General features: G+C 39.2%; 38 protein-coding genes (1 of these 38 running past the window's edge). 34 read left to right on the top strand and 4 right to left on the bottom strand.

Going from position 1 to position 46,353, the window contains the following annotated elements; translation table 11 throughout:
* Nucleotides 1-248: 248 nt before the first annotated feature.
* Both LQE94_RS09485 and LQE94_RS09480 read right to left on the bottom strand, forming a co-directional pair.
* The gene (locus LQE94_RS09485) at nucleotides 249-428 is read right to left on the bottom strand and encodes a hypothetical protein (protein ID WP_117861818.1); all 180 of its coding nucleotides are present in this window, start codon (nucleotides 426-428) and stop codon (nucleotides 249-251) included.
* Between the two features lie 15 nt (nucleotides 429-443).
* Entirely contained in the window at nucleotides 444-1,079 is a 636-nt protein-coding gene (locus tag LQE94_RS09480) for a hypothetical protein (protein ID WP_117861817.1), read from the bottom strand.
* A gap of 545 nt (nucleotides 1,080-1,624) precedes the next feature.
* Here LQE94_RS09480 and LQE94_RS09475 point away from each other — a divergent pair.
* The 23 genes from LQE94_RS09475 (at nucleotide 1,625) to ppdK (ending at nucleotide 30,109) form a co-directional block, all read left to right on the top strand.
* Nucleotides 1,625-1,927 (top strand): hypothetical protein, encoded by a 303-nt coding sequence (locus LQE94_RS09475; protein WP_240577544.1) that lies wholly within the window; start codon nucleotides 1,625-1,627, stop codon nucleotides 1,925-1,927.
* The gene (locus tag LQE94_RS09470; RefSeq protein ID WP_240577543.1) at nucleotides 1,896-4,250 is read left to right on the top strand and encodes an FtsX-like permease family protein; all 2,355 of its coding nucleotides are present in this window, start codon (nucleotides 1,896-1,898) and stop codon (nucleotides 4,248-4,250) included. Before LQE94_RS09475 ends, LQE94_RS09470 begins: the two co-directional genes overlap by 32 nt.
* 163 nt (nucleotides 4,251-4,413) lie before the next feature.
* A complete protein-coding gene (locus LQE94_RS09465) occupies nucleotides 4,414-5,181 on the top strand; it encodes a zinc ribbon domain-containing protein (RefSeq protein WP_240577542.1) in 768 nt (255 codons plus the stop codon).
* Between the two features lie 31 nt (nucleotides 5,182-5,212).
* Nucleotides 5,213-5,470 carry a TetR/AcrR family transcriptional regulator gene (locus LQE94_RS09460; protein WP_022074409.1) on the top strand — a complete coding sequence of 86 codons (258 nt, stop codon included), beginning with the start codon at nucleotides 5,213-5,215 and terminating at the stop codon, nucleotides 5,468-5,470.
* 145 nt (nucleotides 5,471-5,615) lie between these two features.
* Entirely contained in the window at nucleotides 5,616-5,804 is a 189-nt protein-coding gene (locus tag LQE94_RS09455; RefSeq protein ID WP_121055561.1) for a hypothetical protein, read from the top strand.
* Nucleotides 5,805-5,877: 73 nt separating this feature from the next.
* Nucleotides 5,878-6,333 (top strand): GNAT family N-acetyltransferase, encoded by a 456-nt coding sequence (locus LQE94_RS09450; RefSeq protein WP_121055559.1) that lies wholly within the window; start codon nucleotides 5,878-5,880, stop codon nucleotides 6,331-6,333.
* A gap of 83 nt (nucleotides 6,334-6,416) precedes the next feature.
* Nucleotides 6,417-7,328: an ABC transporter ATP-binding protein gene (locus LQE94_RS09445; RefSeq protein WP_240577541.1), complete on the top strand. Its 912-nt coding sequence runs from the start codon at nucleotides 6,417-6,419 to the stop codon at nucleotides 7,326-7,328.
* Nucleotides 7,328-8,230: an ABC transporter permease gene (locus tag LQE94_RS09440; protein ID WP_240577540.1), complete on the top strand. Its 903-nt coding sequence runs from the start codon at nucleotides 7,328-7,330 to the stop codon at nucleotides 8,228-8,230. The genes LQE94_RS09445 and LQE94_RS09440 overlap by 1 nt, the downstream gene beginning before the upstream one ends.
* Nucleotides 8,231-8,441: 211 nt before the next feature.
* Entirely contained in the window at nucleotides 8,442-8,627 is a 186-nt protein-coding gene (locus LQE94_RS09435; protein ID WP_240577539.1) for a hypothetical protein, read from the top strand.
* Nucleotides 8,628-8,878: 251 nt separating this feature from the next.
* On the top strand, nucleotides 8,879-9,976 hold the full coding sequence (gene ychF / locus LQE94_RS09430; protein WP_022074557.1) for a redox-regulated ATPase YchF: 1,098 nt from the start codon (nucleotides 8,879-8,881) through the stop codon (nucleotides 9,974-9,976).
* Between the two features lie 57 nt (nucleotides 9,977-10,033).
* Nucleotides 10,034-10,894, top strand: a complete 861-nt coding sequence (lgt, locus tag LQE94_RS09425; RefSeq protein ID WP_240577538.1) for a prolipoprotein diacylglyceryl transferase — start codon at nucleotides 10,034-10,036, stop codon at nucleotides 10,892-10,894.
* 274 nt (nucleotides 10,895-11,168) lie between these two features.
* The gene (nifJ, locus tag LQE94_RS09420; protein WP_118723968.1) at nucleotides 11,169-14,717 is read left to right on the top strand and encodes a pyruvate:ferredoxin (flavodoxin) oxidoreductase; all 3,549 of its coding nucleotides are present in this window, start codon (nucleotides 11,169-11,171) and stop codon (nucleotides 14,715-14,717) included.
* A gap of 132 nt (nucleotides 14,718-14,849) precedes the next feature.
* Complete coding sequence (glpK, locus tag LQE94_RS09415; protein WP_022074560.1) at nucleotides 14,850-16,346, top strand: glycerol kinase GlpK; 1,497 nt, start codon at nucleotides 14,850-14,852, stop codon at nucleotides 16,344-16,346.
* Nucleotides 16,347-16,349: 3 nt separating this feature from the next.
* On the top strand, nucleotides 16,350-17,192 hold the full coding sequence (locus LQE94_RS09410; RefSeq protein WP_118723967.1) for a DUF5685 family protein: 843 nt from the start codon (nucleotides 16,350-16,352) through the stop codon (nucleotides 17,190-17,192).
* A 69-nt stretch (nucleotides 17,193-17,261) separates the two neighbouring features.
* Nucleotides 17,262-17,906 carry a DnaJ domain-containing protein gene (locus LQE94_RS09405; RefSeq protein WP_022074562.1) on the top strand — a complete coding sequence of 215 codons (645 nt, stop codon included), beginning with the start codon at nucleotides 17,262-17,264 and terminating at the stop codon, nucleotides 17,904-17,906.
* Complete coding sequence (locus LQE94_RS09400; protein WP_118723966.1) at nucleotides 17,897-18,448, top strand: hypothetical protein; 552 nt, start codon at nucleotides 17,897-17,899, stop codon at nucleotides 18,446-18,448. The genes LQE94_RS09405 and LQE94_RS09400 overlap by 10 nt, the downstream gene beginning before the upstream one ends.
* Before the next feature lie 27 nt (nucleotides 18,449-18,475).
* Nucleotides 18,476-19,414, top strand: coding sequence for a tRNA dihydrouridine synthase (locus tag LQE94_RS09395; RefSeq protein ID WP_240577537.1), 939 nt, complete (start codon nucleotides 18,476-18,478; stop codon nucleotides 19,412-19,414).
* Nucleotides 19,415-19,520: 106 nt separating this feature from the next.
* Nucleotides 19,521-22,457, top strand: a complete 2,937-nt coding sequence (locus LQE94_RS09390; protein WP_240577536.1) for an insulinase family protein — start codon at nucleotides 19,521-19,523, stop codon at nucleotides 22,455-22,457.
* Between the two features lie 24 nt (nucleotides 22,458-22,481).
* Nucleotides 22,482-23,381, top strand: a complete 900-nt coding sequence (era, locus tag LQE94_RS09385) for a GTPase Era (protein ID WP_118723960.1) — start codon at nucleotides 22,482-22,484, stop codon at nucleotides 23,379-23,381.
* A gap of 62 nt (nucleotides 23,382-23,443) precedes the next feature.
* Nucleotides 23,444-24,184, top strand: a complete 741-nt coding sequence (gene recO / locus LQE94_RS09380) for a DNA repair protein RecO (RefSeq protein WP_240577535.1) — start codon at nucleotides 23,444-23,446, stop codon at nucleotides 24,182-24,184.
* A gap of 142 nt (nucleotides 24,185-24,326) precedes the next feature.
* The gene (locus LQE94_RS09375; RefSeq protein WP_022074568.1) at nucleotides 24,327-25,727 is read left to right on the top strand and encodes a glycine--tRNA ligase; all 1,401 of its coding nucleotides are present in this window, start codon (nucleotides 24,327-24,329) and stop codon (nucleotides 25,725-25,727) included.
* Nucleotides 25,728-25,811: 84 nt separating this feature from the next.
* Complete coding sequence (locus tag LQE94_RS09370; protein WP_240577534.1) at nucleotides 25,812-27,212, top strand: aminopeptidase; 1,401 nt, start codon at nucleotides 25,812-25,814, stop codon at nucleotides 27,210-27,212.
* A 263-nt stretch (nucleotides 27,213-27,475) separates the two neighbouring features.
* Nucleotides 27,476-30,109 (top strand): pyruvate, phosphate dikinase, encoded by a 2,634-nt coding sequence (ppdK, locus tag LQE94_RS09365; protein ID WP_240577533.1) that lies wholly within the window; start codon nucleotides 27,476-27,478, stop codon nucleotides 30,107-30,109.
* Nucleotides 30,110-30,421: 312 nt separating this feature from the next.
* On the opposite strand, the gene LQE94_RS09360 is transcribed toward ppdK, so the two are convergent.
* On the bottom strand, nucleotides 30,422-31,591 hold the full coding sequence (locus tag LQE94_RS09360) for an IS110 family transposase (protein ID WP_240577532.1): 1,170 nt from the start codon (nucleotides 31,589-31,591) through the stop codon (nucleotides 30,422-30,424).
* Nucleotides 31,592-31,846: 255 nt separating this feature from the next.
* On the opposite strand from LQE94_RS09360, the gene LQE94_RS09355 reads away from it, so the two are divergent.
* The 7 genes from LQE94_RS09355 to LQE94_RS09325 all read left to right on the top strand — a co-directional run bounded on the left by LQE94_RS09355 (nucleotide 31,847) and on the right by LQE94_RS09325 (nucleotide 39,725).
* Complete coding sequence (locus tag LQE94_RS09355) at nucleotides 31,847-32,686, top strand: CPBP family intramembrane glutamic endopeptidase (RefSeq protein WP_022074571.1); 840 nt, start codon at nucleotides 31,847-31,849, stop codon at nucleotides 32,684-32,686.
* A 252-nt stretch (nucleotides 32,687-32,938) separates the two neighbouring features.
* Nucleotides 32,939-33,190, top strand: a complete 252-nt coding sequence (locus LQE94_RS09350) for a hypothetical protein (RefSeq protein ID WP_022074572.1) — start codon at nucleotides 32,939-32,941, stop codon at nucleotides 33,188-33,190.
* Between the two features lie 304 nt (nucleotides 33,191-33,494).
* Nucleotides 33,495-34,172, top strand: a complete 678-nt coding sequence (locus LQE94_RS09345) for a response regulator transcription factor (protein ID WP_117989698.1) — start codon at nucleotides 33,495-33,497, stop codon at nucleotides 34,170-34,172.
* A complete protein-coding gene (locus LQE94_RS09340) occupies nucleotides 34,165-35,064 on the top strand; it encodes a sensor histidine kinase (protein WP_240577531.1) in 900 nt (299 codons plus the stop codon). Before LQE94_RS09345 ends, LQE94_RS09340 begins: the two co-directional genes overlap by 8 nt.
* 135 nt (nucleotides 35,065-35,199) lie before the next feature.
* Nucleotides 35,200-35,871 carry an ABC transporter ATP-binding protein gene (locus tag LQE94_RS09335; RefSeq protein WP_240577550.1) on the top strand — a complete coding sequence of 224 codons (672 nt, stop codon included), beginning with the start codon at nucleotides 35,200-35,202 and terminating at the stop codon, nucleotides 35,869-35,871.
* A gap of 15 nt (nucleotides 35,872-35,886) precedes the next feature.
* The gene (locus LQE94_RS09330; RefSeq protein WP_240577530.1) at nucleotides 35,887-38,532 is read left to right on the top strand and encodes an ABC transporter permease; all 2,646 of its coding nucleotides are present in this window, start codon (nucleotides 35,887-35,889) and stop codon (nucleotides 38,530-38,532) included.
* 182 nt (nucleotides 38,533-38,714) lie between these two features.
* Nucleotides 38,715-39,725, top strand: a complete 1,011-nt coding sequence (locus LQE94_RS09325) for an AAA family ATPase (protein ID WP_240577529.1) — start codon at nucleotides 38,715-38,717, stop codon at nucleotides 39,723-39,725.
* A gap of 115 nt (nucleotides 39,726-39,840) precedes the next feature.
* On the opposite strand, the gene LQE94_RS09320 is transcribed toward LQE94_RS09325, so the two are convergent.
* The gene (locus LQE94_RS09320; protein ID WP_240577528.1) at nucleotides 39,841-41,721 is read right to left on the bottom strand and encodes a bifunctional metallophosphatase/5'-nucleotidase; all 1,881 of its coding nucleotides are present in this window, start codon (nucleotides 41,719-41,721) and stop codon (nucleotides 39,841-39,843) included.
* Between the two features lie 406 nt (nucleotides 41,722-42,127).
* On the opposite strand from LQE94_RS09320, the gene LQE94_RS09315 reads away from it, so the two are divergent.
* The 4 genes in view from LQE94_RS09315 to srtB are tightly spaced (at most 33 nt apart) and all read left to right on the top strand, a layout consistent with a single transcriptional unit that may run on beyond the window.
* Nucleotides 42,128-44,587, top strand: a complete 2,460-nt coding sequence (locus LQE94_RS09315) for a DUF7604 domain-containing protein (protein ID WP_240577527.1) — start codon at nucleotides 42,128-42,130, stop codon at nucleotides 44,585-44,587.
* Nucleotides 44,588-45,073, top strand: coding sequence for a signal peptidase I (lepB, locus tag LQE94_RS09310; protein WP_240577526.1), 486 nt, complete (start codon nucleotides 44,588-44,590; stop codon nucleotides 45,071-45,073).
* A 33-nt stretch (nucleotides 45,074-45,106) separates the two neighbouring features.
* Nucleotides 45,107-46,237: a DUF7601 domain-containing protein gene (locus tag LQE94_RS09305; protein WP_240577525.1), complete on the top strand. Its 1,131-nt coding sequence runs from the start codon at nucleotides 45,107-45,109 to the stop codon at nucleotides 46,235-46,237.
* Nucleotides 46,238-46,260: 23 nt separating this feature from the next.
* A protein-coding gene (gene srtB / locus LQE94_RS09300) for a class B sortase (RefSeq protein WP_240577524.1) crosses the window boundary here: on the top strand, nucleotides 46,261-46,353 show its start. The gene runs 633 nt beyond the window's last position; only the first 93 of its 726 coding nucleotides appear in the window; its start codon is at nucleotides 46,261-46,263; its stop codon lies off the right edge, out of view.

Here is a 46,353-nt window from a genome sequence, read left to right as displayed (position 1 = left end):
ATATTATACCTCTACAGGCACAAAAAATCAAGAGTTACACATGTTTTGTATAACATGCATAACCCCCGATAAAATCTGATCTTTTTATGTTTTTAAAAATCCTTCATGAAACAACCCTGGTGGCTTTCTCTCCATCCGACCATTTTTCAAAGTAAGTATCTTAGTCGCAAAATAAATTGTAATATAATAGTCTCCTTCCTGCTCTGCAGTCAAGCTGTACTGATGTTGTCTTTTTTGAAATAGCGGTACTACTTTTCTTTTCTTTTTAAGGAAACAATAATAGTAATCCATAATGGGATAGAAAAAGTATAGCACCTTACCAGTATGTCAAGAATATTCGTCTTTCCAATTACCTGAATCAAAATCAGTAAGATAATTCCAATCATGATTCCGATACTTGTTATGATAGCCGATAAATGCTTTTTCATAAATACCTCCTTGAGTTATTGGTTAACTATATTTGTATATGGACCGTACCATACACCTAGCGGATCGCAGAACATCCAAATGACTTTATATTGATTAATAAGAGATGAATTGAATTTATAAATTGTTGCGTTGACACGTCCTCCAGGACTCATACCAGCAATTACAGATAATGCTCCAAAACCAATAGCTCCTATTACTGCCTGTGGACCAATGAATCCGATACCTATTGCTATAGCACCTGCGATTACAGCAACAGCAGCGGCTTCTGGCCATGTAATAGTATGATCTACAGAACTGAAATAAATCCAATTAGCATCAGCTAATACATTTACATTTTTGTCAGGAGTACCAACACTCCAAACATGACCATCCACTAGAGTAGTATAATTATCTTCATCATATTCTAATTGTGCTATAATCTGACCTGATTCATCAAGTATATCCATCCCTCGATTTCCTTCATCCGTCAGATATAAGTTATAGATATAAGTTTTCCCATCAATCAGAATTTCTTCTGAGTGATGATTTTTATATAATAAATTAGCAGAATCATCATTAAGATTAATATTTGAGGCGTTTGCAGATATCCCTTGTATCAGCGTAATTGTAATTACTAATATGAATGCTATCATTTTCTTTGCGTGTTTCATAAATTCTTTCTCCTTCCTTTAATTCTGTTACATTCCACAAGATTTCTGGCAACACATATATCTTTCTTAAAAATAAATATTTTACACTACTTTCTTATTTTTTTTCGATGTGAAATTAATATGCCAATGGATTCTCCTCCTCTCATAACAAAGAATACTCGTTTTTATTGTAATAGTATTATATTATATATTCAGACAACTTTCAATAAACATTCATACTATTCTGACATTTTGGGCAATTCGTTTTTCCATAATATTATCTTTCGCAGCACTGCGGTTCCTGCAGATAAAAATTTATTTGGCTTTCCTTACCGCTTATATAACTAAAATTTTTCTTATGAATAAGTTGTTTTTCTGCCGGTTTATTTTTTATGATGTGGGTGTCAAAAGTCACATTTTCTGTGACTGACAACTGCACATATTTTTTGTCCTTTGCTACGAGTTTTATTTTCGTAGCAAAGCGCACTATGTGATATCAATACTTTTGACACCCACATCATACGATTTTATTTTGCTCGGCAGTAATCGGTATTGTTGCTATTACCATGGTATTTGGAATTTCCTTTGGAAAAATACAGGCAGAAGAAATAAGACTGGTCAGAGAAAATGGAACCGCTTCTTCGGGCAGAATAGAAGATGGAACAGAAGAACAATATGCAAAATTAAAACAACTGGATTATATAAAACAAGTTGGAAAAAGTATTTTTGTAGGTGAAGCTACAGACATTTCAGAGAATAATGCAAAAACGATATGCAACGTAGTATGGGCTGACTCAGAAAGCTGGAACAATTTTTTGGAGACCGGCATATACCAATGTGATTGGAAGCTACCCACAGAAAAAGGATGAAATTCTATTATCTGAGCGGGCATTGAAAAAACTTGGTATCTCTGAACCGGAACAGGGAATGGAAATAAACTTAGATGTATACAAAGGTGTGTTCGAACATTCGAAAGAAAAATTCGAATTGTGTGGCTGGTATACAGACTCTGGAAATGAATTAGTAATCGGATATATTTCACATGACAAAATTAAAGAGTTGAAACTGGAAAAGGGTCCTTATACTTTACTTTTCAGTCAGAGTGATCATTTAAACAGGAGTAAAACAGAGGAAAAATTATATCAGACATTGCCGATGAAGAGTGCAGATCAGAAGATATACGTTTCTGATACAGCACAATATACTGCTGTTTCTAAATTCGCAGGTGGATATGATATGTTGATATTAGGAACAATAGGAATTTTGTGTGGAATATATTTCCTTGTACGCAATGTCCTTTGGATATCCATGAGTGAAGATGTTCAAAATCTCGGACTGCTCCACACGATCGGAGCCACAGAAAGACAGATTACGAAAATTTACCGAAAACAAATGCGGTCACTCATGTTAAAAGGCTCAGTCTTGGGAAGTTTGATCTCTGCACTGATTTTGAGTTTATTGATACCGAAAATATTAGGTTTTTATTTTTATCAGGAAATGGGAGGGAATACAATACTTTCCTTTTTCAGACCGTGGATTCTTTTGCTTTCTGTTGTATTTGTAAATGGAATTTTGTGGATAGCATCGGAAGGCGTTATTAGAAAAATAACGAAGCTGTCTTGTATTGAGAGTGCAACTTATGATGGAAATATGGGTGACAGAAAAATAAAACATCCTGGGAAACTGGTGTTGAAACGCTCTGAAACAGGAGAAATGTTTTATATTGCATTGGGAAATATAACGCGTCATAAAGCACGATTTATCATTACAAGTATTTCCATATTTTTAGGAGTTCTGTCTTTTATTCTAATGAATGTACTTACAAATGGATGCGATTATAAGCATCTTCTTGAGAAACGTCCTGATTTTTTGCTGGCAGGAGAGTTTAGCAAATTCGGGAAAAGCCAGGGATGTGGGGAAGAATATAAAACCAGAGAAATCGATGTTGATCCTTTGCTGACGCAGGGAGATTGTGTGGAACTGCTGTATGATAACGATTATGATGAATTTTCACCAATCTCTCAAGAGTTGGAAAAAAAACTACATAAGATAGAAGGTATTGATTGGGAAAAATCTAATCTGATCGAAGGAGCTTATGTAACTACAGTTATGTCCAGAAAGAGCATCCGCCCTTATGACGAAGGGCTTTCGAATCTTACAAATGACAATATGATGGAAGAATTCAGTTGGAATACTGTGCAGATTTTAAATGACAATCAAATCTTGTCGCTTAAGAAATACGTTCAGGATAATCAACTCAATATTGATTTGAAATCTTTGGAAGAAGGAAATGGCGTGCTGATTATACATGAACATATGCTGACCCCGGAACAGCAAAAACTTGCAGATGAAGCAATTGGCGAACCGGTATACTTTAAAACTTTGCTTTCAAGAGAAGATGCGATTCGTAGAAAAGAACAAATTAATTCTGATAGTAAAGGGGAACAACAGAAAGACGAATTTCCTCAAAAGGAATCCGAAACATTTATCCTATGTGGGTATTTAGATCGGCAAAGTAATAATTTCCCGGAAATAAATCAATCCTGGCATGGAGAAGGCAGCTTATATTATTTTATCAGTGAGAAAGGCTTTCAAAAGATACCAACTGAAAAAAAGATATTAACAATGGAATTAACTGCTGATCCGGAAAAAGAACCTTATGTGAAAACACAGATTAGTGAGCTGATATCCGAGGAAAATAAGAAACGCTCTGAAATGACAGAAGTATCAATGGATGAAGGAACCGGCGAAGCAGGAGTTTTTGTTATCTGTAAATCAGACCTGATGCAACAAAAAGAAACATATATGAGAGGAAATCGAATTCTCCTAGGTGCTATAAGCATCATATTATTCATTGCGGGATTGACCAATTATTGTAACGTCGTATTTACCGGGATGTACGCTCGGAGAAAAGAATTTGATATTATGAAAAGCATCGGGATGACCGATAAGCAAATGAAATTAATGCTCTTTGGAGAAGGCAGTTATTATTTTATGTGTGTGATGGGATTGTTGTTTACTGCGGGAGTGGTAGTCTTGATTGGCGTAAAAATTTATATGGAAAATAAATTGTCATATTTTACATTTCATTGGCCGATTCAGATTACTGTGAGTGTAATGTTATCATTTGCAGTTATTAATATTTTTGTTACATGTCTTGTATGCAAGGAAAAATCTGGAAAAACAAATTGATCAAAAAGGAATGAATTATACGCTTTTTAAGGCTTGTAAGGTGGTGCAAGAAAGTCATGACCAAAGAGTGATAATCAAATCATATAGACAGGCTATGGCAACAGCAGGTTGCTTTTCATCCTGCAGATTTATCGATATGATAAAGATAACGGAGGTGACGACTATGGAAACAAAAAATATTATTTTGAAACTTCGTACTGGAAGAGGAATGTCACAAGACGAGCTGGCAGATAAAATCATGGTTACAAGGCAGGCAGTATCACGTTGGGAAAATGGAGATACCATTCCAAATACGGATACACTTAAGCTCTTATCGAAAGAATTTGATGTCTCAATCAATACGCTTTTAGGAGAACCCAGAAAGTTGATTTGTCAGTGCTGCGGGATGCCAATTGATGATGATTCCATATTGGGACGTGATAAAGATGGCACATTAAATGAGGAGTATTGTAAATGGTGCTATGCAGATGGAACGTACACATATAACGATATGGATGAATTGATTGATGTATGTGTAAAGAATATGGTAAATGAAAACTTTACCGAAGAACAGGCACGCACTTATCTGAAAGAAATGCTTCCAAAGTTAGATTATTGGAAAAGGTATGATGAACTTAGTGACAATGGGCAGTTTGAAGAGTTTAAAATGCAATTGATAAATGAAATAAATGATCTGCATATAGATGGACTTCCAAAGGTAGATAAACTAAATGCACTTGTGGGAAAATATGTGAATCTGGAATATACTCTGCCGAATGGACAAAAAGTGAAATTCCTTGATGATCAGAAAACCTATCTGGGCAATCAACTGGAGTCTGAATTTGGGGGAGAAAGGTGCTTCGGTATTCTGGCAGGTATGGATTTTCTTCTCGTATGTACATATGAGAAGAATGGTGAAAATCCGGAGCTTGTGATTTATAAAAAGAGATAATATAAACAAAAAGAATAGTCTAGACAAATAAATGACCGTTTACTATTATCAAAACGTAAATGGTCGTTTATTTATTTTAGAGAAAATATTAATTGTGGCACTGCATCTGTTTGCCAGAGATGGTTACGAGACTGTCTACGTCAGCCGGATAGCAGGAGAACTTGATATGACAAAAGGGGCATTGTACCGTCATAACAAAAGAAAGAGAGATATTTTTGACTGTATTGTACAGCGTATGGAGCAGCAGATGGAATTATCATGCATCTTGGTAGCGATTTGTGCATGTTAGTTGTCTGTATATAGACAATGAATTCAATTAGCGATAGAATAATTATGGTGGTAAATCCGTGGCACTCGGTGTGATGTTTATTGTGATGTCTCTGGGATGCCGTTATGAAGCAGAATTGCGCGAAGGAATGGAGTAACGGAATGAAATGGAAAAGAATTTGAAGTGTCTCGGTGTTTTTTCACACCTTGTCCTCGTTGCGGCTTTATTATTGCTGACCGCCTGCGGCAACGATTCACCTAAAATGGTGATTACCACGCAGAACGGTATCACAACATATGAAGGCAAATTTGAACCGGAACGATATATCGAAGCTCATATCCGGAGCGATGGGTAATAGAAAAATATAGTTTATGTGCGGCTAAAAAATTTGTGTGAAAGTGAAGAAATATAGGGGTCGAATAGATAACATGGAAAAATATAATATTAGCCTTAGGCAAATTACAGAAGATAATTTTATTGAAGCATTTAATTTGAAACTCGCAAACGGACAGGAACGTTTTGTTTCCCATCCAATTCGAAGCCTTGCACAGGCTTATGTTTACAGGAATCAATGTCAGCCGTTTGGAATTTATAAGGATGATACTATGATTGGTTATGTCATGGTGATTTATGATTATGATATTCCAGAATACGATATATGGCATATGATGATTGATGAATCTAATCAGGGACAGGGGTATGGAAGTATTGCATTGGAACTGACGATTGAGTACATTAAAACGAAACCATTTGGGACATCGGATAAAGTAACACTAACCTGTAATATGGACAATATTCACGCATTAAATTTATATAAGAATAAAGGCTTTAAAGAGACTGGAGCGATGGATGAAGATGAGATAGAGTTATCCTTGATGTTATAGCAAAAGCGCAGGATTTGTTATGGTGATTTGGGAGAAAAGAGCAATTTATTGATTATATGGAGCAGCATGAAAAAGGAGAAGATATGGAAACAGATATAATTAAAATCAGCCATCTGAATAAAAGCTTTGGCGAAGTAAAAGCAGTAAATGATTTGAGTTTTCGTGTGAAAAAAGGAGAATTGTTTGCGTTTCTTGGAGTAAACGGTGCAGGGAAAAGCACAACCATTTCCATTCTCTGTGGACTGCTGAAAAAAGACAGTGGAACTGTTCTGGTAAATGGAATAGAAACTGACAAAGCCAGTGCACAGACAAAGCGGATGCTTGGTGTTGTATTTCAGGATAGTGTGCTTGATAAACCGCTTACAGTGAAAGAAAACCTGATGAGCAGAGCTGCGTTGTACGGCATTACAGGAAATGCTTTTGATAAAAGATTACAGGAACTGGTCGAGATTTTGGATTTTGACGAGTTTTTAAACAGACCTGTAGGTAAGCTGTCGGGAGGTCAGAGAAGAAGGATTGATATTGCCCGTGCATTATTGCACAGACCGGAAATTTTGATTCTTGATGAACCTACTACAGGTCTTGATCCGCAGACAAGGCAGTTAATCTGGAATGTTATCGAGAAGCTTCAGAAAAATGAAAATATGACAGTATTTCTAACTACCCATTATATGGAGGAGGCTGCTAATGCCGGGTATGTTGTGATTCTCGACAAAGGAAGTATTGCAGCGGAAGGTACACCGTTTGAACTTAAAAATGATTATGTACAGGATATAGTGTCTGTTTATGGTGTTTCTGAAGATGAAATAAAGTCATTGAACAGAGAATATAAAAAAATACGTGACGGATATCAGTTAAAAGTAAGAAATACGAAGGAAGCAACGAGACTTATTGTAGAGCATCAGGACTTATTCACGGATTATGAAGTAGTAAAAGGCGGTATGGATGACGTATTTCTTGCAGTCACAGGAAAGAAGCTTGGAGGTGAACGCTGATGAGAACAGTATTTGCACTAATGAACAGGAACAGGAAACTGTTTTTTAAAGATAAAGGGATGTTGTTTACATCAATGATCACACCCGTCATTCTGATTGTTCTGTATGCTACGTTTCTTGCAAAGGTTTTCAGAGATTCTTTTACAGCAGCAATTCCGGATATGATTACGATTTCGGATAAGCTTATTAATGGAACCGTGGCAGCACAACTGACAGCATCACTTATGGCAGTGAGCTGTATCACTGTAACATTTTGTGTGAATCTGACTATGGTGCAGGACAAGGCAAATGGAACAAGGAAGGATTTTAATGTTTCGCCTGTCAGCAAGAGAAAAATATATTTGGGGTATTTTCTGTCAACAGTAGCTAATTCATTGATGGTCAATGCACTTGCGTTTGTATTATGCCTGGGATATTTATTTAAAATGGGATGGTATATGAATGCAGCAGACGTATTATGGGTTTTATTTGATATGATATTGCTCGTCCTGTTTGGAAGTACGCTTTCAAGTATCATTAGCTTTCCATTGACAACACAGGGACAGCTTTCGGCTGTAGGTACCATTGTCAGCGCAGGATATGGTTTTATATGTGGGGCTTATATGCCGATTTCAAATTTTGGTTCAGGTCTTCAGAAAGCAATGTCTTATCTTCCGAGTACATATGCCACTTCATTGATTAAGAATCATATGCTTCACGGAGTTTTCAGGGAGATGGAGAGAAAACATTATCCGGATGAAATGGTTGAAGCGATAAGAGACACGCTTGATTGCAATCCGGTATTTCATGGAAATGTGGTGAGCATAAATCAGATGATTGGCATTATGATGGGAAGCATAGCTGTATTTGGAATTATTTACTATGTGGTTACATTGTTGCCAGAGGGTGAAGGCGGACGATAGGCTGCTCGACTTGAATTTTAAGAATGCTAGGCGATGCAGAAAAATTTATAGTAAAGGAAGCCAGACGCTAAGATGCAGTGCAGATTGTGATATTACAGTTTTGCACTGCGTCATTTATATTATGGGAGGTCAGAAGAATGAAAGCAATCATATATACATCAAATACCGGAAGCACAGGATTCCTTTATTTACGTTACAGGGGAACTTTGATGTGAAGAAGCTTCATGGAGCGTATCGTTTCATGATGAATGTCATGGTTAAAATCGCCGGAAATGGACTGGCAAATAAAACCGACCGTACGCCCGAAGAGGATGATATAAAAATGAATATTCACAAAAATAAGATGCTATGGTATAATACAAAGTGCTGTATTAGAGCTTCTTATGAGAGAAGCTGAAATATGGAAAAGATTTAAAAGGCAAAGAACTTGACAAGGGAATATCCCAGGAAAGTACGAGATTATACTCAGCCAGATTTGTAGATCGGTTTGGAAAGAGAAGTATAGAATACCGTTACAGTGAAAAGGAGTGGCGTAGCGGAGAACCAAAGAGTAAATCAGGTTATCGAACGATACCCTTAACAGGAGAAGAGGTTACTATACTAAAAGAACAAAAAGAATAAGAGAATTTATAGGAGGAATATAGAAAGATGAAACTAGGAATCGTTGGTTTACCAAACGTAGGAAAAAGTACATTATTTAATTCATTAACAAAAGCAGGAGCAGAGTCAGCAAACTATCCATTCTGTACAATCGATCCGAATGTCGGTGTTGTTACTGTTCCGGATGAACGTCTGAATGTATTGGGAGAGATGTATAACACAAAGAAAATCGTTCCGGCGGTAATTGAATTCGTTGATATTGCAGGTCTTGTAAAAGGAGCCTCAAAAGGAGAAGGACTTGGAAACCAGTTCCTTGCTAATATCCGTGAAGTAGATGCTATCGTGCATGTAGTAAGATGTTTTGAGGACAGTAATATTGTGCATGTAGATGGAAGTATCAATCCTCTGCGTGATATTGAGACAATCAATTTAGAGTTGATTTTTTCTGATCTTGAGATTTTGGAGAGAAGAATTGCTAAGACAACAAAGGTTGCAAGAAACGATAAAGAAGCAGCGAAAGAATTAGAGCTGTTAAACAGAATAAAAGCACATCTGGAAGACAATCGTCTGGCTAAGAGCTTTGAGGCAGAGTCTGATGAAGAGCAGGAATTAATCGACAGTTATAATCTTCTGACAGCTAAACCAGTTATTTTTGCGGCAAATGTATGCGAGGATGACCTGGCAGATGATGGTGCTCAGAATGCAGGAGTGCAGGCAGTACGAGAGTATGCAGCACAGGAAGGCTTTGAAGTATTTGTTGTATGTGCTCAGATTGAGCAGGAAATCGCAGAATTGGATGATGAAGAGAAGAAGATGTTCTTAGAGGATCTTGGCTTATCGGAATCCGGACTGGAAAAACTGATCAAAGCAAGTTACAGCCTGCTTGGACTGATCAGCTATTTGACAGCCGGAGAGCCTGAGGTTCGTGCATGGACAATCAAGAAAGGAACAAAAGCTCCACAGGCAGCAGGTAAGATTCATTCTGATTTTGAAAGAGGATTTATTCGTGCAGAAATCGTAAGTTATGATGATCTGATCGCATGTGGAACACATGCTGCAGCAAGAGAAAAAGGTCTTGTACGTCTGGAAGGTAAAGATTATGTCGTACAGGATGGAGATATCATCGTATTCCGTTTTAATGTATAACTTGTAGAAAAATATTCGACTTGAATAATGGAATCAGCTGGATAGAGGAGAAAAAGAATGCATTATGATATCAGTTTCCCAAATTTGGGAATAACATTTGATCATGTTGGAAAAGTGATTTCGCTGCATGGATTTGATATCGCATATTATGGGATTATCATAGGAACAGCAATTATGCTTGGCTTCTGGATTGCGACAAGAGAAGCAAAGCGGACAGGACAGAATCCGGAGGATTATCTCGATATGGGGATTTTTGGCGTGATTGTAGGAATTGTCGGAGCTAGAATTTATTATGTTATATTTTCATGGGATATGTATAAGGACAATATATTAGATGTCTTTAATCTGAGAGAAGGCGGTCTTGCGATTTATGGCGGTGTAATCGGTGCAGTTATTGCAGTCTTAATTTGTGCAAAAGTGAAAAAAATTAGTGCTCCACTGATTTTTGATACGATTGCAATGTCATTGGTAAATGGTCAGATGCTTGGACGATGGGGAAATTTCTTTAATCGTGAAGCGTTTGGTGAATATACCGATTCACTGTTTGCTATGAGACTTCCGGTAGATGCGGTAAGAGACAGTGACATTACAGAGAAAATGTGGGCACATGTACAGACAATTCGTGGTGCTCAGTACATTCAAGTGCATCCGACATTTTTATACGAATCATTCTGGTGTGCTTGTGTATTACTTGTTTTGTTCCTGTATAGAAAGCACAAAAAATACAATGGAGAATTATTCTTGATGTATTTGTTTGGATATGGCCTTGGAAGAGTCTGGATTGAAGGACTTCGTACAGATCAATTGATATTGCACAGAATTGGAGTTCCGGTATCACAGCTTTTGGCGGCGCTTATTGTCGCAACCGCAGGAATAATTTTGATGATTCAGAAAATCAGATATACGAAAAAGAAGTAGAAGAAACATGCAGTGTGCGAAGAGTGTGCTGCGTGTTTTTTCTATTAAAAGGTCATATAAGGAAAAAGAAAGCGACTTTTCACACAAGACTTGTTATTTTATTAACGAATATGTCATAAAGATGTGATAAAATAATACATTTTTTGTTCAATGTATCGGAAAAGAAACAAAAACCAGAAGGGATTCTATAGACTTTTGAAGAATTTAGAGATATAATAAATTTACATGTGAAAGAATAACTTTTTGCAATGTACTATTTAAGGAGGAACAAGAAATGGCAAGAAAAATGAAGACCATGGATGGTAACCAGGCAGCAGCTCACGTTTCATATGCTTATACAGAAGTTGCAGCTATTTACCCTATTACACCATCATCTGTTATGCCAGAGCACGTTGACGAATGGGCTACAGAAGGTAGAGAGAATATTTTCGGACAGACTGTACAGGTAACAGAGATGCAGTCAGAGGCAGGAGCAGCAGGAGCAGTACATGGTTCCTTATCAGCCGGAGCATTGACAACAACATTTACAGCATCACAGGGATTACTTCTTATGATTCCTAACTTATATAAAGTTGCAGGAGAGCAGTTACCAGGTGTATTCAACGTATCTGCTCGTGCGTTGGCAAGCCACGCATTGAACATTTTCGGAGATCATTCAGATGTTTATGCTTGTCGTCAGACAGGTGCTGCTATGCTTTGTGAGTCAAGTGTTCAGGAAGTTATGGATTTAACACCAGTAGCACACTGTGCAGCATTGGAAGGAAAACTTCCATTCATCAACTTCTTTGATGGATTCAGAACATCTCATGAGATTCAGAAAATCGAGACATGGGATTACGAAGATCTGAAAGATATGGTTAACATGGATGCAGTTGACGAATTCCGTGCACATGCACTGAATCCAAATCACCCATGTCAGAGAGGTTCAGCTCAGAACCCAGATATCTTCTTCCAGGCAAGAGAAGCATGTAACCCATATTATGATGCTCTTCCAGGCGTTGTTCAGAAATATATGGACAAAGTTAACGAGAAGATCGGAACAGATTACAAACTGTTCAATTACTATGGAGCAGAAGATGCTGAGCACATTATCGTTGCTATGGGATCTGTTTGTGACACAATCGAAGAGACAATTGATTACTTAACAAAAGCCGGAGAAAAAGTGGGTGTTGTTAAAGTTCGTCTTTACAGACCATTCAGCGCAGAAGCTTTGATCGCAGCTATTCCGGACAGCGTTAAGAAGATTTCTGTTCTTGACAGAACAAAAGAGCCAGGATCACTTGGCGAGCCACTGTATTTAGATGTAGTTGCAGCACTTAAAGGATCTAAATTCGATGCAGTACCTGTATTCTCAGGACGTTATGGATTAGGTTCTAAAGATACAACACCTGCACAGATCGTAGCAGTATATAACAATGATGAAAAACCAAGATTTACACTTGGTATCGTTGATGATGTTACAAATCTGTCATTAGAGACAGGCAAACCACTTGTTACAACACCAGAAGGAACAATCAACTGTAAGTTCTGGGGTCTTGGAGCAGATGGTACTGTAGGTGCTAACAAGAACTCTATCAAGATTATCGGTGACAATACAGACATGTATGCACAGGCTTACTTTGATTATGATTCTAAGAAGTCTGGTGGTGTAACAATGTCTCACCTGCGTTTTGGTAAATCACCAATCAAATCAACTTATTTGATTCACCAGGCAAACTTTGTTGCATGTCATAACCCATCATATGTAAATAAATACAACATGGTTCAGGAATTAGTTGACGGTGGTACATTCCTTTTGAACTGCCCATGGGATATGGAAGGTCTTGAGGAGCATTTACCAGGACAGGTGAAAGCTTTTATTGCTAACCATGACATTAAACTTTACACAATCGATGGTATCAAGATTGGTAAAGAAATCGGACTTGGCGGACGTATCAATACAGTTCTCCAGTCAGCATTCTTCAAACTGGCAGCTATTATTCCAGAGGAAGAAGCAATTGACCTTATGAAGAAAGCAGCAAAAGCTACTTACGGAAGAAAAGGTGACAAGATTGTACAGATGAACTACGATGCTATTGATGCCGGTGCAAAACAGGTAGTAGCCATCGAAGTTCCAGAAAGCTGGAAAGATGCAGCTGATGAAGGTCTTTTCGCTCCACATGTAGATGAAGCAGGAAGAAAAGATGCCGTATCATTTGCTAAGAATATCCAGGCTAAAGTAAATGCTCAGGAAGGTAATACACTTCCAGTATCTGCATTTGCAGATTATGTAGATGGTTCTACACCATCAGGAACATCTGCATATGAGAAACGTGGTATCGCAGTAGATATTCCAGTATGGAATCCAGATACATGTATTCAGTGTAACCGTTGTGCATATGTATGTCCACACGCAGTTATCCGTCCGGTAGCTCTTACAGAAGAAGAAGCTGCAAAAGCTCCAGAAGGAATCAAGACACTGGATATGATCGGTATGCCAGGAATGAAATTCACAATGACTGTTTCAGCTTATGACTGTACAGGATGTGGATCTTGTGCTAACGTTTGTCCAGGTAAGAAGGGTGAAAAAGCTCTTACAATGGCAAACATGGAAGAGAACGCTGGAGAACAGCAGTACTTCGATTTCGGTACAGAGATTCCTGTAAAACCAGAAGTTGTTGCTAAGTTCAAACCAGAAACAGTTAAAGGAAGTCAGTTCAAACAGCCATTGCTTGAGTTCTCAGGAGCTTGTGCTGGATGTGGTGAGACACCTTACGCTAAATTAATTACACAGTTATTCGGAGATAGAATGTACATTGCAAATGCAACAGGATGTTCTTCAATCTGGGGTAACTCTTCACCATCAACACCTTACACAGTAACTCCAGAAGGAAAAGGACCAGCTTGGTCTAACTCACTCTTCGAAGATAATGCTGAGTTTGGTTATGGTATGCTTCTTGCACAGAATACAATCAGAGACAGATTGAAAGGTAAAGTAGAGAAGATTGCTGAAGTTGCTGAAAAAGAAGATGTAAAAGCAGCAGCAAAAGAATATCTTGATACATTTACAAATGGAGCAGCTAATGGTGCAGCAACAGATAAACTTGTAGCAGCATTGGAAGCATGCTCATGTGACCTTGAAGAAAGAGCTGAAGTACTGAAGATGAAAGACTACCTGTCTAAGAAATCTCAGTGGATCTTCGGTGGAGACGGATGGGCTTACGATATCGGATTTGGTGGTGTTGACCATGTTCTTGCAAGCAAGAAAGATATCAATATCATGGTATTCGATACAGAGGTATATTCTAATACAGGTGGACAGTCTTCTAAAGCTACTAAGACTGGTGCTACAGCTCAGTTCGCAGCAGGCGGAAAAGAGACTAAGAAGAAAGACCTTGCAAGCATGGCTATGAGCTATGGTTATGTATATGTTGCACAGATTGCTATGGGTGCTGATTTCAATCAGACTGTAAAAGCAATTGCAGAGGCAGAGGCTTATCCAGGACCATCACTTATCATCGCATACGCTCCATGTATCAACCATGGTATTAAGAAGGGTATGAGCAAAGCTATGACAGAGGAACAGCTTGCAGTAGAATGCGGATACTGGAACAACTTCAGATTCAATCCAGCTGCTGAAGGCAATAAGTTTACCCTTGATAGTAAAGAGCCTAAGATGGAAGGATATCAGGACTTCCTGAACGGAGAAGTTCGTTACAACGCTCTGAAGAGAGCTAATCCAGAAAAAGCTGACAAACTGTTCGCAATCAATGAGCAGGAAGCAGCAGAGAGATATGATTACCTGAAGAAGTTAATCACACTCTATGGAGAAGAAGAGAAATAAGAATAAATTACTCGATGAGAATCGGTGATTAAAGAGAGACCGGCATGGAAACATGCTGGTCTTTTTTTATGCAATACGTTATAATATAAAATAGATTGAAAAGAACGGATTAGATAGAACAGGAGAAAAAATATGGGAAAATATATTATGGCGTTAGATGCCGGAACTACTAGCAACAGATGCATTTTATTTAATGAAAAAGGCGAGATGTGTAGTGTAGCACAAAAAGAATTTACACAGTATTTTCCAAAACCGGGATGGGTTGAACATGATGCAGGAGAAATCTGGTCAACACAGCTGCAGGTGGCACGTGATGCAATGAATAAAATTGGTGTATCGGCAGAAGAAATTGCGGCAATTGGTATTACAAACCAGCGTGAGACAACCATTGTGTGGGATAAAAACACCGGAAAACCAATCTATCATGCAATCGTGTGGCAATGCAGACGTACATCCAGATATTGTGATGAATTGAAAGAAAAAGGACTTACAGAGACATTTCGTAAGAAAACAGGATTGGTCATTGATGCATATTTTTCCGGAACAAAGGTAAAATGGATATTAGATAATGTGGAGGGCGCAAGAGAGCGTGCAGAGCGTGGAGAACTTTTGTTTGGAACAGTAGAAACCTGGCTGATATGGAAGCTGACAAGGGGCGCTGTTCACGTAACAGATTATTCCAATGCATCTCGGACAATGATGTTCAATATTAATACTTTAGAATGGGATGAAGAAATTCTGGCGGAACTTGGGATTCCGAAAAGCATGCTTCCACAGGCAAAACCATCCAGTGAGATTTATGGCGAGACAGACCCATCATTTTTCGGCGGACGTATCCCAATTGCAGGAGCGGCAGGAGATCAGCAGGCGGCATTATTTGGTCAGACTTGTTTTGAAAAAGGAGAAGCAAAAAATACATACGGAACAGGATGTTTTTTGTTGATGAATACAGGGGAGACACCGGTGTTTTCTGAAAATGGCCTGGTTACAACAATTGCCTGGGGAATTGATGGTAAGGTGAATTATGCCCTGGAAGGTTCAATATTTGTAGCAGGAGCAGCGATACAGTGGCTTCGAGATGAGTTGCGATTGATCGATTCGGCATCTGACACAGAGTATATGGCTCAGAAGGTTCCAGATGCAAATGGCTGTTATGTTGTTCCTGCATTTACCGGGTTGGGAGCCCCATATTGGGATCAATATGCAAGGGGCGCGATTGTCGGATTGACTCGTGGAGTAAATAAATACCACATTGTAAGAGCAACTTTGGAATCTTTAGCATATCAAGTAAATGATGTGTTACAGGCGATGAAGTCAGATGCAGATTTACAGCTGGCAACATTAAAGGTAGATGGAGGCGCAAGTGCAAATAATTTCTTGATGCAGACACAGGCAAATGTCAGTGATGCTCCGGTTAACAGACCAAAATGTGTAGAGACAACAGCGATGGGAGCAGCTTATCTGGCGGGACTTGCAGTGGGATATTGGAAAGATAAAGAAGAAGTAGTAAAGAATTGGGCAATTGACCGCACATTTACGCCAAATATCGAAAGTGAAAAACGAGACAAAATGCTCCGTGGATGGAAGCGGGCGGTAGAGCGTTCTTATGGATGGGCAGAAGAGGAATAAAAAATGTTTGGATATGTGACAATTTGTGAACCTGAATTGAAGATGAAGGACTGGAGAAAATATCGTTCATATTATTGTGGGTTGTGTCGGACTTTAAAGGAGAGACATGGGAATGTAGGTCAGCTGACATTGACATATGATATGACATTTGCAGTGATACTTTTGACGTCCTTGTATGAGGTGAAAGGCCTGACTTCTTCACATAGATGTAAGACTCATCCGGTGAAAAAGCAGTGGATGATCCAGAATGAGATTACAGAATATTGTGCAGATATGAATGTGCTGCTTGCATATTATCACATGATAGATAACTGGCAAGATGAAAAGAAAGTAAGTGGATTACTTGCCTCGAAAACGCTTCATGGAAAAGCTAAGAAGATAGAGAAAAAATATAAAAGACAAAGCCAAGTGATTCGCAGAGAACTAAAAAAGTTGGCAGAGTACGAAAAGGAAAATTGTCAGAACATAGATTTACCGGCAGGGTGTTTTGGAAGGTTGATGGAAGAATTACTTGTGTATAAGGAAGATATGTGGGAACCGACGCTTAGAAAGGTTGGGTTCTTCCTTGGAAAATTCATTTATATTATGGATGCATATGATGATTTGCAAAAGGATATGAAAGAGAAATGCTATAATCCGTTGAAGACATTGCGTTTTGAAGAAAATTTTGAAGAAAAATGTTACCAGATGCTTCAAATGATGATTGCGGAATGCAGTACAGCATTTGAGCAGTTACCGTGTCTGGTTGATGTGGAGATATTGCGAAATATTTTATACGCAGGTGTCTGGACGAAATATCGAAAAAAACAGATGGAAAAAGAAGAGAAAAAAGCGGATAGAAAGTAGACTTTTTTTAAAAAGTAGTATATGATTGTAACGTTACATTGATAGAAACATAATAGAATGGAGTATTAAATGACAAGTAAGAATCCATATGAAGTACTTGGGATTTCACCAAATGCTTCAGATGATGAAGTGAAAAGAGCATATCGTGATATGACGAGAAAATATCACCCGGATGCGAATGTGAATAATCCGCTGGCAGATTTGGCAGAAGAAAAATTTAAAGAAGTGCAGGAAGCTTATGATGAGATTATGAGACAGCGTGCACAGGGAGGATATCAGTCTAATGGCGGCTATCAAGGCGGAGGATACAGCTATAATAGTGGATATGGAACAGAACAGAATCCACAGATACAGGCTGTCTATAATTATTTGAATGCAAGACGATATCCGGAAGCGTTGAATGTTTTGAATGGAATGAACAACCGAGATGCCCAGTGGTACTATTTAAGTGCCGTTGCTAATGCAAATATGGGGAATAACCTGATTGCACGTGATCAAGTGAATCAGGCCGTAAATATGGAACCGAACAATCAACAGTATCGTCGATTGTTAAACCAGCTAGAGTGGAGTGGACAGCGTTATCAGAACAATCCATATGGAGCAGGTTATGGAAGAAATACGGATTCTTGTGGAACAGGAAATGCGTGCTGTGATCTTTGGATTGCAGATACGCTTTGTGAATGTATGGGAGGCGATCTTTGTCCATGCATGTAAAAGCTAAGAAAATTGCGATTGGCGGTTTGATGCTGGCATTTTCAATTGTCAGTATGTTACTAGGCAATATATTGGAATCGAATACTGTATTTTTTCTTGCACTGGCGTCATTTTTTGTGGGAATTATAATCCGAGAATTTGGTATGAAGACAGGATGTGCATTTTATTTGGCGGGAGTACTGCTTGGAGTGATTGTTGTGCCAAATAAATTATATGTAGTTACTTATGCCGCTATGGGAATTTATATATTATTGTCAGAAAGTGTCTGGAGACAGATTAGGAAGATGCTTGGAAATAATACAATGTTTAGCATAGAGCAATGCAAAGTAGCATTATGGGTGATTAAATATGCAATATTTAATTTGATGTATATTCCGGCAGTGCTTGGATGCAGCAAATTATTATTTGGAAAACAATTGTCTTTAGGCATGACGATTGGAGTGTTGATTGCCGGTCAGATTGGCTTATTTATCTATGATAAAGCATATGATTATGCAGTAGGAATAATTTGGAATAAGATAAGAGGAAAGCTTTTCAATTAAGGCTTTCCTTTTTTAGAAGAGGAAAAAATGAAAATATATACAGCACCTTTGGAAGGAATTACCGGACATGTGTTTCGAACAGCACTTTATCATCATTTTGGCGGAGCTGATAAATACTTCATCCCATTTATCAGACCAAATCAAAATGGTAATTTTAGCACAAGAGAAAAACAAGATATTATGCCGGAGAATAACTTGAATATGTATCCTGTTCCGCAGATTTTGACAAATAAAGCGGAAGATTTTTTACAGACAGCAGAAAAGCTAGAAGCATATGGGTATAAAGAAATTAATTTGAATTTGGGATGTCCGTCAAAAACAGTGATTTCAAAAATGAGAGGATCCGGATTCTTAGCGTATCCGGATGAATTGGAACAATTTTTAGATGAGATTTTTAGGAAGTGTAAATTAGAAATTTCTATCAAAACCCGAATTGGAAAAGAAAGCCCGGATGAATTTGTTAGATTGTTAGACATTTATAATAAATATCAGATGAAAGAACTGATTATACATCCGCGTGTACAAAAGGATTTTTATAAAAATCATCCGAATAAGGATGTATTTGCAGAAGCATTGAAAAAGAGTAAAAATCCAATTTGTTATAATGGAGATATATTTACAAAAAATGATTACGAAGAATTTAGAAAAGAATTTCCGACTGTAGACTGTATTATGTTGGGAAGAGGTCTGTTGAAAAATCCTGGGCTTATCAGGGAAATTAAAGAAAATAAACCGGTAGACAAAATATCCTTAAGAGCATTTCATGATGAATTGTATGCAGGATACAAGGAAGTACTCTCAGGGGACAAGACAATTTTATTTAAAATGAAAGAATTATGGAGCTTCCTTGGACCTATTTTTACCAATTATGAAAAATATGTCAAAAAGATTAAAAAATGTGAAAAACTATATAAGTATGATGAAGCGGTAGAAAAATTGTTTCAAGAGCAAGAACTGGTAAATTGAATAGTTATTTAAGATGAAAAAAACAAGATGACACTTCCCTAGTAAAACAGATGATAAAATGTTATAATGGGCGTTAGCAAGTGATAATTCGAAAGGAGAAAAGCAGATGAATATCAAAGACTTGAATGCATATGAATTGATTCAAGAAGCAGATTTGTCAGATATTAAATCGAAAGGATATCTGCTAAAACATAAAAAAAGCGGGGCAAGAGTTCTGCTTATGGAAAATGATGATGAAAATAAAGTTTTTACGATTGGATTTCGTACACCACCTTCAGATAGTACAGGTGTGCCGCATATTATGGAACATTCGGTTTTGTGTGGGTCGAAAAACTTCCCAGTCAAAGACCCGTTTGTAGAGTTGGTAAAAGGCTCATTGAACACATTTTTAAATGCGATGACATACCCGGATAAGACAGTATATCCGGTCGCAAGCTGTAATGACAAAGATTTTCAGAATCTGATGCATGTGTATATGGATGCCGTGTTTTATCCAAATATTTATCAGCATGATGAGATTTTCCGTCAGGAAGGTTGGAGTTATAAATTGGAAGATGCTGCTGAAAAACTGGAGTACAATGGCGTTGTATACAATGAGATGAAGGGTGCATTTTCGTCACCGGAAGGAGTGCTGGATCGTGTGATACTAAATTCATTGTTCCCAGACACTTCTTATGCAAATGAGTCCGGAGGAGATCCGGAGGTGATTCCGGAACTTACGTACGAGCAATTTTTAGATTTCCATAGAAAATATTATCATCCTTCAAACAGCTATATTTATCTATATGGCGATATGGATATGACGGAAAAATTGGAATGGTTGGATAAAGAATATCTCTCAACATTTGATAAAGATAAGGTTGATTCGGAAATTCAATATCAGAAGCCATTTGATAAGGTTATCGAAGTAGAACAAGAGTATTCAATTTCCAGCGAAGAGTCGGAAGAAGACAACACATATCTTTCATACAATAAAGTAATTGGAACAAGTCTGGATGAAAAATTGTATCTTGCGTTCCAGATATTGGATTATGCGTTGTTATCCGCTCCGGGAGCTCCACTGAAAAAAGCTCTTATGGATGCAGAGATTGGAAAGGATATCATGGGTTCATATGACAATGGTATTTATCAGCCAATCTTCTCTGTTATTGCAAAGAATGCAAATGTAGAGCAAAAAGAGAAGTTTATACAGGTTATCGAAGATACATTACGTGATATTGTCAACAAGGGTATGGATAAGAAAGCATTGGCAGCGGGAATTAATTATCATGAATTCCGTTTCCGTGAAGCAGATTTTGGTAATTATCCAAAAGGATTGATGTATGGTCTTCAGTTATTTGATAGTTGGTTGTATGACGAGACAAAACCATTTATCCACATGCAGGCGATTCCAACATTTGAATTTTTAAAGAGTCAGCTGGATACGGATTATTTTGAAAATCTCATTCAAAAGTGGTTACTTGACAATACACATGGATCAATTGTGGTAATCAAGCCAGAGCAGGGAAGAACTGCAAGAATGGATAAAGAACTCGACGAGAAACTTCAGGCATATAAAGATTCCTTAAGTGATGAAGACATCCAGAATCTTGTAGAACGTACAAAACAGCTGGTTGAATATCAGGAATCGGAAGATTTAAAAGAAGATATGGAGAAGATACCGGTTCTTGGACGCGATGATATTTCAAAAGAGATTGCACCAATCTATAACGAAGAAATAAAAGTTGGAGATGTACAGATGGTACATCACAATGTTGAGACAAATGGAATCGGATATGTAACTTTGATGTTTGACCTTTCAGAGGTGGAAGAGAAACAACTTCCGTATCTCGGCTTGTTACAGGCAGTACTTGGTATTATTGATACGACACATTATGAGTATGGAGAGTTGTTTAATGAAATCAATGTGCATACTGGTGGAATCGGAACATCATTGGAGCTTTATCCAGATGTAAGACATGTAAAAGAAAAAGCATTCCGTGCAACATTTGAAATAAAAGGTAAAGCACTATATCCAAAGATGGATGTTTTGTTTAAAATGATGAGAGAGATTCTGATGGAATCTAAGCTTGATGATGAAAAGCGTCTGAAAGAAATTCTTTCAATGACAAAATCTCGCTTGCAGATGGGATTTTTATCATCGGGACATACAACAGCTGCATTACGTGCTCTTTCTTACGCATCACCGTTATCGAAGTTCAAAGATGATACGGATGGAATCGGTTATTACGAAGTAGTAAAAGATATTGAAGAACATTTCACAGAGAAGAAAGATGAGCTAATTGCTAATTTGCAAAAGCTGGCAAGACAGATTTTCCGCACAGATAATATGATGGTAAGTTATACTTCTCCTACAGAAGGTCTGGACGTTGTTAAAAAAGAAATTGAAAATCTTGTAAGTGGAGAAGCTGCGCTTAACGCTGGAACAACAAGAGAAGGGGCGAAATGTGTTCTGCATTGTAAGAAACGAAATGAAGGGTTCAAGACATCTTCGAAAGTTCAGTATGTAGCAAGAGTAGGTAACTTTATTGATGGTGGAGCAGAATATGACGGAGCTTTACAGATTTTGAAGGTGATTTTGAGTTATGATTATCTCTGGCAGAATGTGCGTGTAAAAGGTGGTGCATATGGTTGCATGAGCAATTTTAACCGTCTTGGAGAAGGATATTTGATTTCTTATCGAGATCCAAATCTGGAACGTACAATGGAAGTATATGAAGGCGTTGTGGATTACCTGAAGAATTTTACGGTAGATGAACGCGATATGAATAAATATATTATCGGAACAATGAGTAATATTGATCGCCCGATGAATCCGGCAGCGAAGGGTGATCGTTCGATGAATTTATATATGAACCATGTTTCAGCAGAAATGATCCGTAAAGAAAGAGCAGATATTTTAAATGCACAACAGGAGGATATCCGTAAACTTGCAAAAGTGCTGGAGGCAATGCTTGCTGCAAAACAGATTTGTGTTATCGGAAGCGAAGAAAAGATAGAAGCACAAAAAGAAATGTTTGATGAAGTGAGAACATTATTTTAATAATTTTAAAACGGAGGATAATCTATGAAAGAAAACTTTAAGTCTGGGTTTGCAACCTTGATCGGTCGTCCAAATGTTGGTAAATCAACATTGATGAACCAGTTGATCGGACAGAAGATTGCGATTACATCCAATAAACCTCAGACAACGAGAAATCGTATTCAGACAGTTTTAACAACAGAAGAAGGACAGATTGTGTTTGTAGACACGCCGGGAATTCATAAAGCAAAAAATAAGCTTGGTGAATACATGGTCAATATTGCAGAGCGTTCGTTAAATGAAGTGGATGTCGTTCTTTGGCTTGTTGAGCCATCTACATTTATCGGCGCAGGTGAAAAGCATATTATCGAGCAGCTGAAAAAGGTAAAAACTCCAGTTGTATTAGTTATTAATAAAATCGATATGGTAAAAAAAGAAGAAATTCTGACATTTATAGATGCATATAGAACAGAATATGATTTTGCGGCTATCGTTCCGGTTTCGGCGAGAAACGGAGAGAATACAGATGAACTGGTAAAAGTGATTTTACAGTATCTTCCTTATGGACCGCAGTTTTATGATGAAGAGACGGTGACAGATCAGCCAGAGCGTCAGATTGTGGCAGAATTGATCCGTGAAAAAGCGTTACATTGTTTACAGGATGAGATTCCGCACGGAATCGCAGTTGCGATTGATCGCATGAAGATGGAAAAACATGTAATGCATATCGATGCGACAATTATATGCGAAAGAGACTCTCATAAAGGAATTATTATCGGTAAGCAAGGCAGTATGCTGAAGAAAATTGGAAGTACAGCACGTTATGAGATTGAGCGTATGCTGGATTGCAAAGTAAATTTAAAATTATGGGTGAAAGTACAGAAGAACTGGCGCGACAGTGACTTTTTGATGAAAAACTTCGGGTATCGTCAAGACGAGTATTAAATATCAGAGGCGGCGTTTTATCTTTTGTAATTGTACCAGATATAGTTTAGAAGGGATAGAACGTGAATCAGATTACAATGACCGGGATGGTGCTGCAAACGGCACCCGTTGGAGAATATGACAGAAGAGTAGTCATTTTGACAAAGGAACAGGGAAAAATATCTGCATTTGCCAGAGGAGCAAGAAAACCAAATAGTCCACTTGTTGGAGCGGTTAATCCGTTTACATTTGGTCAGTTTACTCTATATGCAGGACGCAGTTCATATACGATTCAGTCTGTACATGTAGAAAACTATTTTTCGGAATTAAGAGATGATATTATTGCAGCCTATTATGGTTTCTATTTTATGGAATACGCAATGTATTTTACAAAAGAAGCAAACGATGAGCGGGAGATGCTAAAGCTGCTTTATCAGACATTGAAGGCTTTGACCAATCCAAACATACCGAATCGACTCATTCGATATGTATTTGAATTGAAAGCATTATGTATTAACGGACAGGCCCCACAGGTATTTCAATGTACTTGTTGTGGAAGTACGGGACGTTCTATGGTGTTTAGTCCAAGAAAAGGTGGATTGGTCTGTACAGAATGTGACGGAGATGTCATTGATGGAATGCGGTTAAATAATTCTACATTGTATACACTTCAATATGTGGAGAATAGTAAGATTGAACATTTATATACATTTATTGTGAAAGAAAATGTTTTAGATGAGCTGGGAAGATTGATGGAAAGATACAATGATCTGTATGTAGATAAGAGGTTTAAATCACTGGAAATTTTGGAAACATTATTGTAATTTGATGAAGCTGTCGGAAATTACATCTGGAATGTTTACAAAAACAAACAGAACAGCTATAATAGGAAACAATTGAGAATTCAATCCGATGGAATTATGATCGGTGAAATCAAAGATTAAAAGAATGTGAGGAACAAATACTATGGCAGAAAAGACAATGGACAAGATTGTAGCTCTTGCAAAATCAAGAGGCTTTGTGTATCCAGGTTCTGAGATTTATGGAGGACTTGCGAATACATGGGATTATGGTAATCTTGGAGTTGAACTGAAGAATAATGTAAAGCGTGCCTGGTGGAAGAAATTCATCCAGGAATCACCATACAACGTAGGGGTAGACTGTGCGATTCTGATGAATCCACAGACATGGATCGCATCTGGACACTTGGGAGGATTCTCTGATCCACTTATGGATTGTAAACAGTGTCATGAGCGTTTCCGTGCAGATAAATTAATTGAAGATTATTGTGCAGAGCATGGAATTGAGATTGAAGGTGCTGTAGATGCATGGTCACAGGAAGAGATGACAGCATTTATTGAAGAACATAATGTTCCATGTCCAACATGTGGAAAACATGATTTTACAGATATCCGTCAGTTCAACCTGATGTTCAAGACATTCCAGGGAGTAACAGAAGATGCGAAGAACACAGTATATCTTCGTCCTGAGACAGCACAGGGTATTTTTGTAAACTTTAAAAATGTACAGCGTACATCAAGAAAGAAAATCCCATTTGGAATCGGACAGATTGGTAAATCATTCAGAAATGAGATCACACCGGGTAACTTTACATTCCGTACAAGAGAATTTGAACAGATGGAGCTGGAGTTCTTCTGTGAACCTGGAACAGACTTGGAATGGTTTGCATATTGGAAAAAATTCTGTCTTGACTGGCTGAGCTCTTTGGGCTTAAAAGAAGACGAAGTAAGATATCGTGATCATGATCAGGAAGAACTGTCATTCTACAGTAAAGCAACAACAGACGTAGAATTTTTATTCCCGTTTGGATGGGGCGAGCTTTGGGGAATCGCAGACAGAACAGATTATGACTTGTCACAGCACATGGAAGTATCGAAACAGGATCTGACATATTTTGATGATGAAAAGAAAGAAAAATATATCCCATATGTTATCGAGCCATCACTTGGAGCAGACCGTATGGTACTTGCATTCCTTTGCAGTGCATATGATGAAGAGGAGATTGGTACAGAAGAGAAACCGGATACACGTACTGTACTTCATTTCCATCCAGCACTGGCACCGGTTAAAATCGGAGTACTTCCACTTTCTAAGAAACTGAATGAAGGTGCAGAAAAAGTATATAATGAATTATGCAAGACATATAACTGCGAATTCGATGATCGTGGAAATATCGGAAAACGCTATCGTCGTCAGGACGAGATCGGAACTCCATTCTGCGTAACATATGATTTCGATTCGGAAGAAGATGGAGCAGTAACAGTTCGTGATCGTGATACGATGGAACAGGAAAGAGTTAAGATCGAAGATCTGAAAGCATATTTTGAGAAAAAATTTGAGTGGTAAAAATAATACATGAATATATCAGCCTGGTAAGATTTTTGAAAGAAAATCTGCTGGGTTGATTTTGGTAATCAGGAGGTAATTTCAATGGAACGTAGAAATGCATGGACAACATATAATGCAGAAGAATTAAAAAAGCTCAATGCGATTAATGAGGATTATAAGAAATGTCTGGACGCAGGAAAAACAGAGCGTGAATGTATTGCACTTACAATTGAAAGAGCAGAGGCAGCAGGCTACAAGAATATCAAAGATGTTATTAAAAGCGGCGAAAAGGTGCAGGCAGGAGATAAGATTTATGCTGTTTGCATGAATAAGATGATCGCTATGTTCAATATGGGAACAAAGCCTTTGGAAGAAGGAATAAATATACTTGGAGCACACATTGACTCACCGCGTATTGATGTAAAACAGAATCCATTATATGAAAATGAAGAATTTGCATATTTAGATACGCACTATTATGGTGGAATTAAAAAATATCAGTGGGTAACTATACCGTTGGCTATTCATGGCGTGATCGTAAAGAAAGATGGTACAGTTGTAAATGTAAACATTGGTGAAAAGGATGAAGATCCGGTATTTGTTATCACAGATTTATTGATCCACCTCGCTTCAAAACAGATGGATAAAAAAGCAGCAGGAGTAGTAGAAGGCGAGAACTTAGATCTGCTTATCGGAAGCCGTCCAATTGAACAGGATGAAAGTCTTGAAAAGAAAGAAAAAGAAGCTGTAAAGGCAAACGTTATGAATCTCTTAAAAGAGTATTATGACGTGGAAGAGGAAGATTTTATTTCAGCAGAATTAGAAATTGTACCGGCAGGAAAAGCACGTGACTGTGGTTTTGACCGCAGTATTGTTCTGGCATATGGTCAGGATGACCGTGTATGTGCATTTACATCTTTATTTGCAATGTTAGATGTAGAGAAAACAGAGCGTACAGCTTGCTGTATTTTAGTAGATAAAGAAGAAATCGGAAGTGTTGGTGCAACAGGTATGCATTCTCGTTTCTTTGAAAATATTGTTGCAGAGCTGGTTGCTCTTACAGAGGGAGAGTCCGATCTGAAAGTAAGAAGAGCTCTTATGAACTCAACAATGCTCTCATCAGACGTAAGTGCAGCTTATGATCCGATGTATGCAGAAGTATTTGAAAAACGTAGCTCAGCATTTTTCGGAAAAGGGCTTGTATTTAATAAATTTACAGGAAGCCGTGGAAAGAGCGGATCAAATGATGCAAATGCAGAATATCTTGCAAAGATTAGACAGGCAATGGATTCACAGGATGTATCATATCAGTTTGCAGAGCTTGGTAAAGTAGACGCAGGCGGTGGCGGAACAATCGCTTATATTATGGCAAATTATGGCATGGAAGTAATCGACAGTGGTGTAGCTGCTCTTAGTATGCATGCTCCATGGGAAGCAACAAGCAAAGCGGATGTGTATGAAGCATATAAAGGATACAAAGCATTTATTGAAGAAATGAAATAAAAATAGACAAGACAAGCATAACGAATCAGAGAAACCGGATTTTCGACAAAACGCCAAAAAAATATTTAGATACACTAAAAAATATTTAGATAAAAACACTGGGATTGTACAAAATAACCAAAAAAGATTGTTAAAGATTGTACAAAAATAAATACAAAAAACTTGACGCTCTCCGTCGAAAAGTTTAAAATAAAGTATGCGACTTAGTTCAATAGTATGAATACATATGATTGAAAAAAACTTTAGTAGGAGGTCTTTTAGACATGGCAAAATGGGTTTATATGTTTACTGAGGGTAACGCAACAATGAGAAACCTGCTTGGAGGAAAAGGTGCAAACCTTGCAGAGATGACAAATCTTGGTCTTCCAGTACCACAGGGATTTACAATTACAACAGAGGCTTGTACTCAGTATTACGAGGACGGAAGAAAGATCAACGACGAAATCATGGCACAGATCATGGAAGCAATCGTAAAGATGGAAGAAGTAACAGGCAAGAAATTTGGAGACAATGAGAATCCACTGCTTGTATCTGTTCGTTCAGGAGCAAGAGCATCTATGCCAGGTATGATGGATACAATCCTTAACCTTGGATTGAATGAAGAAGTAGTAGAAGTAGTTGCTAAGAAAACAGGCAACGAAAGATGGGCTCGTGACTGCTACAGAAGATTTATCCAGATGTACTCTGATGTAGTTATGGAAGTAGGTAAAAAATACTTCGAAGAATTGATCGACAAGATGAAAGCTGAAAGAGGGGTTACACAGGACGTAGACCTTACAGCAGATGACTTAAAAGAGCTTGCTAATCAGTTTAAAGCTGAATATAAAGAAAAAATCGGAGCTGACTTCCCAGATGATCCTAAGGAACAGCTGATGGGAGCTATCAAAGCTGTATTCCGTTCATGGGATAACCCACGTGCAAACGTATATCGTCGTGATAACGATATTCCATATTCTTGGGGAACAGCTGTTAACGTACAGGAGATGGCATTTGGTAACTGGTCAGATGAATCTGGTACAGGTGTTGCATTTACTCGTGACCCTGCAACAGGAGAGAAGAAGCTGATGGGAGAATTCCTGATGAATGCTCAGGGAGAAGACGTTGTTGCCGGTGTTCGTACACCACAGCCAATCGCAGAATTACAGGCAGTTATGCCAGAAGTATACGATCAGTTCGTAGGTGTTTGCAACAAATTGGAAACACACTATAGAGATATGCAGGATATGGAGTTTACTATCCAGGATAGAAAACTGTTCATGTTGCAGACACGTAATGGTAAGAGAACAGCTCAGGCTGCATTAAAGATTGCTTGTGACCTTGTAGATGAAGGCATGAGAACAGAAGAAGAAGCAGTTGCAATGATCGATCCACGTAACCTGGATACATTGCTTCATCCACAGTTTGATACAGCTGCATTAAAAGCTGCTACACCAATCGGTAAAGGTCTTGGAGCTTCTCCAGGAGCTGCTTGTGGTAAAGTTGTATTTACAGCAGATGACGCTGTTGAATGGGCTGCAAAAGGAGAAAAAGTAGTTCTGGTTCGTCTTGAGACATCTCCAGAAGATATTACAGGTATGAAATCTGCTCAGGGTATCCTGACAGTTCGTGGTGGTATGACATCTCACGCTGCTGTAGTTGCACGTGGTATGGGTACATGCTGTGTATCTGGTTGCGGAGACATCGCAATGGATGAAGAAAACAAGAAATTTACATTAGCAGGAAAAGAATTCCACGAAGGAGATGCAATCTCAATCGACGGAACAACAGGTAATATCTACGAGGGAATCATCCCAACAGTAGATGCTACAATCGCTGGTGAATTTGGACGTATCATGGATTGGGCTGACAAGTTCAGAACAATGAAAGTTCGTACTAACGCAGACACACCTGCAGATGCTAAGAAAGCTCGCGAGCTTGGAGCAGAAGGTATCGGACTTTGCCGTACAGAGCATATGTTCTTCGAAGGCAACAGAATTGATGCATTCCGTGAAATGATTTGTTCAGAGACAATTGAAGAAAGAGAAGCTGCACTTGCTAAGATTCTTCCAGAGCAGCAGGGAGACTTCGAGAAACTGTATGAAGCCCTTGAAGGTAACCCGGTTACAATTCGTTTCCTTGATCCACCGCTTCATGAGTTCGTTCCTACAGAGGAAGAGGATATCAAGAAACTTGCAGATGCTCAGGGCAAAACTGTAGAAGAAATCAAAACAATTATCGATAGCTTACATGAATTCAACCCAATGATGGGACATCGTGGATGCCGTCTTGCTGTTACTTATCCAGAAATTGCTAAGATGCAGACAAGCGCTGTTATCCGTGCAGCAATCAATGTACAGAAAGCTCATCCAGACTGGAATGTAAAACCAGAAATCATGATTCCATTGGTTGGAGATATCAAAGAGCTCAAATATGTTAAGAAATTTGTTGTTGAGACAGCAGATGCTGAAATCGCAGCAGCAGGAAGCAACCTTGAATATGAAGTTGGAACAATGATCGAGATTCCAAGAGCTGCTCTTACAGCTGATGATATCGCAAAAGAAGCTGACTTCTTCTGCTTCGGTACAAACGACTTAACACAGATGACATACGGATTCTCACGTGATGATGCTGGTAAGTTCTTAGACGCTTACTATGATGCTAAGATCTTTGAGAACGATCCATTTGCTAAATTGGATCAGACTGGTGTAGGTAAATTAATGGAAACAGCTATCAAATTAGGTAGACCTGTTAATCCAAAACTTCACATCGGTATCTGTGGAGAGCATGGTGGAGATCCATCTTCTGTAGAATTCTGCAACAAGATTGGTCTGGATTATGTATCTTGCTCACCATTCCGTGTACCAATTGCAAGATTAGCTGCTGCACAGGCTGCTATCGCTCAAAAAGCAGACAAATAGGATATATAACACAGAGTGTTAATTAGTCTATATAGAAAACCCCTTACATCAATTATGGTGTGAGGGGTTTTTTAGTGAGAAAATGTACAAAAGTTCGTTGGTGTGGTAGTATGATAAAGGAAAATCACTATTTGTTGATTTGTAATACATAATACAAGACTAACTATTAAAAGAAGTCAAGTATAATGTTGAAATTTTTGAAAAAAGTGGCAATGACTTTTCATTGCAATCAGAACCTTGAAAATTGCATGACAAATAGAGCATCAATAAAGGTGCTCTGAAAAAGAAGATATGAATTAGAAAAAGAAGAGCTTACGATGCGTATAATTGACCCGTCTTTTGTAAATGGAAAATGACACGCACAAGTTTCTTTGCAGCATGAGACATAGCAACATTGTAATGCTTACCTTCTGATATTTTTTTTGAAAGATAAGCATTAAATAAAGGATCCCAGTGACAGACATACTTTGTCGCATTATATAGGGCATATCGCAAATACCTGGAGCCTCTTTTTTCCATTCTAGAATGAGAATTATTAAGTTGTCCGGATTGATATGTTGATGGGGATAATCCAGCATATGCTAAGATTTTATCAGGTGACTCAAATCTATCGAAGTCACCTATTTCAGCAAGAATCATAGCTCCCATACGATAACTAATTCCAGGAATACTTAGGATAGGTGGATTGAGCTTGTCCATTATCGTCTGAATTGCACTCTCGATTTCAGCGATTTCTGAATTAAGTTCCTGAATAAGTCGTATGGTATGCATTAGCTCCAAAGCCTTAGCAGGCATATTTGAGCCGATTGAGCTCCTTGCAGTGTTTCTGAAGAGAATTGCTGTTTCTTTATCATAGCGGCCTTTTGAAGCTGTTTTCAAGAGGTTTGTGAGACGAGTTAAATGAGCCGAAGCAACATGCGTAGCACTAGGAAATTCAGATAATAATGCATATACGGAAGCCATATGTAGTGTTGGAACTAGATTTTCTAATTCCGGGAAAAGAATACAAACGAGTCTAGAAATAGAAACCTTTAGAGCAGATCGTTCCTTAACTTTATCAAAACGGTAACGAGTTAATGACTTTAATTCTTCGTTGTGATAAGATGTGTCTGAGTAGGACTTTAAGTTCACATCAGACATTAGCATGGAAGCAATCGTGCGGGCATCTACTTTATCCGTTTTCGTCTGTCTAAGGCTTTGACTTTTTCTGAATAGATTTGTATGTAGCGGATTGATAACATAGGTGGTCAGACCTTTATCAATGAGATATCCAAGAAGATTGTAATTGTAATGCCCGGTGGCTTCTAGTCCTACTTTTACTTGAGATGTATCGTTAGTAGTTGATTCAATTTTGTGATATAGGTCATCAAAGCCTTCTAAGTTGTTTGGAATGGTGAATGGTTTAAAAAGAATCTCACCATCCGAGTTTGTGATGAAACAATCATGTTTGTTTTTAGCAACATCAATTCCTATGTAAATCATATAGGACCTCCTTAAAATGTTTTGATACTGTTTTAAGATCCACAGGGCTCCTTGTGATTGTAACCTACTTCTTGATAAACCGTCATGCGGTAACTAACTGATTAACAAATGAACAAAGAGACTGTGGTTGGAGCCTCGTATAAACCATCAGGTGGTAGGAGAAATGAACCAATCCACAGTATCTTAAAATAGCATAGTCTAACCTATGGAAAAGGTAAAGAATGACTATGACAATATAATAGTAGGAGAAATAAAATGAGTACAAAAAAAGCAATTGGCATATCATTTGTTGCCATATTCATTTTAGTAATTACACAAGTTATTGCACAAGCAATTGCAAGTATATTTACTATAATACATGTTCCATATGGAATTTGTAATATTATCGCTGGAGTTATATATGCCGGATTGTCATATTTTCTTTTGAAAATATTTATTAGCAAGGTTATTAAGTTACCAGTGTCAGATTTTGGACTACCTAAATTTAAAATTAAAATAAGATGGAGTATAGTAGCTGTATTGTTACCAGTCATTATAAAAGGAAGTTATCTTTTAATATTCAACGGTAAGTATGTTTCTTCAAATATGAATGGAAATCAGATATTTACTACTTTAAGCGCAGGAATTGCATTCACTGGAATAGCGGCTGGATTTGTTGAAGAAATGGTGTTTAGAGGAGTTATACTTAATGCATTAAAGAAAAGATGGAATGTTAAAGTGGCAGTAATCGTTCCATCAATGTTATTTGGTATTGTACATGTTCTGGGACAGGATTTTTCAATAGGCAGTTGTTTATTAGTTATTATCGCTGGAACTATGGTAGGCGTTATGTTTTCAATGATTGCAATAGAGAGTGGTTCAATTTGGAATAGTGGAATAGTGCATGCTATTTGGAACGTTATGATTATTGGTGGTGGATTGTCCATCGGAGAAAAAATGGATAAATATTCTGTAATGACATACGTCCTTAATTCAAAATCTTTTGCAATTACAGGGGGAGAATTTGGGATTGAATCATCTGTTATTTCGTTGATAGGGTATATAGTAGTGATTGGCATAGCATTTATTATGATTAAATCGAGTAAGAAAAATTGATATAAATTTATGGAAAACAATTAAGAAGAAAAATCTGTAAAATCCTTACGCTCTTGGGTGGCGTATGAAAAAAAGATATGTAATAAGCGGAATATTAATTGGTATTGTAGCGTTACTAATTTACTTACAATATGGACATGAAGAAACGATTGTAAATACAAGGGTTAGTAAGTCTGATGATGGTTATGTGCAAGAAATCAGGTAAACGCTCAATAGCGAGTACGGGATATGAACAGTAGGGGGGAGGTAAAGATGATTACTATTTTTAACAGAAAAGAATTATTGATTACTTTAGATATGAAAAAGCAATCGGAGATACGTGAAATTTTATCTGCAAATAACATTGAGTATGTAGTAAAAACAACAAATCTACAGAGTGCAACTGTAGTTGGAAGCCAAAGAGCTTATACAGGTAACTATGGAATCAATCAAGACTATTCCTATGAGTATAAGATTTATGTTCGTAAGAAGGACTTTGATAAAGCAGTATGTTTGATTAATTAACGTTCATCTTGCTTTTAATATGGTTTTATGAATAAAAGATGTTGGAAAAGGATGTAATTATGGATTGAAAACTTCCGCTATTATATCGTTGTGACAACAACTAAATTCTTCAAAAGTTACTGAGGTCAGATCCTTTTAATTGGCATTGAGAGAAGATGCAGATGAACGAAATGAAGAAGCAGTAGAAGAAATGCTGAATGAACTGTGGAGGAAGTATTCGGATAAAAACAGGTACTTTACGGACCTTCCGGAAACTATCATTAATAGCAAAGCTATAAGATTTCAAAAAATGGGAGTGAGATATATGGAGCAATTACTGATTGTTGAAGATGATATTGGTTTGAATCAAGGGTTATGCAAAGCACTGAAAGCAGATGCTCGGCAGATCATTTCCTGCCAAGACCTAAAAACGGCGAAGGAACAGCTGCTTTGCGGCGGTGTGTCCCTGATCCTGTTGGATATCAATCTGCCGGATGGCAGTGGGCTTGAGCTGCTCCGGGAGGTCAAGGAAAACATGCCCGGAGTTCCTGTTATTCTGCTGACTGCCAACGACACCGATCTGGACATCGTAGACGGACTGGAGAGAGGTGCTGATGATTACATTACCAAGCCCTTTTCTCTTTCGGTTTTGCGTGCAAGGGTGAATACCCAACTGCGAAAGCAAGCGTCAAGCCATAAAAATGCGCCGATCCATATTGATCTATTTCACTTTGACTTTGAGGCTATGACCTTTTATGTGGAAGATTCAAAAGTGGAATTGAGTAAAACAGAACAAAAATTACTGCGTCTGCTTGTTGAAAACCGAGGCCGAACCATGACCCGTGGAGACCTTGTAGACCGGATCTGGACAGATGGCGCAGAATATGTGGATGAAAATGCTTTGTCTGTTACGATCAAGCGACTGAGGGATAAGCTTGGCGCACAGAAATATATTAAAACCGTCTATGGAATCGGTTATAGCTGGGTGACAAAAGATGAATAAAACCGGCATTGTGATCATACTGCTGTGTTTTCTGGCGGCGGCAGCTGTTGTGTTATGGGAGCGGAGAAAGGCCAGAAAAACGATGGAAGAAATCGAAAGAATGCTGGACGCTGCCATGACCGGCTCCTTTTCTGAAACCAATTTTGATGAAAGCCGGCAGTCTGCTTTGGAAACAAAGTTTGCACACTATCTTTCTGCCGCAGAAGCATCTTCTCGAAATGTAGCGCAGGAAAAAGACAAAATCAAAACCTTGATTGCGGACATTTCCCACCAGACGAAAACGCCGATTGCAAATCTGCTGTTATACAGCGAGCTTTTGATGGAGGAAACTCTGCCTGCATCGGCGAAGGCAAATGTGGAGGCGCTGTACAAACAATCGGAAAAGCTGCGATTTCTGATCGATTCTCTCGTAAAGCTTTCCAGACTGGAAAACGGGATCATTTCACTCTCCCCTCAGCAATCAGTGCTGCAGTCGCTGCTTGAAAGTGTGGTAGAGCAATATATTGCCAAGGCTTCGGAAAAAGGATTGTCTTTGCAAATGCAGGATACAGATGCTTTTGCTGTATTCGACTTCAAATGGACAGTGGAAGCGCTGGCTAATATCGTAGACAACGCCATCAAATATACAGAGCATGGCACCATTACTATTTCTGCCGTAAGATATGAAATGTTTGCAAGGATCGATATATCGGATACCGGTTCAGGCATCCCGGAAAGTGAGCAAGCGAAGATATTTGCTCGCTTTTACCGTTCAAATAGTGTGCAGAAACAAGAAGGGGTCGGCATCGGCTTATACCTTGCCCGACAGATCATATCCGGCGAGGGCGGTTATATCAAGGTTGCTTCCGTTCCGGGAAAAGGAAGTACGTTTTCCATATTTCTGCCGAAATAACAACAATTCTATCAAAACTGTTAGATTTCATTTTCCGCCGGAAAGAATGTGGAAAGATTCCTATGCGATAATCTGTATGTATCAAAGGATCATTTCCTTTCATACATACAGATTTTTTCATGGAGGTACTCATTTATGGAAGTTTTACAGGCAAAAAAACTGAAAAAGATTTATGGCTCCGGCAATAACGCAGTTCATGCGTTGGATGGAGTTGATTTAAGTGTAAAGAAGGGCGAATTTGTTGCAATTGTCGGCACATCCGGCTCCGGCAAATCCACGCTGTTGCACATGCTGGGCGGACTGGATCGCCCTACAAGCGGTATGGTCATGGTGGATGGACAGGATATTTTCTCCCTGAAGGAGGAAGCACTGACAATCTTTCGCCGCAGGAAAATCGGCTTTGTATTTCAGAGCTATAATCTTGTTCCGGTGCTGAACGTATATGAAAATATCATTCTACCAATTGAACTGGATGGTGGAAAGGTCAATAAGGATTTCGTACAGCAAATTGTACAGACACTTGGGCTGGATGATCGTCTGGATGCGCTGCCCAATCAGCTCTCAGGCGGTCAACAGCAGCGAGTAGCCATTGCCCGTGCGCTGGCTGCAGCACCCGCTATCATTCTGGCAGATGAACCCACCGGCAATCTGGATTCCAAAACCAGCCAGGATGTATTGAGCCTTTTGAAAGTCACCAGTCAAAAGTTCGCCCAGACAATCGTAATGATCACTCACAACGAAGAAATTGCGCAGATGGCAGACCGCATTATCCGTATCGAAGACGGTCGGATCGTCTCCCAGAACTAACAGGAGGTGGCTACGATGAATGTCAAAAATCGAAAATGTATTCGAAAACTCAGCTTAAAATCTCTTTATGCGAACCGTCGTCGCAATCTGATCGCCATTTTTGCCATTGCGCTGACAACGCTGCTATTTACGTCCATGTTCACCATTGTCTTGTCGTTGAACGCCAGTTATGAAACCTACCAGTTTCGGCAGGTAGGCGGCTATGCGCATGGCACCTTTAAGGATGTTTCCCCCGAGCAGGCGGAACGCATCGCTGCCCACCCAAAGGTGAAGGCTACGGGGGCACGGAAGGTAATCGGTATCACTGCTGAGGGGGTCTTTGCCAAAATACCGGCAGAGATCAGCTACATGGATGCCAACTGCACTAAATGGAGCTATGCAACCCCTACTACCGGACGGATGCCCGAAAGCGGCAAAGAGGTAGCTATGGATACGGCAGCGTTGCAGCTGCTTGGCGTAACGCCGGAGCTGGGCGCCGAGGTCACGGTTTCCTATTCCATTACGGACAAGGATCAAACCGCCTTTACTGTAACAGATACCTTTACGCTGGTGGGCTATTGGGACTATGATGAACTAATGCCTGTTCATTACATCAACATCAGCCGTGATTACGCAGATGACATCGAAGCGCAGGCAGTGAAAACAGGTTTACAGCCTTTCCGCACCGATTTGAATGTCATGCTGACCTCCGGCACAAACATTCAAGGGCAGATGGAGCAGGTGGATACCGATCTTGGCTACACATGGGACAGCTATACTGATCCCAACAGCGTCCGGATCGGCGTCAACTGGGGATATACCTCATCCCAGCTGGAGTCACAGCTCGATCCAGAGCTGATGGTCGCCATAGCAGCTTTTTTGCTGCTGGTGATTTTCACGGGGTATCTTATCATCTATAACATTTTTCAGATCTCTGTTGTAGGGGATATCCGGTTTTACGGACTTCTGAAAACCATTGGCACAACGCCCCGGCAGCTCAAACGCATCATTCGCCAGCAGGCACTTCTGCTTTGTCTGATCGGTATTCCGGCGGGGCTGCTGCTGGGCTACGGCATTGGCGCTGTTTTGGTTCCTGTTGTCTTGCACTCCATCCAGTTGAATACAGGCATCACCACCATCAGCACTTCGCCTGTGATCTTCCTTGGTTCTATGCTGTTCGCCTTGTTGACGGTGCTTTTGTCCTGTTCCAAGCCCGGAAAAATGGCAGCCAAGGTCTCTCCGGTGGAGGCTACCAAATATACGGATGTGATACAGACCAAGAAAAAACGGCGCAGCATCCGAGGAGCAAAGCTCCATCAGATGGCCTTTGCCAATCTGGGACGAAACAAGAAAAAGACGGTACTGGTGGTGTTGTCTCTGGCACTGTCGGTGACACTGTTCAATGCGCTGTGTGCCTTTGTGGGCGGCTTCAGCATGGAGAAGTATGTATCCACCATGACCTGCGCCGATTTTATCGTCAGCACTCCCGACTATTTTCGTTATAACCCAGCAGATGAATTCATCACGCCAGAACAGATCGGAGAAATCGCAGCAAACACAAAGGCCAGTCTTTCCGGCACGGGATATGCTGTGCGAAAACCCACATATCTGTGGATGACGGAGGATGCTCTGCGGCAGGACTATGCAAGGTACGAAAGCGCCGAGCAGTTGGACAGCCATATGAGCCGCATGGAGCACCGGGGCAATATGGTGATGGGAGATACCAGAATCGAGGCTCTGGATAACAGTCTGTTTGACAAGCTGCAAGTGCTCGACGGAGATATTTCTCCTATGCTGGAGCCGGACAATAACGCCATTGCCATTGCGGTTTCCTTAGATGACTACGGTAATCTGCTCAATCCTGAATACTACCCCAAGGTGGGAGACACGATCACGGCTACCTATGCGGATGATGTGAAATATATCGACAGCCGCACCGGAGAACTCCGCACCGAAGATACACCGGAGGAGTACCGTCAGAAAAAACTGTATGGAGCCAGAGATGTAGAGTACACGGTCTGCGCCTTGGTAGAACTTCCGAATTCCATGAGTTATCGTTATAGCGGCGTTGGCTATGATGCAGTTTTGTCTGTGGACACCGCACAGAGGGACAGCGGTGGTGCAGCCATTCCGATGCTCTACCTGTTCGACACAGCGAACGAAGCGGACGAGGCCGAAGCAGAGCAATATCTATCGAAGCTCACTGCCGGTGAGTTTTCGCCCTTGATGTATGAAAGCAAGGCCACGGCTCGCTCTGAATTTGCTCAGTTCCGGCAGATGTTCCTTCTGATAGGTGGTATCCTCTGTGCTATCATTGGGCTGGTGGGACTCTTAAATTTCTTCAACGCCATGATGACCGGTATTCTTTCCCGCCGCCGTGAATTTGCTGTGCTTCAGGCTGTAGGAATGACAAACCGGCAGCTCAAAACCATGCTGATCTACGAGGGGTTGTTTTACGCAATGTCCTCCGTAGCGGTGGCTTTTATTCTGTCGCTGGCAGTGGGACCTCTTGCGGGAAAAATGCTGGGCAGTATGTTCTGGTTCTTTGAGTATCGATTCACCATTCTGCCTGTCCTGCTGACAATTCCGGTATTTCTTCTGCTGGGGTGGCTGATTCCTTGCATGATGTATGACAACGCAGCGAAATGCAGTGTTGTAGAGCAATTAAGGGATGCTCAATAACTGTTAAGCAAAAAACTGCCTCTTGGTTATAATGGCCGAGAGGCGGTTCTTTTTTAAAAAAGAAATTTGTTTAAGGGAATTATGAAAAAAGTTAGGTATGGGTTTTTGAGCGTATCTTTGTTATATTATGATTAATAGAGAAGGAGTGTGAATGACATGGTTAAAGAAAAAAACGCCTTCCGGTGGGATTGGAAAATTTTGAGCAGATTATTAACGATAATTATTATTATGTGGATAAAACAGGACTGATTTCAGAGCTGCTCCGAAATGGCGGAATGGTGAATCTTTTTACCAGACCAAGACGTTTTGGAAAAACCTTAAATATGAGTATGATTGAACACTTTTTTTCCATAGAGCGGGATCAGAGTATTTTTGATGGATTGGAAATTTCAAAAGATACAAAACTGTGTGAAGAGTATATGGGGAAATATCCGGTCATTTCAATTTCCCTGAAAGGAATCAATGCAGCCACTTATAAAGATGCATTTGATTTTGCAGTTCAGATTATGAAAGAAGTAGCAGCTACAATGCAGTTTCTTCTAGAAAGCAAACAACTGAGTGAGTATGACAAATCAGAATACCAGAAACTTTTGGATGATAATATGAGTGAAGCTGTATTTTGTAGTAGTCTGAAAAAGTTGTCCATATTATTAGAGAAACATTATGGAACAAAAGTAGTTTTTTTGATTGATGAGTATGATGTTCCATTAGCAAAAGCATTTGAAAACGGGTATCAGTTTGGCAGTGTAGAAGTGTACTGTCCATGGGATGTATTGAATTACTGTGATAAATTAAAAGACCATGCGGATTCGTTTCCAGAAAACTATTGGATTAACACCAGCGGTAATGATGCCGTCAAGAAATTCATTCAAATGTCCGGGAATTTTAAAACTAAGCGTGAGATTGAAACTCTGCTTGCCGGAGAGGAAATCATAAAAGAGATTCATCAGGAGCTTGTCTATCCGGAAATGTATCAGTCGTTAGAGAACGTCTGGAGTTTGTTGTTTATGACGGGATATTTAACGCAACGTGGAAGGGTGGATGCTCAGGCTTGTGAGCGGGCACTACAGCAGATAGAGGAAAAGAAATATGATGAAGAACTCCGGGAGAACGGAGTGAATAAAATTTTAAAATATGGGATTGCATGTTATATGAAACGATGCAAAGTGAAACAGGCAGAGAAATTATCATAAAAGAAGCAACTATGCCTCCCCTCGAATTGAAATCGGATTTATCCAATGCGTAGAAAGAAAACATAGTCGCTTAGAATGAGTTGTGTCGTTATACTTGTGACACCTCTGTTTAACCTTACTTTTTATTTTTCTGAACCAGGCAGATACTTCCTACACTTCCACTGAGTAACAGAAGCAACATCCAGCAGAGCAGAGTATTGTCGTCGCCCGTTTTTGGATTTTTTGCCGAAGCTTTTGTTCCGCCTGCATCATCTTTTTTAACCTCTGTTTTTGGGGATTTCGGCTGTTCTTTTGCCGGTTGCTCCGGGACAGCTGGTGTTACAGGTACAGAAGGTGTTTCCGGTGTAGTTGGCGGTACCGGTTCTGTGGACTCTTTGGTTGTCTGGATCATATTTTGTTTTGATGCACTTGTGGCAATTGCATCGGAACCTTGTTCAAAGAAACGGATCAGTAACTCCTCACAACAAGAATATTCTCCGATTTCCGCTGCCTCGGCAAGTGCCGGATAGCTGTCAGAACCTGCTAGATAATTATTAACTGCTACGATGTATTCTTTTGTATTATCCAGTTCCTGCCCATCTTTTTTTACGGAAAGCACGCGTGAACCCTCCGGCTGTGCCGGATCAAAGCTGACGGTGATTCCGCCAACCTGCAGATAACTTCCACTGTCATTTGGCCAGGCATCCCACTCGCCGCTGTCATTTGCAGCAATACAGTTTTTCTGGATAGTAAGACTGGATTCAAGCATATTTTTAATCTGTGCACCGGTTAGTTTTTTTGTCACCACATAGTTTCCATAAGGGCTGACATTAATGATATCGCCGTATGTAATCGTTCCGGCTGCGACAGAAGCGCGGATGCCACCTGCATTTTCAAATGCTATATCGGCACCTGTAGCAAGCAGATATGCATCTGTTATGACATTTCCAAGGTTTGTCTGCCCAATACGGATATGTTCCCAGACACCATCTAATTCCACCGGAGAAGTACCGATGACACGATTTAGTGCTGTCTCGTTTTCTGCTTTAATCGCATCAAGTATGGCTGTTACAGAAGCGTCCTTCGGATAGTTCTGTGCTGCTTCATAATCAACAGATGTCTTATTATAATCTACATGTACGCTGCCTTCAGCATCCATTGTACAGTTCAAATCAATTAGCCCCACGGTATTCAGATAATATCCGCTTTCCGATACATAAGCCTTTGATCCATTTGGTGTCGTCACGGTGTCGCTAAGTTCAATATGTTCATGTTCGCACAGCCACAAATCTACACCATCCACCTGTGCAGCCATATTTTTCGGATTAAGCGTGTGTGACAGTGCAATCACCACATTACATCCATCTGCCTTTAATGCGGCCGCTTCCATATTTGCATAAGCGATTGCATCCTGAAATTCCAGTCCCTCCACATTGGATGGTGTCGTTTTATCTTTCATATTTGGGTCACTTACGCCAAACACACCGATTTTTAATGTTTTTCCATTTTTAGTAAATTCCTTTACAAGTGCATCTGTATCAAAAAAGGAGGTTCCATCTGCGTTTTTGATATTTCCAGATAATATTTTGACATTGGCAATTCCTCCAAGCTCTTTCAAACGATCTTTGCCGTAGCTCCAATCATGATTTCCGGCGGTCATTGCATCATACCCACAAGCTTTCATCAGTTTAGCTACCGATTCTCCCTGTACCAGTGTTGCAATCGGCTGTCCGTGAAAAATATCTCCGGAATCAAGCATCAATGAACCGTCGGCGCCTGCCGTAAATGTCTGTGCAATTGTGCTTAGTCGTTCCATTCCAATCACTTGATTGTAATCATCATCTTCTACTCGTGCATGAATATCATTGGTATGTACGATTTTTACATCAAATGTTGTACTTTCGGATGCATTCTCATCCTGTGCATGTACCGGCATTGCTCCTAATAATCCGAAGACTATCCCAAATGTCAGCAAAAAAGTCATTATCTTTTTCCGTTGTTTTTGCAATTGTTTCATCTTACCGCTCCCTTCATCTTATTATCTCAGTCGAGAAGACTCCCACCTCTTTCAGGTGGTGAGTAACAGCAAATTTGTCTTTACGTAACTGCATTCAAAATTCATAGAAATATAATTACCTACATAATCATATATTATCACATTTTCTCTAATTGTATAATCATAATTTTGCTACTGTGACCAGCACCCTCTATGTCACCAACTCAATATTATGTCAAAAATCCACGAAAAACCGCAAAATTTTTGTCTTAAAATGTTACATACATCCCTTCGGACAAGCATATAAAAGATAGTAACAGTTCGGTCATAGATTTATGCAAGGACTGTTAATAGAATGTGTCAAAGCACGTTCGACTTGAATTATGGATTTTAAATCCAATCAAACTGTGATGAAGGAGGGAGAAATATGCGAGGAGAAGGAAAACGACATTTGATATTGAAGAAAATTCTTGCATATGCACTTGTCCTGACAATGATTTTAGGAATCTGGACAAGTGTATCTAATGCAGCTGAACAATCTGATTTTAATGTCGAAGAAAACACAATTGAAGAAGCAGTAGATGTAACACCAGACGCAAATGCAATTGAAGAAGCAGCAGACGTAACATCAGACGTAAAGCAAACAGAAGAGATAACGACAAGCACAGATACCAACTTAACAGAAGATATAACCATACCAGATACAGACACAACAGAAGCTGAAATAGAAGATGTAACCACATCAGATACCACCACGCAAACAGATGCAACGACAATTCCGGATATTGCTATAACAACAAACACAGATACACCACAAGATGCAGAGCTTGATACCACCACGGCCAAGCCATCTGCACTTGTATTATCGTCTGACGAGAATACGGCACCGGCGCATCGTAAGTATATCAAGTACAATGGAGAAGATTCTTACACGCTGACCTTGGATGTAACAGGAAAATATGATTCAACATTGAACAAACCGAAAATCGATGTTGTTCTTATTGTTGATACATCTGGCAGTATGAATGAGCCGATGGGAGAAAAGTCAAGATTAAAGGCTCTGCAGGATGTAGTTACAGAAAAAGGCGGCTTGAGTGATTCCATTTTCAACAATGATCAAATCGATGCGAGAATGACAGTTGTAACGTATTACGGGTTAAAGGATTATCGGTATAACTCACCATGGGATGATGCAACCTGGGTAAATGGAGCATGGGCGACAACAAAGTCAGAAGTAGATCAGATTGTAAATGGAATTCGTGTAAATGAAGAAAAATCTGGAACAAACTGTCAGGCTGGCTTGCGTACCGCGAAGGAGGCTTTGGCAAAGGCAGATAGCAGTGCACGTAAGATTGTAATTTTTCTATCGGACGGACTTCCAACGTACAGATATAACAACGATGGTTATACGATAGGAAACGGAAACACAGATCCTTATAATTATAATGCAAATGCGGCTTACAATGAAGCAGCTGCGATGAAAGGATTGGATCAATTTTATACCATCGGATTTTCTAACAGTGCAGACAGCACATTTTTGAGTACGCTGGCGACAAAAGTAAATACAACTTCTACTAAAAAATATTATTCCGCAACGGACGCAGATAAATTAGCGGAGGCATTTAAACAGATTACGGGTAATCTGACGGAATACACTTGTAGAAATGTAGTGCTTACTGATACATTGAGTGATTATGCAGAACTGGAAAACGCAGCACATCTTAATCCGACAATAAAAGCAACAGCAAGTGATGGAAGTGAGGTAGATTTATCCGGCGTTGATATTCAGGTAACATACAATGAAGGGACACGCACAGTAACAGCAACATTTCCAACAGATTACAAATTACAGAAAGATGTGACTTACGCTGTCAGCTTCAATGTCAAACCTACAGCAAAGGCATATGATGAATATGCGGCAAATGAAGACAGTTATGGTGGAGTTGTGGGGAGTATGAACAGTGATGCATGGGATAATGATACAAGCTCAAGTAAAGCTGGATTTTACACAAACGCTGGAGCAACCTTGACATATGTTTATGGAACAGGGGAGGCACAAGCTGAGACAGTGGATTATGTGGAAAAACCGGTACTCCAGGTGAATTCTCTGACCATTCCGGTGAATAAAGAGTGGAAAAACACAGCAAAGAGTGAACAAGTTCCGGTAAAAGTTGAATTGTATCAGGATGGAAAGCTTGCACCATACAAAACGTTGACATTGAATGCAGACAATCAGTGGAGAGCAGATTTTCAACATGTGGCAAAGCATCATCAGTATCAGATTAAGGAACAGGCTTTAGAGGGATTTGTCAGTGCAGTGTCCGGTGATCCGACAAGAGGATTTACAGTGACAAACACGAAGCTGCCTAGTCTTTCTATCAGCAAAAAAGTGACCGGTGAAATGGGGGATATTACAAAAAAATTCCCATTCCGGATTATATTGAAAGATGCGTCAGGAAATCCAATCAACGGAACATATTCTTATCGAGGATTCATTTTAGATGATGTAAAAAATGTCACGGCTCCAAAAGACGGAACATTAACATTTGAGCAAGGCGTTGCAGAAATCTGGTTATCTCATGGACAAGGGATAGAGCTTCAGCAGCTTTCACTTGGAACATCTTATAACATAACAGAAAAAGTAAACGATGCAGAAGGGTACCGGGTCGGTTTCAATGGAATCCATAAAAAATCAGTAGATGGAATATTAAATGAAGATGTGAGGATTAATGTTACAAATGAAAAAGAAAATATTCCACTGACAAATGTAGTCACATTTGGCACAAATATGATACCAGGAATCCTTCTTGCAACAGTGGCACTATTTGTATTGGCTGCAATTTCAAAATTGTTTTATGGGAAAAAAGATAAAAAGCAGGATAAGTAATTGAAAAGAAAAATAATATTTCTGATTACAAAAGCTGGCGTACTGATTTTAATATTGTGGCTGTTATTTGGCGTCTGCTTTTCCATTTTTCAAAATAATGATGAGGAAATGAAGCCGGCCATACGGCAAGGGGATTTGATTGTAAGCTATCAGTTGAATAAAAATTATGTATTTCACGATCTGGTGGCAATCGTACAAGATGGAAAAAAGCAAGTAGGAAGAGTCGTAGCGGTGGAAGGGGACATTGTAGATATAGATGGCGAAGGGTTAAAAATCAATGGGATGTATGTTCAAGAATCTGACATCCCGGAAAAAACAGAACGATATGCCGAAGGAATATCATTTCCGGTCACCTTAAAAAAAGGAGAAATATTTCTCTTAAAAGATGCGAGAGAACATGCAACAGACAGCCGCATTTACGGGGCAGTAAATAAAAAAGACACGTTAGGAAAAGTCGTCACATTAATTCGGCGAAACAGATTATAAAAAATGTAAGTAAGTCAAAAGGAGTAAAAGACTATGAAAAAGAACAATTGGAAATCAATGGTAGGATGCACTGTGGCTACAATGACAATCTGCATGGGAGCAACCGCATTGGCAGCAGATACAAATCTATTTATAGGAAATGACGCTGTTAATGGCTCGAAAAATCAGCCTTCGGTAAATGATGTTGCAGGTGATGCGAGCAATGTGCCGGAAACAGTAGCACAGATTACAAAAGAATTAAAACTTGCCGAAGGTATTACAATTCCAAGAGCAACATTTCATTTTACAGCCGACAAAATTACTGAAGACGCACCAGAGGCAGAAATCGAGAGTGTAAGTTATAGTGCAGAAGATTTAAAAGGTGACTTGTCAGAAGGAGTTTACAAAATCAACAAAGCAGGCAGGATTACATTTGGCGAATTTCCACATGCAGGTGAGTATCAGTATCATGTGCAGGAAACAGCAGACACCTATAATACCGCTTCCGGCGAAGTTATGACATATTCCACAGAGGCATACACGATGCATGTATATGTCATTAATACAGAGAATGGCGGAACGGAAGTTGAAAAAATTACAGCTTCAAACATGGCAGGGGACAAAGTGAGTGAAATGAGTTTCGAAAACATTTATATTAAAAATGACGCTTCACTTACCATTTCAAAAACAACAGCAGGAAAGAATGCAGACCGAACAAAAGATTTTGCATTTACATTAACATTTACAAAATCAGGTACAGCAACGGATGATACTTATGAAGGAATGATTGGAAATGAAAAAATAGAATTCAAGGCAGGAGAAGCAAAGACATTTGAACTTCATGACGGAGAAAAAATTGTATTCACAAACATTCCGGCCGGAACACGCTATGCCGTAACAGAAACAGGAACAGCATATTATACACCTTCTGTAGAAGTAGTTGAAAATGGAGTCAAAACGGTAGATGTAAAGGCAGTCAAAGGACAGAGCTTGTCATCAGCAGAAGCGGGTGCAACAAATCTTGTTGGAGAAGGAAATAATAGCGCAGACTTTACAAACACTTTTGATGATGTTCCAATCACAGGTGTTATCCTTGAAAACCTGCCATTTACAATTCTGATCGGAGCTGCAGCAGTGCTTCTGGCAATGGGAACATTTGTAAAAAGATTAAAAAAAGAAAAATAAATAAAATGTAAAGATGAATGCAGTTGGAAAATTATGTATTTGAGATTGTAGATAAAATATTAAATTGCATAGCGGGTGTGATTGGATTACTTTTGCTCCTTTATGCCTGCTATACG

The organism is Mediterraneibacter sp. NSJ-151, assembly GCF_022487435.1.
Lineage (GTDB): Bacteria > Bacillota > Clostridia > Lachnospirales > Lachnospiraceae > Schaedlerella > Schaedlerella hominis.
This window is presented reverse-complemented; position numbering and strand designations above follow the sequence as displayed.

Excerpts from the sequence above, each read along its gene's own strand:
- LQE94_RS09485 (WP_117861818.1), bottom strand. The coding sequence starts at position 428 with ATGAAAAAGCATTTATCGGCTATCATAACAAGTATCGGAATCATGATT.
- LQE94_RS09480 (WP_117861817.1), bottom strand. The coding sequence starts at position 1,079 with ATGAAACACGCAAAGAAAATGATAGCATTCATATTAGTAATTACAATT.
- LQE94_RS09475 (WP_240577544.1), top strand. The coding sequence starts at position 1,625 with ATGGTATTTGGAATTTCCTTTGGAAAAATACAGGCAGAAGAAATAAGA.
- LQE94_RS09465 (WP_240577542.1), top strand. The coding sequence starts at position 4,414 with ATGGAAACAAAAAATATTATTTTGAAACTTCGTACTGGAAGAGGAATG.
- LQE94_RS09460 (WP_022074409.1), top strand. The coding sequence starts at position 5,213 with ATGACCGTTTACTATTATCAAAACGTAAATGGTCGTTTATTTATTTTA.
- LQE94_RS09455 (WP_121055561.1), top strand. The coding sequence starts at position 5,616 with ATGGAAAAGAATTTGAAGTGTCTCGGTGTTTTTTCACACCTTGTCCTC.
- LQE94_RS09450 (WP_121055559.1), top strand. The coding sequence starts at position 5,878 with ATGGAAAAATATAATATTAGCCTTAGGCAAATTACAGAAGATAATTTT.
- LQE94_RS09445 (WP_240577541.1), top strand. The coding sequence starts at position 6,417 with ATGGAAACAGATATAATTAAAATCAGCCATCTGAATAAAAGCTTTGGC.
- LQE94_RS09440 (WP_240577540.1), top strand. The coding sequence starts at position 7,328 with ATGAGAACAGTATTTGCACTAATGAACAGGAACAGGAAACTGTTTTTT.
- ychF (WP_022074557.1), top strand. The coding sequence starts at position 8,879 with ATGAAACTAGGAATCGTTGGTTTACCAAACGTAGGAAAAAGTACATTA.
- lgt (WP_240577538.1), top strand. The coding sequence starts at position 10,034 with ATGCATTATGATATCAGTTTCCCAAATTTGGGAATAACATTTGATCAT.
- nifJ (WP_118723968.1), top strand. The coding sequence starts at position 11,169 with ATGGCAAGAAAAATGAAGACCATGGATGGTAACCAGGCAGCAGCTCAC.
- glpK (WP_022074560.1), top strand. The coding sequence starts at position 14,850 with ATGGGAAAATATATTATGGCGTTAGATGCCGGAACTACTAGCAACAGA.
- LQE94_RS09410 (WP_118723967.1), top strand. The coding sequence starts at position 16,350 with ATGTTTGGATATGTGACAATTTGTGAACCTGAATTGAAGATGAAGGAC.
- LQE94_RS09405 (WP_022074562.1), top strand. The coding sequence starts at position 17,262 with ATGACAAGTAAGAATCCATATGAAGTACTTGGGATTTCACCAAATGCT.
- LQE94_RS09400 (WP_118723966.1), top strand. The coding sequence starts at position 17,897 with ATGCATGTAAAAGCTAAGAAAATTGCGATTGGCGGTTTGATGCTGGCA.
- LQE94_RS09395 (WP_240577537.1), top strand. The coding sequence starts at position 18,476 with ATGAAAATATATACAGCACCTTTGGAAGGAATTACCGGACATGTGTTT.
- LQE94_RS09390 (WP_240577536.1), top strand. The coding sequence starts at position 19,521 with ATGAATATCAAAGACTTGAATGCATATGAATTGATTCAAGAAGCAGAT.
- era (WP_118723960.1), top strand. The coding sequence starts at position 22,482 with ATGAAAGAAAACTTTAAGTCTGGGTTTGCAACCTTGATCGGTCGTCCA.
- LQE94_RS09375 (WP_022074568.1), top strand. The coding sequence starts at position 24,327 with ATGGCAGAAAAGACAATGGACAAGATTGTAGCTCTTGCAAAATCAAGA.
- LQE94_RS09370 (WP_240577534.1), top strand. The coding sequence starts at position 25,812 with ATGGAACGTAGAAATGCATGGACAACATATAATGCAGAAGAATTAAAA.
- ppdK (WP_240577533.1), top strand. The coding sequence starts at position 27,476 with ATGGCAAAATGGGTTTATATGTTTACTGAGGGTAACGCAACAATGAGA.
- LQE94_RS09360 (WP_240577532.1), bottom strand. The coding sequence starts at position 31,591 with ATGATTTACATAGGAATTGATGTTGCTAAAAACAAACATGATTGTTTC.
- LQE94_RS09355 (WP_022074571.1), top strand. The coding sequence starts at position 31,847 with ATGAGTACAAAAAAAGCAATTGGCATATCATTTGTTGCCATATTCATT.
- LQE94_RS09350 (WP_022074572.1), top strand. The coding sequence starts at position 32,939 with ATGATTACTATTTTTAACAGAAAAGAATTATTGATTACTTTAGATATG.
- LQE94_RS09345 (WP_117989698.1), top strand. The coding sequence starts at position 33,495 with ATGGAGCAATTACTGATTGTTGAAGATGATATTGGTTTGAATCAAGGG.
- LQE94_RS09340 (WP_240577531.1), top strand. The coding sequence starts at position 34,165 with ATGAATAAAACCGGCATTGTGATCATACTGCTGTGTTTTCTGGCGGCG.
- LQE94_RS09335 (WP_240577550.1), top strand. The coding sequence starts at position 35,200 with ATGGAAGTTTTACAGGCAAAAAAACTGAAAAAGATTTATGGCTCCGGC.
- LQE94_RS09330 (WP_240577530.1), top strand. The coding sequence starts at position 35,887 with ATGAATGTCAAAAATCGAAAATGTATTCGAAAACTCAGCTTAAAATCT.
- LQE94_RS09320 (WP_240577528.1), bottom strand. The coding sequence starts at position 41,721 with ATGAAACAATTGCAAAAACAACGGAAAAAGATAATGACTTTTTTGCTG.
- LQE94_RS09315 (WP_240577527.1), top strand. The coding sequence starts at position 42,128 with ATGCGAGGAGAAGGAAAACGACATTTGATATTGAAGAAAATTCTTGCA.
- LQE94_RS09305 (WP_240577525.1), top strand. The coding sequence starts at position 45,107 with ATGAAAAAGAACAATTGGAAATCAATGGTAGGATGCACTGTGGCTACA.